Origin of the sequence: Faecalibacterium sp. OM04-11BH (genome assembly GCF_003482185.1) — a bacterium.
Taxonomy (GTDB): Bacteria; Bacillota; Clostridia; order Oscillospirales; family Ruminococcaceae; genus Faecalibacterium; species Faecalibacterium tardum.
Genome location: NZ_QULS01000001.1, coordinates 172,007 through 229,677 on the forward strand (window position 1 = coordinate 172,007; position 57,671 = coordinate 229,677).

A 57,671-nucleotide genomic window follows, 5' to 3' on the forward strand; every position below is an offset into this window, starting at 1 on the left:
TTATTGCCGCAGGCTTTACCGGCTGCGAAAACTACACAGCCGATGCCTTTGGGGTGGAGCTGACCGCCCGGGGCAATGTAGCCGACCACAGCTTTAAGACTAATGTGGACAAGGTATTTGTCTGCGGCGATATGCGCCGCGGCCAGAGCCTTGTGGTATGGGGTCTGCGCGAAGGCCGCGATTGCGCCGCCGAAGTAGACCGCTGCCTGATGGGCTACACCAATCTTTAATTTGCCATTCTCTTTCCTATCCTAAACAAGCAGAAGCGGGAGCCCGTTGCAAGGCTCCCGCTTCTGCTTTTATTGTTTAATCAGTATCGTATTCCGGCTCTGTGCCGCCCTCTGGGGGCGTTTCCGGGGTAGTGGGCTCGGTAGCGGCAGGCTCTTCCGGGGTGGCGGTGATCTGCACACTGGGGTCTGCGGCGATATATATGGTGATCACCGTACCCACCGTGACCATGGCGCCCTCTTCCTCACTGGCAGAGACCACGCAGCCCGTAGCGTAGGAGCCATCGTTCACCACCATGAAACAGCTGGCCACAAGCCCCCGGCTGCTCAATATCTCAATGGCCTTATCCTGCGATGCGCCGATGATCTTGGGCATCTCCACCTTCTCCGGGCCCTGACTGACCACGATCTGGATCACCTCGCCGTTTTCCATCACCTCGCCGGCCTCCGGCTCCTGCCGGATGACCTGCCCGGAGGGCACGGTATCGCTGTACTCCAGCACCGCCCGGAACAGGTACATACTGGTGTACTCGCGGTTATTCTTGATCTGCTCGTAATCAATGCCCACAAAGTTGGGCACAAGGTTCTGGGGCTTCATTTCCTCGCTGCTGGCAACTTCCGAGCTCGGCTCCGAAGAGGGCAGCTGCTCCTCCTTGCTGCTCACGATGCCCCACAAGGTGAGCAAGATCAGAACGGAAAGCAGGATCAGGATGCCCGCCAGCAGCCCCTTCAGGCTGAGCAGGTGTTCCCTGCCCTGCGGGCTCTGCTCTGCCCGCGCCGGATGCATCGGGGTCTCCGGCTTCATGGTGCGGGTCAGCTCAGCGGTATATTCTTTGGAAGAAAGTGCCTGATACAGCTGCGGCACAGTCTGGATGCGCTCCATGACCTTGAGCCGCAGCCCCAGCTGCAATACATCGGAGACGTAGGCCGGTACGGCAGGCTCTACGGTGCGTGCCCGGGGGTTGGAGTCCGACACCACGCGCTGAGCAGCGGGCATGGGTGCCTGCCCGCATACCATGCGGTAAAAGACGGCGGCAAGGCTGTACTCATCGGTGTAGCGCCCCTCAAACTCGGCGGTGGTGTACTGCTCCGGCGCGGAGTAGCCCTCGTACAGCTGCTCGTGCAGGCCGCTGCCTGCGGTGCGCAGACCCACGGTGGCATACCCGGCTAGACGGCACCGGCCATCTGCCATTACCCGGATATTCTCCGGGCAGATGCCGCGGTGCACCAGCCCTGCCTTGTGCATAGCCGCCACGCCCTCAAACACCGGGCGCAGCATGGCGCAGGCATCCTCTGCCCGCACTGGGGCGGAGCGGTTTTCCAGCCACTGTTCCAGCGGGGTGCCGCCTAAGTTTTCCAGCACCGCATACACGGTGTTGTTGGCCTCCACCACGTCCAGCACGGCCTCCAGACCGCTGGCGGGGGTAATGCGTTGGATGGCGCGGTACAGGTCTGCAAAGTCCATGCGGGTGGTCTTGAACAGTACCTCGCTCCCCTGCTTGGGGCGCAGGACGCAGTCCGCACCCCGCTCCGCAGAAAGGGTGACGGGCAGGTACTCCTTGATAGTCACCCGGAAACCGCCCAGATTCTCCACGCCGCTGTACAGCACACCCTCGCCGTCCAGACTGCGCATCTCGCCCACGGTATAGCGCCCAGCCAGCACCGTGCCCACCGGCAGACAGCCCGCCGGGTTGCATCCCTCTAAAATCTTCCCGCAATGGGGGCAGACGGTCGCCGCAGGCGGCAGTTCCCCAATGCAGAACGGACACAGGCGTTTTTGCTCCATAGTGTTCTCTCCCCTTCCCAGCTTCTATACTTTTTATTGTATCATAGTGTTCCCCGCCGTGCAAGCTGTCCGCATTTTGGTGCAAGCGCAAAAAAGACCGGGGCCCGCAGCCCAAGGGGCTGACAGGCTCCGGTCTTATAGATGCAAGGGGTTTCCCTTATGCTGCGCTTAGTGGATGAACACAGGACCCAGCGGGTTTGTGATGGGGCTGACGTAACCGCCCAGCAGCTTGGGGATAGCAAGGCTGATGTCGGGGATGTAGGTCAGCAGCAGCAGTGCAACGAACATGCACAGGTAGAACGGCAGGGTTGCCTTGACCACTTTCTCCATGGGGCGCTTTGCAACGGCAGAGCCGATGAACAGAACGGAGCCAACGGGAGGAGTGAGCAGACCGATGCCGCAGTTCAGAACCACGATGATACCGAACTGGATGGGATCGATGCCGATGGAGGTGGCGATGGGCAGCAGGATGGGGGTAGCAATCAGGATGATGGGAGCCATATCCATGATCATGCCCAGTACCAGCAGGATCAGGTCGATGAGCAGTGCAATGATGTAGGGGTTATCGGTGAGGTCGGTGATGGCGGTTGCTGCCAGATCAGGCACATGCAGCATGGTCAGGCAGTTGCCGAACACTGCAGAGGTAGCGATCAGGATCAGCACGATGGACAGAGTGTTGACGCACTCGTCCAGAGCGTGCCACACGCCCTTCCAGTCCAGACCCTTATAGACGAACACGGAAACGAGCAGAGAGTAGATAACGGCGATAGCAGCAGACTCGGTAGCGGTAAACACACCGCCGACAACGCCGAACACCACGATGATAACAGCGGCCAGTGCCCAGATAGAAGTGCCCAGCTGCTTGACAAAAGCCTTGATGCTGAACGGATCGCCCTTGGGGTAGTTGCGCTTGACCGAGATGATGTAGGAGCCGATCATCAGCACGATAGCCAGCAGAGCGCCGGGCAGGTAGCCGGCCAGGAACAGACTGCCCACGGAGATACCACCGGCGGTGGTAGCGTAGATGACCATGTTATGGCTGGGGGGAACCAGCAGACCCTCGCAGGAGGAGGTGATGGTAACAGCGGTGGAGAAGTCTGCGCCGTAGCCCTGATCCACCATCATGGGGATCATGATAGAGCCGATGGAAGCGGTATCGGCGGAAGCAGAACCGGAAATGCCGCCGAAGAAGTAGGAAGCCACGATGTTGACCATGGCCATACCGCCGCGCATCCAGCCCACGCAGGCGTCAGCCAGTGCAATCAGCTTTTCAGAGATGCCGCCGGAGCCCATGAGCACACCCATGGTGATGAAGAACGGCACAGCCATCAGGCTGAAGGAGGAGATGCCCTTGACCATCAGGCGGCAGACGTCGGTCAGTGCCTGACCCTGCACCAGCATGCACAGCACGCTGGACAGACCAACGGCGTATGCAATGGGGAAGCGCAGGAAGATCATAACGAAGAAGCTGACAAGAAGGACAATGATCGCCAGTGTCTGAACTGTCATATTACATTTCCTCCTTTACAAAAAAGCTCTTGATATGGTTATACAGAGACTCGATCTCAAAGATGACCATGGCAACACCGGCCAGCGGCACCGGGAAGTACATCCAGAAACGGCTCAGCCAAGGCATGGAAACATAGAAGCCACGGCCACCCAGCGTGGTGGCGTAGTTCCAGCCGACCGCCATCATCACCACGCCAAGGACCATCACGGCCACGTCGGACAAAATGTCCAGCGCCTTGACCACTTTCTTGGGCAGGTACATATCAAAGGCAGTCATGCGGATGTGTGCGCCGCGGCGGATGGCCAGCGCAGCGCTCAGCACAGCCATGTAACTCATGCAGGTCAGAACGACCTCCTCAGACCAAGAGGGGTCCGGGATAAAGGGGACGTAACGGCCAATGACCGACATCGTGGTAATGAGGATATCTGCGATCAGCAGGATCTTGCAGATGAACAGAACCACCTTGTAGGTAAAGTCGTACGCCGGTCTGATCTTATCCAGAGTGGTAAAGATTTTCGGCATAGAAATTCCTCCATATAAAAACCCGGCGAAGCCTGCGGGCGTATTCCCGTGGGCCCCCGCCGGGCAATGTACTACTTAGATTGGATGGAAAGCCAGCTTATGCCTTCATGTCCAGCAGCTTCTGGTACAGCTCAGCCTGATCAGAGGTGTTGTCCTTGATGACCTTAGCGCAAGCTTCCTGCCAGGGAGTCTTGTCGTCCACATCCACAACGTTGCAGCCGGAGGAGCGCAGCTCTTCCAGAACCTTGTTCTCAGCGGTCTCAGACAGATCAGCGTTGAACTTCTGGGTGTCGGCAGCAGCAGCCATAACAGCAGCCTGCTGGTTAGCGGTCAGCTTACCCCATGCGTTATCGGTGATAACAGCCTGCACAGCGCCCAGAGTGTGGCCGTCCAGAATCAGGTTGTTAGCAACCTCGGGGAAGGCGTTGGACTTGTAGTTTGCGATGGGCTGCTCAGCGCCATCCACAACGCCGGTCTGCAGTGCGCTGTACAGCTCGCCGAAGGCAACGACGGTGGGGTTAGCGCCCAGACCCTCGACCATGCCGTTCATAACAGGGTCGTTGGACACACGCAGCTTCATGCCCTTCAGATCATCGATGGTTGCAACGGGCTTGACGGTGAAGAAGTGACGGAAGCCCTCCTCGCCGTAGAACAGGCCGCGAACGGGCAGGCCCAGTTCCTGAGGCTCGTTCAGGAACTCAGGAGCCAGATCGCTGTTGGCGAAGTTCCAGAAGTGAGCACGGTTGTTGAAGGTGAAGGGGATGGACAGCAGCTTGGACTTGTTGCAGCCGTAGCTGGTCAGAGCGAAAGCAGAAATACGGCTGATATCAATGGAGGTAGAGCCGCCCAGAATAGCGTCCAGAACGTCGTTCTCCGAGCCCAGAACACCGGAAGCCTGCACATCGACGACCACAGAACCGCCGCTCAGCTCCTCGACCTTCTCCTTGAAGTGAGAACCGGTCTGGCCAACGATGGTATCCAGCGGGTTGACCTCGGCGTAGACCAGAGTCACCTTGGGATCGTTGGCAGCAGCAGCTGCATCACCGGCAGCAGCAGAAGCAGAAGCAGCGGTAGAGGTGGAAGCAGCGGTAGAGGTGGAGCCGCTCTTGGAACCACCGCAGGCGGTCAGAGCAACAGCAGCGGTAGCTGCACCGGCAACAGCCATAAAGCTACGACGAGAGATCATTTTCATAGGAATCGTCCTCCTTAAAATAATTGTGAAATTCTCCGGGCGCACAGGTGCCGGAGCTTTCGTTCATTGACTGTACACACTTTAGCAAATTTTCCGAAACGAAACAAGGGCTTTCAAAAAATGTCCTGTTTTTCGAAAGAATGTCAAGATAGTTTTTGCCATATTGCACAACCGCTTTCTGTCTTATTTGTGCAACACTGCCGACCAGTTGGATACATTCCTGTATTTATGAGCAAAATAACACCCCGAAAAATGTCCGTCCGGGGCACTTCTCGGGGTGTCTTTTTCAGCTTTTCTGTATCCGGTCGATCAGTTCCTGCTGGGCAGAGAATTCATCGTACATGGGCTGCACCGCTGCGCGGAAGCGGGCTTTTTCGGCCTCGTCCAGCTCGGTGACGCAGATGCCCCGCTTGCGCATATTCTGCTCTGCGTTCGCCTCCCGCCGCGCCCAGAGCTCCCGCTCTGTCTGTGCGCTCTCCCGGGCGCAGGCGCGGATCACCTCCGGGAAGCTTTCGTCCAGCGCGGCAAGTTTTTCCATCACCGCCGGGCTGGCCAGCTGCACCTCCGGCACACGGGTGTGCTCGTCCTTCAGGAAAAAGGGCGCTACCTCGTAGTGCCCCATCACCTCGTAGCTGGGCCAGTTGTTCTCTGCGCCATCGATCTCGGCGTTATGCAGGGCGGCATATACCTTGCTGTACACCACCTGCGCCGGCTTTGCGCCCAGTGCGGTGATCATGTCGCTCATCATGTCCGACTCCTGCACCCGGATGGTCAACCCCTGCAAGTCATCCAGCCCTGTCACCTTTTCTCGGGTGTAGAAGCTGCGCACGCCGGCGTCGAACCACGAAAGCCCTACTAAATCCATCCCGTCCAGCATGGCCAGAAACTCGTCCCCGATGCTGCCGTCCAGCACCCGCCACATCTGCTGGGCATCGCTGTACAAATAAGGCAGCTGCAATACACTGAGCTCCGGCTCGTACTCTGCCAGCTGGCTCAGAGACACGCGGGAAAAATCCACCCCGCCGAACTGCATCTGCTGGATGACGCTCTGCTCTGCGCCCAGTTCTGCCCCGCTGTAAACCAGCACCTTCACCCGGCCATCCGTGCGCTGTGCCACAAGCTCCGCAAAGGCCTTTGCTGCCTTGCTGGTAGGGTAGTCCTCCGGCTGGTTCTCGGCATAGCGCAGGATGAGCGGCTTCTCCTGCTGCGAAGAAGCAGACTGCGCCGTGCAGCCTGTAACTGCCAGTGCCGGGGCTGCCGCAAGCAGACGCAGCAGCTGACGGCGGGTCACAGCCGCGCCTCCCGGGCGGTCTTTGCCGCTTCCTTCCGGTACTGGGTGGGGGTCATACCGGTGCGCTTTTTAAAGGCGCGGGCAAAGTAGCTGGCATCCTCGTAGCCCACCATGGAGGCCACCTCCGCTGCGGAGCGGAAGGGGTCAGCCAGCAGTTCCTTGGCAGCATTGATGCGCAGCTCAGTCAAGCAGTCCAGAAAATTCATCTTCTGGTACTTTTTGAACTGTGCCGAAAGATACGCCGGGCTGATGTGCAAAATTTCGCTCACGCTGTCCAGCGAGAGGTCGGCCATATAGTTATCTTCCATATACTTGCGCACATGGTCCATCACCAGTGCGTTGCGGTCGCTCTCCCCTTCCCCGGCGGGGTCAGTTTCCTGCTCCGGGGCGGTTTCCGGCTCCGGCTCCACCGCAGCCAGCTCGGCCAAGCGGCGGCCGGCTTCGATCTGCCGGATGGCGCGGCGGATGGCCGCTTCGGTCTCGTCCGGGTCCACCGGCTTCAGCAGATAGTCGCAGGCACCCAGATGCACCGCCTCGTGGGCGTACTGGAACAGGCTGTACGCCGTGATGAAGATCACCTTGCACTCCGGGCGCTGCTCCAGCACCGCGCGGGCGGCATCCAGGCCGTTCATGCCCGGCATCTCGATGTCCATCAAAATCAGGTCTGCTTCCCAGAGTACAGCGGTATCGGCGGCTTTGCGGCCATTTTCTGCCATTTCCACCGTCACCTCATGCTCAAACCGGCGCATGACGATATCCGCCAGCGCCTCCCGCTCCATTCTCTCGTCATCCGCGATCAACAGACGAATCATTCCTCAAATTCCTCCTCATTCTCCACCAGCGGCAGATACAGGATCACCGCAGTTCCCCGCCCCGGCCGGGAGCGCACCACCACCCGGCAGCGGGCATCCAGCAGCCGCAGGCGGGCGGCCACGTTATAAATACCGATATGTTCCCAGCGGGGTGCGGACTGTTCCAATGCCGTGCGCAGCTGTTCCAGCTGCTCCGGCTCAATGCCCACGCCGTTGTCCAGCACCCGGATGCACAGCAGGCCTTTTTCCCGCAGGGGCACCATGCGGATGCGCACCACGCCGCCCTCTTCCTTGGGGCAGATGCCATGCTTGAAGGCGTTTTCCACGATGGGCTGCAAGATAAAGGATGGCACCATGGTTTCGGTCAGATCCAGCGAGTCCGAGAACGCCCACTCCATCTGCACCCGGTCGCCAAAGCGCACATGGTAGATGGAGTAGTACTCGTCTACAACGCGCACCTCCCGGGAGAGGGGCACCTGCTCATCATTGCTCATCAGGCTGTAACGCAGCAGATGGGAAAGTGCCATGATGAGCGCCTGCGTGCGGTAGGCAGACTCTGTGCCCGCCATCTGCTGGATGACGTTCAGGGTGTTGAACAGAAAATGCGGGTCGATCTGGCTGCGCAGCTGCTGCAACCGGCTGCGCTCCATGCGGTTCTGCAGTTCCAATGCCTCGGTCTTTTGACGATGCAATTCCCGCTCGATCTCGTTTTTCTCCTGTAAGGTATTCACCTGCTGCGCCATAGAGTGCTTCATGCGGTTGAAGGACTCCGCCAGCTGGCCGATCTCCGGCTGCTTGGGCAGCGGGATATCCGGGGTATCGAACTGGCTGCGGCTGATGGCGCGGGAAGCCACGATCATCTGGGAAACCGGGGTCAGCAGCCGCATGACCATCAGACCAGAGGCACAGCCCAGCGCCACGCACAGTGCCACCACCACGATCTGCATCAGGGCGATCCGCTCGCCCAGCTCCGAGATCTCGGTGTAAGTAGTCTGGGCGTCCAGAATCGAGGCTTTCAGCAGCTGCATGGTGTACTGGCTCAGATACCCGCCGCAGACCGAGACCTTGTTATAGTACAGCTGGGATGCCTTTGCATCCTGTCCGCTGGTAAGGTAACCTTCCAGCTCTTCCAGCAGGGTGTTGTAGCTGCCGTAGGTGGTCTCCACCGCACCGTACAGCACCCACTGCTCATCGCTGACGTTCTGCAAGCCGTCCATATTGGATCGGATGCGCCACAGCCATGCGTTACTGGTGGAGCAGGCTGCCTGAAGCTTTTCCAGCATTTCCTCGGTCTCGCCGTTTTCCCAGCGGTAAGCTTCCAGAATGCTGATGGAGCTTTCCACGCCGCCCTGAAAGCGGCTGATGGCATTAAAGTTGCTCATCTGGTCGTCCTGCACCTGCTGCACTGCCCGTGCCTGATAGCCGTTCAGGGCAAGCTGTAATGCAAAGGCCGCAAAAAAGGCTGCCAGACACAGCACCATGCGCTGCTTGAGCGTAACGCTGCGCTTCCAGTTGCGCTTTTCCATGCAAAGCTTCCCCCTTTTCGTTAAGGTGTATCTGAAAACAAAGAAAATGACGAATATTTCGCAAGCACAAGCGGGATTTAAGGCAAATAGCCGCAGGAATCCTTTGTGGATTTCAAGGCTGTTTCACGCAAAATCCAGCTGTGCTTGTAGAAATAGACTAAATTTTCGACTTTTCAGATACACCCAAGATAGTATCTTATTTTACCACGCCTTGCGGGCGATTTGCAAGCCGGATGCACCGCCGCCGGTGCATCTTTTGCTTGCTTCTTGCCGGTAAATGTGGTACTATGCCCAAAAAGGAGGGTAATTTTATGACCCAGAATGTTTGTGTTTCCGTTCAGATGGACGAAAAGGGCTTTCGCGATTTTGCATCTTTCGACCTGCTGCGCCACAACAAGGGCTGGCAGCGCCCGGCGGTGTTCACCGCCATTCTGCTGGTGTGCGCCGGCATCTGCCTGAGCCAGATCGGCAAGCGGGAGGGGGCCGGGCTGCTGACCGCCGTGCTGGCCATCGTAGCCATCGGTCTGCCCGCCGTATACTTCGGCACTTTCTTTTCGAACCTCTCCAAGCAGATCAAAAAGCTGGGTCTGCCCCGCCCCTTCTACCGGCTGGAACTGGACACTGCCGGGCTTTCGGTCTGGATGGCCGGTGAGCAAAACAAGGCCGAGCCCACCAACCGCTACACTTGGAACACCGTGTACTGCGCCTACCGCACCAAAGAAGCGGTGTACCTCTACGTCCAGAAGAATCAGGCCTATCTACTGAACGAGAGCATGGATGCCGCATGGAGCCTGCTGGGCAGCACCCTGCCCGCCGCCAGCCTGCACGACTGCCGGAAGTAAGGAAGATTTCTTATAATTTGCAGAACAGCCAAGCCTGTCGGCTTGGCTGTTCTGCTTTTTTATGAAAGGGCAAAACAAAAACCCACGCTACGGCAAAGCAAAAGCGCAGCGTGGGTACGGAAATAGCGTTATAAAGTTTTAGCGGGCGAGGGTGTACTTGTGCAGGGTCTTGCGCACTGCGCCGTTACCGGCGTACAGCTCCTTGACCATGCCCTCGATCTTCTCACCCAGACCGACGGCGTACAGATCCACGCCGAACACGTCGGCACGGCTGTACAGGGCCTTCAGGCAGCTGAAGTCCTGCTCGCCTTCCTTGACCTCCAAGGGGTTGACGATGGCCTGCAGCTCAGCCAGCAGCGGATCGGGAGAGATCTCGAAGGGCTGGCCGTTGTCGTCGATGCCCTTCAGGTAGCGGGCATAGCCTGCCAGCACCAGCGGGATCAGCACGAGGTTGGACTTGTCCAGACCGCGCTCCTCGTAAGCCTTGATGGTCTCGCCGAAGCGGATAGCCAGCTTCTGGGAGGTATCGGTAGCGATACGCTGGGGAGCATCGGGCATGAAGGGGTTGGGCAGACGGCGGTTGATGACAGCGCCGATGAACTCGTAGGGGTTCAGCACGCCGGGATCGACCACAACGGGCATAGCCTCGATATAGCCGATCTTCTGGATAAAGGAGCGCAGATCCTCGTCTGCCATCTCGGCAGAGATGAGGTTGTAACCCAGCATGCAGCCATAGATGGACATGGCAGTGTGCAGGGGGTTCAGGCAGGTGCAGACCTTCATCTTCTCGATCTTGTCCACGGTCTCGCGGTCGCAGTACAGCACACCGCCCAGCTCCAGCGGAGGACGACCATTGGTGTAGTGGTCCTCGATGCACAGGTACTGGGTCTCCTCGGCGTTGACGAAGGGAGCGGTGAAGGTGTGCTTCTCGGTAACGATAGTGTAGTTATCCTCAAAGCCGTCCTTTGCCAGCATCTCCTGCACCTTTGCGTCCGGGCGCGGGGTGATCTTATCGATCATGCTCCAGGGGAAGGTGATCTTGGTCTCGTCCTGCACATAGGCCAGGAACTCGGCGGGCACCAGACCCTGCTCCACCCACTTTGCAGCGTAGGCGTGGACAGCGGTCTTGACCTTATCGCCGTTGTGGGAGCAGTTATCCATGCTCTGCACGGTCAGGGGCAGCTTACCGGCCTTGAAGCGCTCGTACAACAGAGCGGTGACCTTGCCCATGGCCAGCACAGGGGTCAGGCCGCGCTCCAGATCAGCAGGAGCAACGCCGTAGCCCTTCTCGGTGATGGTGAAGGAGATCATCTGCAGGCTGGGGTTCTGGAAGATTTCCACCAGACGTGCCCAGTCAGCGCCGAAGGAGTAGTCAGCCTTCAGGCTCTCGGTGACAGAGGCGATGACCTTCTTCTCGATCTCGCCGGTGGACTTCAGGCAGACCAGCAGGCTCAGGTTATCATAGGGCTGGTAAGCCTTGTCGATGATCTCGTAGTCAAAGCTCTCGGCCACGATGACGCCGCGGTCGTACTTGCCGCTGTTCAGTGCGTCGTTCAGCACGGCAGCGGGGAAAGCGCGGAAGATGTTGCCGGCGCCGAAGTGCACCCAAGTGGGCTCGGCGTGGGTCTTGGCCTTGACGGCCTCAATGTCGAATTTGGGCAGCTCGTAGCCCTTTTCTGCCCACTCGGCGGACAGATTGCCGTTTTTGATATCAGACAGCTTCATAATAATCAGCCCTTCTTTTCTTCATCCAGACGGTCCAGCAGATCCCAGATACCCAGCATATACTGGATGCCCAGAGCACGGTCATACTTGCCATAGCCGGGGCGGCAGTTGCCGGGGCCTTCCTCCCACAGCTGACGGCCGTGGTCGGGGCGGATGTAGCCCTCAAAGCCGCAGTCATGGTAAGCGCGCATCACCTCAATGATGCCGGTCTCGCCGCAGCAGTCGCGGTGAGCAGCCTCAGAGAAGTCGCCGTTGGGGAAGTGGTGGATGTTGCGGACGTGACCGAAGGCAATGCGGTCGCAGTGCTTACGGATGATCTCGGCGCAGTTATTGTTGGGGTTTGCGTTCAGGCTGCCGGTGCACAGGGTCAGGCAGTTGTACGGATCGTCCACCATCTTCAGGAAGCGGTCAATGCTGGGCTCGTCCACCAGCAGGCGGGGCAGGCCAAAGATATCCCAAGGGGGATCGTCCATGTGGATGGCCATCTTGATGTCACACTCGTGGCAGGTGGGCATCAGAGCCTCGAGGAAGTACTTCAGGTTCTCCCACAGCTTCTCCTTGGTGACAGGGGCGTAGGCCTTGAACAGCTCGTCCAGCTTTGCCATGCGCTCCGGCTCCCAGCCGGGGAAGGTCATGTTGTACTTCTCGGTGAAGGACATGATGTACTCAGCCATAGCCTTGTAATCGCCCTTGATCTTGTCCTTCTCGTAGAACAGTGCGGTGGAGCCGTCGCCTACCGGGTGGAACAGGTCGGTGCGGGTCCAGTCGAAGATGGGCATAAAGTTGTAGCAGATGACCTTGACGCCGAACTTGGACAGGTTGCGGATGCACTGCTTGTAGTTCTCGATATACTGGTCGCGGGTGGGCAGACCGATCTTGATGTCATCGTGGACGTTGACGGACTCGACAACATCCATATCAAAGCCGTAAGCGTGGATCTGGTCTGCAACCTTCTGGATCTCGTCAATTTCCCAGATCTCGCCGGGCATCTTGTTGTGCAGTGCCCAGACGATGCTGGTCACGCCGGGGATCTGCTTGATGTCGCTCAGGGTGACGGGGTCGTTGCCCTCGCCATACCAGCGCCAACCCATTTTCATAGGCATAGAGAAGTTCCTCCTGTCGTTATTTATCATGTGGCACGCGCAGTACGCCTGCACGCTCTTCTTGCTTATATTCTAATATATCAGTTTTAAAATAGCAATACGCACAATGCCATTTTTTTGTGTTTATTCTTGTATACTTTACACAAAAACGGCAAAATGCCAGTTTTTTAACAAGGTTTTTGGGCAGTGTGCTGCTCTCTTTCCAAGCTTTTCCTGTTCTTGCGGTCAGCACATCGCAACGCTCTGACCCGCCCGGCACAAAAAGCAGCCGGTTGACAATTCCTGTAAAAACCTTTATATTCAAGACACGCAGCGCTCCGCGAAAACTGCCGGGCGCACCATCTGGTTCTATATATAAAGGAGGATCCGCTATGGTTTCACCTGCCAAGTGCATCGCCGGGCGTTCTGTTGCCGATTGGATCGCGGCATATCCCGTGGTCTCCGACCTCTGTGCCCTGAAGGAGACTGCATGGGTCAACCCGGACAAGCTGCCCTTTGCACAGGCTGCGGCTGCCTGCCCGCTGACCCTTGCCGATATTGAGGACGCCGCCGCACGGCTGGAACGGTTTGCGCCCTATCTTGCCGCCGTCTTTCCCGAGACTGCTGCGACCGGCGGCATCATTGAGTCCCCTGTTCAGCCCATTCCCCGGATGCAGAAGGTGCTGGAAGAGCGCAGCGGCACCCGCATTGCCGGGCAGGTATGGGTCAAGTTGGACAGTCATCTGCCCATTTCCGGCTCCATCAAGGCGCGGGGCGGCATTTACGAGGTGCTGAAAACCGCCGAGGACATTGCCCTGCACAGCGGAACGCTGCATCTGACCGACAACTACGCCGTGCTGGCAGAAGAGCGCTTCCGCAAGCTGTTCTCGCAGTATTCCATCGCGGTGGGCTCCACCGGCAATCTGGGGCTTTCCATTGGCATCATGAGCGCAAAGCTGGGCTTTCAGGTCACTGTACACATGTCTGCTGACGCGCGGCAGTGGAAAAAAGACCTGCTCCGCAGCCGGGGCGTCAAGGTGGTGGAGTACGCCTCTGATTACAGCATCGCCGTGACCGAGGGGCGCAAACTGGCGGCGGGCGACCCCTACTGCCATTTTGTGGATGACGAAAACTCCAAGACACTCTTTCTGGGCTATGCCGTGGCTGCGCTGCGGCTGAAAAAGCAGCTGGACGCGCAGGGCGTCACCGTGGACGTGGAGCATCCCCTCTTCGCCTATCTGCCCTGCGGCGTGGGCGGCGGCCCCGGCGGCGTGGCCTTTGGCCTGAAGATGCTGTTCGGCGATGCCGCACATTGCTTCTTTGCCGAGCCCACCCACTCCCCCTGCATGATGCTGGGCATGGCTACCGGCGAAAACAGCAGCGTCTGCGTGCAGGACTTTGGCATCGACAACCGCACCGCCGCCGATGGTCTTGCCGTGGGGCGCGCCTCCGGCTTTGTGGGCGGGCTGATGCGCCCCTTTATGAGCGGCTGCTACACCCTGCAGGACGAGCGGATGTACACCCTTCTGGCACAGCTGGCAGACGCCGAAGGTCTATACCTTGAACCCAGCGCTCTGGCGGGAATGTACGGCCCGGTGCTCACCCAGCCCGGACAGCTGCTTGGCGCTTACACCGAAACCGCCCTGCCCGCCGGTGCGCTGGCAAACGCCACCCATCTGGTCTGGGCTACCGGCGGGAACATGGTCCCCCGGGAAGAAATGCAGCGCTACTACGCAAAAGGTAAGGCGCTGGCACAGGGGTGACCGTGTGTCATGCTTCGATTGCTGGACGCATATTGACATTCTTGTAAGCGTACGCTATACTGTACACGAAAGGAGTGATTCTACGATGACCACTACAAATATCACGAATTTCCGTAAAAATGCCTTCGACTATGTAGAACAGACCATTAAATACAACCAGCCCGTCAATATCACCACCAAGGACGGCAATGCCGTGCTGCTGTCTGAAGAAGATTACAGCGGCATCATGGAAACGCTGTATCTGGTCTCTGCACCGGGTATGCGCAAAAAGATCATGGACGGAATTGCCACGCCGCTTGAGGACTGCGTGGACGAAACGGCGGTGGAGTGGTAAATGTACAAGGTCGTTTACACCAAAACCGCCGCAAAGGACGTGCCAAAATTGAAGTCTGCCCATCTGGACGAAAAGGCAAAGGCGCTCATTGAAATCATTCGTGTTGATCCTTTCCAAAACCCGCCCCCGTACGAAAAGCTGGTGGGTGATCTGAACGGTGCATACAGCCGCCGCATCAACATCCAGCACCGCCTTGTTTATCAGGTCTATGAAAAAGAGCAGACCGTTAAGATTCTCAGTCTGTGGACGCACTATGAACGATAAATCTAATGGCACTTCTTCGGAAAATCCATCCTACGATGAGGATATGCGTGCAGAGTACGATTTTTCTGATGCCAGAAGGAACCCTTATCCGCACGACATACAAAAATAACAAGCAAAAGCCGCCTTTCGTGCCAACCAGCACAAAAAGCGGCTTTTTATCGTTTTATTTCAGGAGCAAAGAGCCTTGCGGAAGCTTATTCCGGCAGGTCCTCTTCGTTCTCCAAGCTGTGCCAGACGTTCTGGACGTCATCGTTATCTTCCAGAGAATCCAGCAGCTTGCCCATCTGCTTCAGCTGATCGGGGTCGGTCAGGCGGGTGGTGGTCATGGGCACCATGGCCAGATCGTCAGACAGGATCTCGTAGCCCTTCTCCTCCAGAGCCTTGACCACAGCGGAGTAGTTCTCGGGGTCGGTGGTGACCTCGGCTGCGTCCTCGCTGGCATCAAAGTCCTCGGCACCGGCATCCAGAGCGTCCATCATGGCCTCGTCGGCGTCCTTATCCTCCAGAGAGATGTCGATGACACCCTTCTGGTTGAACAGGAAGGCCACGCAGCCCATAGCGCCCAGATTGCCGCCGTTCTTATCGAAGTAGTGGCGCAGGTCGGCAGCGGTACGGTTGCGGTTGTCGGTCAGGGTCTCCACCATGACTGCCACGCCGCCGGGGCCGTAGCCCTCGTAGGTGATGGCCTCGAACTCGGTCTTGTCGCCGCCCTCGGCCTTCTTGATGATACGCTGGATGTTATCGTTGGGCACGCTCATGCGCTTTGCCTTGGCGATCAGATCTGCCAGCTTGCTGTTGGAAGCCGGGTTGGGGCCGCCGTCACGGACGGCAACGCTGATCTCGCGGCCGATCTTGGTAAAGACCTTGGCGCGGGCGCCGTCAGTCTTTTCCTTCTTGCGCTTAATGTTGTTCCATTTGCTATGTCCAGACATGGGAAAGAGCCTCCTAAATTTATCGGTATCTCCGCCTGCGGGCAGACGGGCTGTGGTCGCCCGCTTGTGGCAGCACACAAAATCTAACTCTGTTATTCTATCACAATCCACCGGCGCGTTCAAGCCTGAAAAGCCTGATTTTCGCCCGGATGCGTGTAAATCTGCGGTTTACAGCAGCCGCAGCGCCTTGGGATAGTGGTTTTTCACCCGCCCGCCGGACACCTTGCCGCCGCCCAGCGGCCAGCCGTCCACGGTCACGCAGCACCAGCCGTCCGCTGCTGTGCGGGCTTCCACCTCGCGGCCGGAGAGGTACTCGGTGCAGCGACAGTCGGCAAGGGTCAGCTGCTCGCAGTTCGTGCACAGGTTGCCAAAGGCCGTAAACAGATGGTGCTCCGGCACAAAGCGGCCCTTCTGCACGCTGCCCACGAATACCCCCGCCCGCAGCACATGAAGTCCCGTCTGCGGAAAGGCAACCGGCAGCAGCACGCCGCCGCCGTGCACCACGGCCGGACGCTGCGCCAGCGCGGGGAAATACTGCCGGGCAAACTCCTGCCATGCGGCAAGGCTCTGCGCCGGGGTGGCCTCCCCTGCCCCGGTATCCCGGGTGCGGCGGCTCGTGCCCTGCACGGCGTCCCGGCAGGCGCGGCTGTCCGCGCGGCGTGCGCTGCGGGCATCTGCCGCCTTGGCAGGTTTTGCAGCCTTGCCCTTGCTCTTTTTGCTCGCTTCCGCAGCAGCGGCAAGCCAGAGCTGCTCTTCCGGGGTGTATTCTCCCTCCAGCGGCAGGGTGCGGGGCGTGCCCGCCTTGACCAGCCGTGCCATAAAGTGCCCCTCGCCACCCTGATAGGGCCAGATGCGGCGCACCTTGCTCACATCCAGCGGCAAACCGCCGGTGCGGTTCTCTTCGCCTGCGCTGCCAAAGGTGTAATCCACGTTGCCCAGCACATCGGCCAGCACAAACTCCGGGTGGCGCTGCAAAAAAGCCGCCACCTGCGCTTCGTCCTCCTCCGGCGCGAAGGTGCAGGTAGAGTACACCAGCTGCCCGCCGGGCGCCAGTGCCGCCGCCGCACAATCCAGTATCTGCGCGCCCAGCTCTGCGCACTGCTTTACCAGTGCTTCGCAGTGCTGCTGCAGCGCTACCGGCTCCTTGCGGAACATTCCCTCGCCGGAACAGGGCGCATCCACCAGCACCCGGTCGAAAAACTCCGGCAGTGCCTCGGCAATGCGGGCGGGGGTCTCGTTGAGCACCACGGCGTTAGAAACACCCATGCGCTCAAGGTTGCTTTTTAAAATTTCGGCACGCGCAGCCACATACTCGTTGCTTACCAGCACACCGCGTCCCTGCAATGCCGCCGCCAGCTGGCTGCTTTTGCCGCCGGGCGCGGCGCACAGATCCAGCACCCGCATCCCCGGCTGTACCCCCAGCAGCGGCGCTGCCGAGGAGGCCGAGGGCTCCTGCGAGTAGAACACTCCCGCATGGTGGTACGGATGCCGCCCGGGCTTAAAGTCCGGCTGATGCACCACAAAAGCCGCCTTGCAGAAGGGCGAGGGTTCCAGCGGGAAATCTGCCCTCTGCGCAAACTGCTCCGGTGTGGTGCGCAGCGCTGACACGGTGACCCCGCGCTCTGCCGTCTGCTGCGGGGCGGCATACAGCTGCTGGTACCGCGGGCCCAGCAGGGCACGCTCCCGCTGCTCAAAATATTCCGTAGGCATATTCTTTTCCTCCCATGGGATGTATAAAGCCGCCGGCTGCGGCCACACTATGGACTGTGAGGGCGGCCCCGCCCCCACAGCAACGACCGAAAGGAGCATTCACACCATGGAAAACCGTAGTGAGAACCGCAGTACCAATTGCAAGAACCAGACCTCCAACCGTACCAGCAACAAGACCACCAACAGCGCCACCAACGAGCACAAGCACCCCAACCAGTACACCAAGGGTGCCGATGACGAGAGCGCCAAGAACTCCACCAACAGCCGTTCCACCAACGCAAAAAACAGCCGCTGATGGCGTAAGCAGCATCTGACGGACCACAGATACCAACAAGCAAAGCCCGCTGCCCTCCACCACTGGTTTCCAGTGCGGAAAGCAGCGGGCTTTCGCATTCTTATTTCCGGTCAGGGTCAAACTGCTGCCACAGCACCTCGAACAGCTGGTGCACGCGTTCCAGCTGTCCGCTCAGGTACAGCCAGCCCAACAGGCACTCGAAGCCGGTGGAGGCACGGTATTCCTCCGGGGAGGCGTGCTTGGCGACACTGGCCTTGCTGGCATTGCGACCGCGCTTGAATACGGCCAACTCGTCCTCGGTAAACAGCGGCTCCAGCAGCTGCTGTTCCCGGAACTGCGCTCTGGCAGAGACATACTTGACCTTTTCGGCGTTCAGCTTTCCGGCAGAAAGGCGGTGGTGCTCCACCAGACGCTGACGCACCAGCAGCTCCAGCACGCTGTCCCCCACAAAGGCCAGCGCCAGCGGGCTGAGCTCCCGCGGGTCGATCTTTTCTGATTCGTTCATGATGCTTTATCCTTAGAAGATATAGTCGAACTGATACTCGCCGATAAGGATGGTATCATTCTCTTCCACGCCCTTCTGCACCAGCGCGTCCAGAATGCCGCTCTCGGCCAGCTGACGCTGGAAGAACTGCAGGCTCTCGTAGTCGTCCACGTTGCTGCCGGCCAGAATATACTCCAGCCACGGGGCATCCACACTCCACACATGGGCTTCCATGCGCTGGATGGTGAAGTCGCGGCCATTCTTCTTAGCCTCCGGCTTTTTGTACTCGGGAGTGAACACCGGCACCTGCGGGATATCCTTGAGGCGGTTGTACACGAGCCCCGGCAGCTGCTTTACGCCCTGCATGGTGGCGGCAGAGATGGGCACGAAGGTCAGACCCTTACCCTCCACATACTGGCGGAAGGTCTCGATCTGCTCCTCGGTGGCAAGGTCGCACTTGTTGCCCACCACGATCTGCGGGCGCTCGGCCAGCACGGGGCTGAACTTGGCCAGCTCCTCGTTGATCTTTTCAAAGTCCTCGATGGGATCACGGCACTCGCTGCCGGAAACGTCAACGACATGCAGCAGCAGACGGCAGCGCTCCACATGGCGCAGGAAGTCGTGTCCCAGACCGACGCCCTCGCTGGCACCCTCGATCAGGCCGGGGATGTCGGCGCAGACAAAGCTTGCGCCCTCGCCCACCGACACAACGCCCAGCGTGGGCACAAGGGTGGTAAAGTGGTAGTTGGCGATCTTGGGCTTGGCGGCGCTGATGGTGGAGATGAGGGTGGACTTGCCCACATTGGGGAAGCCGATCAGACCCACGTCTGCGATCAGCTTCAGTTCCAGCGTCACCTGCAGATCCTCGCCGGGCATACCGGGTTTTGCAAATTTGGGAATCTGGCGGGTGGGGGTGGCAAAATGTGCGTTGCCGTAGCCGCCGCGGCCGCCCTTGGCAATGGTGACCGGGGTGTGGTCGGACAGGTCTGCGATGACAAGGCCGCTCTCTGCGTCCTTGATCACAGTGCCCAGCGGCACCTTGATGACCAGATTTTCGGCATTTTTGCCGTGGCACAGGCTTGCGCCGCCCTTGCCGCCCTCCGGGGCCACATACTTGCGCTTATAGCGGAAGTCCATCAGGGTGGACAGATGGTCGTCCGCCACAAAGATGATGTCGCCGCCCCGGCCGCCGTCGCCGCCGTCCGGGCCGCCTGCGGCCACGAATTTTTCGCGGTGGAAGCTCACCGCACCATCGCCGCCCTTGCCCGCATGGAGCCATATCGTGGCGATGTCGATAAAGTTAGTCTGTGCTGCCATACAGCCCCTCCTTAGCTTTATAGGCCTTTGCGTTTCAGCGCCCTCATCCGGCACTTTGTGCCACCTTCCCCCGACCGGGGGAAGGCTTGCAAACAGCGCCACACGAACGCATAGCCTTATTTCATCAAAAAGAGCCGGGCCACGAGGGTCCGGCTCTACGATTGCAGTTATTCAGAAAGAAGTTACTGCTTAACGCTGCACTTCTTGCCGCTCTTGCCCACGCGCTCGAAACGGACGGTGCCGTCTACCAGAGCAAACAGGGTGTCATCGCTGCCCTTGCCAACGTTCTCACCCGGCATGATGTGGGTGCCACGCTGACGAACCAGGATGTTGCCGGCCAGAACGAACTGACCGTCTGCACGCTTGGTGCCCAGACGCTGTGCTGCGGAATCGCGGCCGTTCTTGGTGCTGCCTACGCCCTTTTTATGTGCCATTGTAATTTACCTCCTTAGCCGTTGATCGCAGTGATCTCAACCTTGGTGTAGGGCTGACGATGGCCCATACGGCGAGCACTGTGCTTCTTTGCGCGATAGGTGATGATGTTCAGCTTCTTGCCCTTGCCATTCTTGATGACCTTGGCAGAAACGGTAGCACCCTCAACAACAGGAGCGCCAACCTTCACAGAACCCTCCTCGCCGATAGCGAGAACCTGATCAAACTTCACTTCGGAGTCGGCCTCAACGTCCAGCTTTTCAATGTAGACGATGTCGCCCTGCTCCACGCGGTACTGCTTACCGCCGGTAACAATGATTGCGTACATTTTGTTCATTCCTTTTCGTTGTACTCGCTGGTCGTAAAGGCAGACCCTTACAGCGGGCCATTTCAGGCGCCCACACCATGCGGCTAGAATATTATAGCAAAAACCAAACCGGATTGCAAGAGGAAATTTCCCCTTTTGCGCAGATTTTTACGCTTTTTTCTGCCCGGTCTGTTCTATGGCGGCTTTCACCTGCGCATTATAGGCCTCGGTCTTTTCCAAAAACAGCTTGCGCGGGCTGGAGGCCAGCAGCTGGGTGTCCTTACCCGCAAAGGAGATGGGGCCGTCCAGCTTCTTTTGAGCCGCCTTGTTCTCGGCGTTCAGCGCCAGCGGCACAAACAGGGGCTTGTCCTTGAGCTTGCGGGTAAAGTACACCTCTGCCGCAATGCCCGCCACCACGGCGATGCCTGCCATCAGCTGGGATGCCCGCAGCCCGATGGAGGGCACCAGCATCAGGCTGTCAGTGCGCAGACCCTCGATCCAGAAACGGCCTGCGCCGTACCAGATCAGATACCGCAGGGTGATGTCGCCGTTGAACTTGCGCTTTTTGATGTAGCGGAATAGCAGAAAGAAGCCCACAAAGCACCAGATGCTCTCATACAAAAAAGTGGGGTGCACCGGAAGATTGGGGTCGATGACCACACCCTTGGGTACCGTGACCGTGCTGCTCATCAGGTAAGCACGGGTGGCCTCGCTGTACATTCCCCAAGGCAGGGTGGTGTTGCAGCCAAAGGCCTCCTGATTGAAGAAGTTGCCCCAGCGGCCGCAGCCCTGCCCGATGAGAAAGCCCATAGCAGTCAGGTCGAACATGGGCAGCACCGGCACGCCCCGCCACTTGCAGGCCAGACCACCGAACAAAAAGCCGCCAATAATGCCGCCGTAGATGGCAAGGCCGCCATCCCGGATGGCGATCATCTCCCAGATGCTCTCATATTTAAAAGGTGCCATAGCCACATAGTAGGCGCGGGCGCTGATGATGCCCAGCACCACGCCGATGAGGATGACATCCACCATGCTGTCCGGGTCTACGCCAAATTCCAGACTGTGCCGGAAGGCAAAGACCAGTGCCAGACACAGACCCACCGCGATGCACACGCCGTACCAGTAGATGCTGACCCCGCCGATGGTAAAAGCCACGCGGTTCAGATGAAAACTCAGTCCCAGACCCGGGAACTGTACCAGATTCGTCATTCTTCTTCCTCCTCGTCCTCTTCTGCCGCCTGCGCCGTGCCATCCGGCTGAATGTACATGGTAGCCATGCGGTCGGTGCACAGAATGTGCTGCAAGGCAGCGTCCGCATCCTCTGCGGTCAGCCCGGCCAGCATGGAGATCTGCTGCGCCACCGTCTGGCCGCTGAGGGCAAAGTCTGCCATCTGGCTGGCCGAGTCCTCCACGTTTTCCAGATTTTCGATCAGCTGACCATATTTTTCGTTCTTGCACAGGGTAAATACTTCCCTGTCCACACCGGCGGCGCGCACCCGGTCGATCTCGTCCAGCAGCAACTGCCGCACGGTGTCCGGCACATCGCTTTCGCCAGTGAACAGGATGCAGCAGCAGCCGTCCACCCGCAGCACCTCGCCGCCAAAGCCGGGGTTCACAAGGCCCTCGTCGTACAGGCGGCGGTACAAGGGCGACATCCCGCCCACGATGCAACTGAGTACAAGGTCGTACAGCGCCTCGGTGCGCAGATCGTCCGCAGGCAACGGCTCTTCCTTAAAGCCTACGCCGAAGCAGGGCTTGGAAACCGGCATGGTCAGCGTTTTTTCCGTGGCGGCAAGGGTCATGGGCTCCGGTGCCCACAGCCGCTGCACCTTCTGCACCGGGCGGGGCTCCATCAGACCGTGCCGCTCACAGGCGGCCAAAATCTGCTCCATGGTGGTGTTGCCGGCCGCAGCCAGCACCATATTGCCCGGGGCATAAAAGGCCTTGCAGCTGTCGTACAGCATGGCGGGTGTGATCTCGGCAATGCTCTCCACTGTGCCCGCGATATCGCTGCGGATGGGGTGGCTGTGGTACAGGCACTCGAACAGGCCGGTGATGAGCCGCCAATCCGGGCTGTCATCGTACATTTTGATCTCCTGCCCGATGATGCCCTGTTCTTTTGCAATGGTCCGCTCGGTAAAGTAGGGGTGGCCCACCATGCCCAGCAGCACGTCCAGACTTTCGTCCAGCTGCTGGGTGGCGGTGAACAGGTAGCAGGTGCGGTCAAAGCTGGTAAAGGCGTTGGCGTTGGCACCGGTCTTTGCGTACTTAGCAAAGGCGTCGCCGTCCTCGTCCTCGAACATTTTGTGCTCCAGAAAATGCGCTACACCCGCCGGCAGATGCACCGTTTGGCCATTCAGGCAGAAATCCCGGTCGATGGAGCCGAACTTGGTGGCATAGATCACATGGGTGCTGGAATACCCCGGCATGGAGCGCACCAGCACCGTCAGGCCGGAGGGCAGGGTCTGCCACTGGTCGGCCACGGTCTTTTCCAGCAGGGTCTGGTTATTCTGCGGCATGGGCAGTATCCTCCTTTGTAAGCAGATAGCTGACCGAGAGGGTCAGGCGGCGCAGGATATCCCGCACCTCGTCCTTGGTCACGGCGCGCAGAGCATTCCGCGCCTGCTCTGGGCTCTGGATGGGCGCAGCGCTGTTAGCACCGGCGCGCAGCACCTCGATGTAGTACCAGCTCTCAATGCCGCCAAGGCTGTCCTCTACCCCGTTCATACCGCTGAGCAGACCCCGGCGGCAGTCCTCAAATTCCTCATCGGTGATAGGGCCGGTGCACAGGTCGGCAAGCTCCTTCAGAATCGCCTGCTCTGCGCGGGCGGCATCGGCGTGCTCCACACCGCTGTTCACCGCCATGCTGCCGGTAAAGCTCTGGAAGGAGGAGGAGCAGTAGTAGCACAGATGGTCCCGCTCCCGCACATTGAGGAACAGGCGGCTGGTCACGCTGCCGCCGTACAGCGCCATGGCAAGTCGCACCGCTGCCAGCTGCTGCGGCTGCATAGGCTGCCCCAGCGTGAACAGCATACACAGCTTTGCCTGCACCATATCATAGTTTTCGGTCTTGTGCACCGGTGCAATGGTGGGCATGGCCATGTTTTCCACCAGTGGCAGCGGGGCGCGGTCGATGCAGGTAAGTTCCGCCAGCAAGGCGTCCCGGATGGCGGCGGTCTGGGCGGCGTCGCAGCCCAGCACCAGCAGCTCAATGTTGGCGGTGCGCAGCATCTGCCGGTAGGCATCGGTCAGCATAGCCGGGGTAAGGCCGTCCACCTCTTCCAGATAGCCCTCCTGCCGCACGCCTGCCGGGCTGTCACCAAAAAACTCCCGGTTGGCCTGATGCAGGCAGTAGATGCGTTTATCGTTGATCTCGTCCTCAAGCCCTTTTTTCAGCATCTGCTTTTCAATGCTGACGGCCTGCGGGTCAAAGCAGCCGTCCACAAAATACGGGTGGAAGGCCGCACCCAGCGCAATTTTGGTATACTCGGCGGTCAGCGTCTCGCCTTCCAGCGCAAAGGCATCCTTGATGCCGGTCACACTGACGCAGAGGTTATGGTTGCAGCCCATAGGGCGGGCGTCCACGGTCAGGTCTGCACCGTAGAGCTTTGCCAGCTTTTTGGTCAGCTGGGTCATATCCGGGCAGTCCGCATAGCCGCGCTCCATCACCAGCGGCAAAAGCGCATGGGCAGTGGCCGTTTTACGCTCTGCCGGGAAAGCAAAGTGGATGCTGATGCGGCAGCGGTTGAATTTAGAAGCCGGGTCGCAGGAAAGATGCACGCCCGGTGCAATGAGAGTACGTTCCAATGATAGTTCCCTTCTCTCTGTGCCGCAGCACAGAGCGTTTGATTCAGTCTGCCCGCTGCAGGGCGATGAACTCTTCCAGGCTCAGGCCGCTGGCGCGGATGGCAAGGGCGTTTTCCACCCCCACATAGCGCCAGTGCCACGGCTCGAACACGATGCCGGTGGCGGCCTGCCGGTCCTGCGGGTAGCGCAGGATAAAGCCGTATTCCGCCGCGTAGGCCGTAAGCCACTCGTAGGTGCGGGTCTCGGCAAAGCTGGTATCCTGCTGCGGGTCGTCCACACTGAGGATATCTGCCGCGTAGCCGGTGCCGTGCTCGTTGGCGTTGGCGGCGGGCTGGATGGAAGCCGCCAGACGGGCGGCTTCTTCTTCGCTCTTGCGCTTATCGCGGTAGGTCTGCACCCGGGCTTCATAGGCGGCCTGCCGGGTGTCGGCGTCCTGATAACCGGCCACAAGGGTCAGGCTGATGCCGTCCGCCTGCGCGGCGGCGGCCATACTGCGGTACTGCATGGCGGCTTCCGCTTCCAGCTGCTGGCCGGTGGCCTCGTCGGCGGTATCCAGCAGCGGGGCAGGCTCGGCGGCATAGGGCAGGTTGGCGTTCACCAGCGTAAGCCGCGCGTCTGCGGCGTTGAATACATAATCTGTGCCGTCGTACACGCTGGCTGCAAACACCTTTGGCCCGGCCAGCAGGCCGTGCACCTTGGGCAGCAGCCACAGGATGCCGCCGGTCAGCAGCGCCACCACTGCCGCACAGCCGGCCAGAAACAGCACCCAGTTGCGGGCCAGCCGCAGCATTTTGCGGCGTTTCCATTGTTGATAGGTCAGGCGCTTATCAGCAGGCGCTCTGGAGGTACGGGTGGGTTCACTCATGCGGCGGGGCTCCTTTTCGGCATAGTTGCAGCGCCGGTGCGCCGCACAGATTCAAACTATATTATACACCCCTTTGCAATTTGTGTAAACGCCGCCGTGTGTAAAAAAATTATGACCCGCCCGCCCCCGGCAGGGAGCAGACAGGCCATAACCAAAAATTTTACGCAGATCAGTCAAACAGCATATCGTGGATGGCGCTGACAGCCTTGTCGGCGTCTGCACGGTCGATGATGCAGGAGATCTTGATCTCGCTGGTGGAGATCATCTTGATGTTGATATTGTTGTTGGACAGTGCCTCGAACATCTTGGAGGCAACGCCGCTGTGGCTCTGCATACCGGCACCCACGATGGAGACCTTGGCGCAGGTGGTGTCCACACTGACATCGCTGAAGTGTGCGCTGTCCTTCAGCACACGCATGGCCACCTCGGCTTCGCCCTCGGCACAGGTAAAGCTGATGTCCTTCTTACCGTCGCGGCCGGTGGACTGCAGGATGATGTCCACGTTGATGTTCTTCTGTGCCAGCAGACCAAAGATCTTAAAGCTCATGCCCGGCTCATCGGGAACGTTGAGAATCGTGATAACAGCAACATCGGTGTCCTTGGCAACACCCTTGATCAGCATACCTTCCATGTCCTTTGTAACCTCCTTAACCACCGTACCCGGGATGGGGTTCAGGCTGGAGAGCACCTCCAGCTCCACATTGTACTTTTTGGCCAGCTCCACGCTGCGGTTGTTCAGCACCTGTGCGCCCAGAGATGCCAGCTCCAGCATCTCGTCAAAGGTGATCTCCTCCAGTTTGCGGGTGTTGCGCACCTTGCGCGGGTCGGCGGTGTAAACGCCCTCCACATCCGTGTAGATCTGGCAGCGGTCAGCGTGCAGAGCAGCAGCAATCGCCACAGCACTGGTATCGGAGCCGCCGCGTCCCAGGGTGGTGATATCGTCCAGCTTGTTCAGGCCCTGGAAGCCTGCCACCACCACCACACGGTTGCGCTCCAGCTCGGAGGAGATCCGCTCGGTCTCCAGCCGGGTGATGCGCGCTTTGGTGTAGGCACGGTCGGTGCGGAAGCCCGCCTGCCAGCCGGTCAGGCTGATGGCATGGCAGCCCAGCTCGTTCAGCGCCATGGCCAGCAGTGCGATGCTGATCTGCTCGCCGGAGGCCAGCAGCATATCCATCTCACGCGCCGAGGGGTTATGGGTGATCTCCCCTGCCTTGGCGATCAGGTCATCGGTGGTGTCGCCCTGTGCGGAGACCACCACCACTACGTCATTGCCCGCGTTGTGGGTGTTGGCCACGATCCGCGCAACGTTGAAGATACGGTCACGGTCCTTTACGGAAGAACCGCCGAATTTCTGTACGATCAACGCCATATCTTGTCACTCTCCTCTTTAACGCCCCGCGTTTGCGGGGGCTTGCCGGGCGGAAGCGTTCTTGCACTTCCCTTACCCGTTTATCATTCCACAGTCGCGCCGGTGTTATCGGCATCCAGCTGCAACAGTGTAAATGCTTCACATCCGTCCAGACCTTCCAGCAGCTCCAGACCTTTTTCCAGCTTGGAATAGAACTTTTCGGCCTCGGCCTTTTCTGCCACTGCCATGACGGTGCTGCCTGCGCCAGAGACATACACGGCCTTTGCGCCGCAAAGCCGCGCCATATCGAATACCTCGCGGGAGCCGGGCATCAGGGGCATCCGGTACTGCTGGTGCAGCTTATCCTCGGTGGCAATGGCCAGCAGGTCGTGCCGCCCCTCACAGAAAGCTGCGGGCACCAGCGCCGCACGGGACAGGTTATACACCGCGTCCTTGTGGGATACCTCCTTGGGCAGGGCAGCGCGGGCCGCCTCGGTCAGCAGCTTGTAGTCCGGCACGATGGCGGCAAAGCAGAGGCTTTCGTCTACATTCCGCTTGACCGAATACACCTTGCCGTCCTCAAACACGCTGCTGGTCAGGCCGCCCAGCAGGGCCGGAGCCACGTTATCGGGGTGTCCCTCAATGGCAGTTGCCAGCGTGAGCAGCTCCTGCGTGTTGAGCACATCGCCCAGCATCCGGTTGGCGCCCAGCAGACCCGCGATGATGCAGGCCGAAGAAGAGCCCAGACCCCGCGCCATGGGGATGGGGTTCGTCTGGGTGATCTTGAGGGGCGGGATCTGCTTGCCAACTTTTTCGAACAGACCCTTGGCGGAGCGGTACACGAGATTCGACTCGCCCCGGGGGATACGGGTGCCATCCGATGCCGAGATCTCCAGCACCTCGCTGTCCTCAAAGGTGACTGTGTTGTACAGGGTAACTGCCAGACCCAGCGCATCGAAGCCGGAGCCTACGTTGGCGCTGGTAGCAGGGACCGAAACCTTGATCTTCATTGCCGCAGTTCCTTTCCGTTACACTTCCTCGGGCAGACGCTTGAGCACCAGCTTCACGCTGCCGCCCACGGCCTCCACCTTGCGCGCGGCCTCTGCCAGCGCACGCTCGTCGGCGCGCTCCACAAAGTAGGCGCAGCCCTCGTACCGCTCATCCACCACCTTGCCGTAGCCGTAGATGGCTTCCACCACAGCGGGTGCAATGCCCGCCACACGCACATAATATGCAGCGGGAGCCGGGTCGGTGAGCATGCCGTCCACCGGGTCCGCAGGCTGCCAGAACAGGCTGTCGTGCACCTGTGCGCCGTTTTTCAGGGCATCCACAACGTCTGCCACCACAGCGCTGGCGGTGGGCAGCTTGCCTGCGCCCTTGCCGTAGAACACCACATCGCCCAGCATATCGCCCTTGACCAGCACCGCGTTGAAAACATCGTCCACGCTGGCCAGCTGGTTTGCCTTGGGCACCAGACACGGCTCTACACCAGCGGCCACGCTGCCGTCCTTGCCAAGCTTCATCCATGCAATCAGCTTGATGACGCAGCCCAGCTTTTCGGCGCTGGCAACATCGGCGGCGGTAATGGCCCGGATGCCCCGGGTGGGAATGTTCTGGGGGTAGATCTGGTGGCCGCACACCATGGAGGACAGAATGGCGATCTTGCGGCAGGCGTCGCGGCCGTCCACGTCATCGCTGGGATCCTTGGTCTCGGCGTAGCCCAGCTCCTGCGCAATGTGCAGCGCATCCTCAAAGTCAAGGCCCTCCCGCACCATCTTGGTGAGCATGAAGTTGGTGGTGCCGTTCACGATGCCCTCCACCTCGGTGATGACGTTAGCCGCCAGGCACTGGTGCATGGGGGTGATGATGGGCGTACCGCCGCCCACAGAGGCTTCGAACAGGAAGGCGCAGTCGTGCTCCTTGGCCAGTGCCAGCAGCTCTGCGCCGTAGGTTGCCACCATCTCCTTATTGGAGGTGCACACGCTGCGGCCGCTCTCCAGACACGCCTTGACGTAGGGGTAGGCAAAGCGGGTGCCGCCGATGGTCTCCACCACCACCCGGATTTCCGGGTCCTGCAGGATCACGTCAATGCTCTTCACCACCAAAGGCTCCACCGGGTTGCCAGTAAAGTCCTTCGGGTCCAGAATGTACTTTACCTCCACCGGTTCGCCAGCCCGGCGGGAGACACTTGCAGCATTGCGGCACAGCACCTCGTATACGCCGCTGCCCACCGTGCCAAAGCCCAGAATTGCAATTTTAGCCATACTCTCTTTCCCTCGTTTCCTGTTTTGTTACAGGTTATACCCACAGCGCACACCCACGACCATGCGCTGGCGCGAAAGCTTTTCGGTCAATTCCTCCGGGGACATCTGCATGGTATCGGTGCGGATGGTGACCGCCACCAGCGCAGCCCCGTTTTCCGGGGTGGACTGGTTGATGGTCACAATACTGGCACCTGCGGCGCTGATACCAGCCAGAAGGCTTTGCAGCGCGCCGGTCTCGTCCCGCAGGGTGGCCATGACCGTGATGACCTCACGACCATTCTCGGAATCAAAAATACAATCCTTATACTTATAAAATGCGCTGCGCGAAAGCTCTACCGCACGGGTCGCAGCCGAAATGCTGCGGGCTTCCCCGCTGGCCAGCAGCTCCTTGGCGCGTACCACCTTGAGAAAGACCTCCGGCAGCACCTGCGCATCCACCAGATAAAAACGGCGTTCCAACTTGTTCACCTCTCAAACACAAGTGTTCTTGTAGAAAATATAATAGCATCCGAACCCCTGCAATGCAAGAGCCCGGATGCTATTTTGTCACTTTGTCCAGTTTTGTCTTGTAAAGCGCGCCCTGTCCTTGCCGGATTTTTCAGCAAAGGGGCGAAAAAGTACGATTTTTGCCCTTATTCCGTATCCAACGCACTGGTATCGGTGGGGACGACCGGTTGGGTGGGCACTGCGTCGTCTGTGTTCTCGGTAGAGACAGCAGCCTGCGGGGCTGCGTGGGAATAGGTGCAGGTATCGGGCAGGTCATCGGCACGGTAGTAGCCCACGGCAGTGCTCGGGCAGCCCGCACCGGCCAGAAGGCCGCTCTGGGTGCAGTAGCGGCGCTCCACCACGCCTGCGGAGGTGGGGAATGCCTTATAGGGCAGGTCTGCCTGTGCCTGCTCCATCAGTGCCTTCCACGCGGTCACACAGGTGCGGGTCTTGGCCTGCTGCTTGGACAGGGTCTTGGTCATATCATAAGGTGCATCGTAACCCCACCACACAGCGGTGACATAATAGGGCGTGCCGCCCACAAACCACAGATCCTTTTCGTCGCTGGCAGTACCAGTCTTACCAAAGGCTTCCATGCCGTTGGAGTTGGGGTAGCGGCCGCTGGCAGTACCCACACTGGAGAACAGAACGTTCTTCAGCAGACGGTTCATGACGTAAGCGGTATCGGGGGTCAGCGCCTGATAGCTGGTGGCGTTGTTTTCCAGATAGATGTTGCCGTCCCGGTCCAGCACACGGGTGTACAGGTGCGGGGTGGTGTACTCGCCATCATAGAAGATCTGGAAGGCTGCGGCCAGTGCCATGGGGGTAACACCCTTGGTCTGGCTGCCCATGACCATCTGCGCCAGACCCACGTCGTTGGTGGGGTCCAGCGTATTCAGCTGCAAGGTGTTGTAGACGAAGTTGAAGATATTGCTTGCGCCCACAAGGTCGCCTACACGCACCGCAATGGTGTTCAGCGAGCGGGCGAGGCCGTTCCACAGCGGGAGATCACTGCCATCGCCATAGTTGCCGCCGTAGTTGCGCGGCCAGCTGCGCCATGCGTTGGGGTAAGCGCGGAGCTGCTTGTCGGAGAGACCCATCAGGCCGTTCTTGCGACAATAATCTTCGTCCCGGATGATCATATCCTGCTTCTGGTACAGGGGGGAGTTGTTGAGCATGGTGGACCAGTTGACCAGACCGTACTCAATGCCCAGCGCATAAGCGCCGATGGGCTTGATGGTAGAACCGGTCTGCCGCTCCACGTTGTAGGCACGGTTCAGGGAAAGGCTCTTGGTCTTTTCGCCCAAGCCGCCCGCAATAGCCAGCACATTGCCGTCATAGTCCAGCGTGACCATGGCAGCCTGCGTGCGCACGTTGCGGTAATAGTAGACGGTGCCGTCCTCGCCGGTACGGGTCTTGGGGGTGCCATCCTCGTTGAACACCTGCACATCATCGTCCGAAATGGAGGTGACCTCTTCCTCATGCCAGCCCGCCGGGAAGTAGGCATCATCGGTGTTCAGCATCAGGTTCTCCATCTGGGACTGCAGCTTGGTGTTGACTGTTGCTTCAATAGTAAAGCCGCCGGTATAGAGCAGCTTCTGTGCCTCGGACTCCGTGATGCCCTCTTTGGCCATGATGTCCTGCACGACCTCATTGAACAGTGCATCGGTGAAGTAGGAGGTGACGGTGCTGGGCTTTTTGCCGCTGTCTTCTTCGGCCAGCACAAGGGGCTGTGCAGCGCCGTTGCGGTAGTCCTCCTCGCTGATCACGCCCTGCTGCCACATATTGTACATAATGAAGTTACGGCGGTTGATCAGGTTTTCGGGGTTCGTGTAGGGGTTATAGTTGGTGGGGTTTTTGGTAATAGAGGCAATGGTGGCGCACTCCCACAGGCTCAGCTGGCTGACGTCCTTGTTGAAGTACTCGTTGGCCGCCGTCTGCACACCCTGAATGGTGCCGGTAAAGCTGATGGTGTTCAGGTAAGCCTCCAAAATGGTCTCCTTGGAGTAGCTGCGGCTCAGGCAGAGGGCGCGGTAGATCTCGCGTACCTTGCGCAGTGCACCATTGATGCCGCTGGCACTGTTGTCATCGGTCAGGTTCTTGATGAGCTGCTGCTCCAGCGTGGATGCGCCCTGCTTGGAGCTGTAGATGGGCAGCAGATACTCGTTGATCATTGCGCCGATGGTACGCTTGAAGTTAACACCGGGCTCTGAGTAAAAGTCCTTATCCTCGGTGCAGATGAACGCATACTGCAAGTTGGAAGGGATCTGCTCCAGGTCTGCCCATACGCGGTGGCTGTTGGAGGAGCGCAGGGTGGCATACTCCACCTGTGCGCCGGTATCCGGGTCGGTAGCCACCACCATACTGGACTGGCTCAACTGGATGTTGTCCAAGTCCAGCAGGTCACCGTCGTTGGCAGTAGCCTGCACCACATAGAACACCATGCCCACGGCCACCACGCTGCCCAGCATGATGCCAAGGCAGAGCACCGTAGCAAGGGTGCGGCCAATGAACCGCAGAAGGGGGTGTTTGCTCTTTTCCTTCGGCGGCTTGGGGCTTTTGGGTGCCTTGGGTGCGCGGGTACGGTTTTCCGCTGCGGGGCGTGCCTCGCGGCGGCTCTGGGAAACATTGACCTTACGTCCCATCGGGCGGGCAGGCTGCTCCTCGCCGCTCCGATGGATCTTTCTCATCTCATTGTTGGAGATAGGGATCGCCTCCTGACATTTCAAAACTGTTGCCGGGCATTGCTGCGCCGGGTTTTATCCACATCGTTTGTGACACGAAACTTCAAACTGCAATACCATATTATAGCACGCACGCCCCAGCCGGGCAAGAACCAATCTTTGTGCGCTAAGCAGATATAAATAGTATAACACACTCTCTTGTGGAAAGTACAGTATCTGCGTGTGAAAATTGTCTGTCTCCCGCCCAAACGGGGCATACTTGCAGAGAAAGGGAGTGTTTTTTATGCGCAAGCTGTCTGTCTGCCTGTTCTACGGGCTTTGCGTATTCACCATTGTATTCAGTCTGTTCTGGATGGCGCTGCCAAAGCTGCCACTATCCCAAACCCCTGCCGAGTCCGAGACCGACCCCGCCTCTCCCCTGAGCCTTGCCGCACAGGCAGTGCCCCAGACGGACGCCGCCCGCTACTGCCTGCGGGACAGCGGCGGACGGGTGGCGGTGTACACCTGCCGCGCCGACGGCACCCCGGGCACTTTGATCCGCGTGACCGGTATCTACACCAATCTTCTGCCGGAAAATGATGCCCTGCGCATCAAGCGCGGGCTTGTGGTCAACAGCCCCCGGGAGCTGGACTTGCTGCTGGAGGATCTAGGGGAATAAATGCAATGAGCCGCTGCACGATGTGCAGCGGCTCATTGCATTTATATGATTCAGGCTTCCATTTCTTCCAGCGGCACAAGGTACTCCTTGCGGCACTGCTCGTACTCCAACATATAGTCCTTGCTGGGGTTGTGGTGCATAATGCTTTTCAGGGTGTGGGAGTCGTAGTCATCGCCGGCCTCCATGCCCACCATGCGCACTGCGATATTGGAGCAGTGGTCGGAGATACGCTCGGCATTGTTCAGCACATCGAGGAACACCACGCCGGTGTCGATGGAGCAGATCCCGTCCTTCAGACGGCGGATGTGCTGGTCGCGCAGGCGCTCCACCATCACGTCAATGATCTCCTCCAGCGGCTCCACCTGTGCAGCCTTCTGGGTATCATCGTTCTCAAAGGCCTCGTCCGTCAGCGCCAGAATGCGCTCCAATGCGGCATCCAGCAGGTGCAGTTCCTTTTGGGCGCTCTCGCTGAAGCTGGCTTCCTTATCGTACAGTTCCTCGGCCTTTTCCATGATGTTCACGGCATAGTCGCCAATGCGCTCGAACTCGGTGACAAAATTCAGCAGCTCGGTCACCGCGTGGCTCTCGTCGTCGCCCAGCTCCTGGTCGGTCAGCTTGATCAGGTAGTTGGTGATCTCCACCTCCATGCGGTCGATCAGGTTCTCACGTACCTTGATGGCACTCACGGTCTCCTCGTCCATCTTCAAAAGCAGCGGCGCAGCCAGACCCACGTTGCGGGCAGCACGGCGGGACATTTTGATCACCGCGTTCTTCGCCTGCTGCAAAGCCACAGCCGGACTCTTGTACAAACGCTCGTCCAGCACCGGCATGCTCAGCTCCTGTGCTTCCTCCACGCTGCTGGGCACCGTGAGCATCGCCAAGCGGCTCAGCACCCCGCTGCAAGGCAGGAACAGCAGCATGGCGCACACGCTGGACAAAGTATGGATGTTTGCAATGGAGCTCTTGTTCATTACATCGCCCCACATGGGGATGCCGATGGTAAACTGCACCGCATAGATCAGCGCCAGCAGGATCACGCTGCCGATGACGTTGAAGTACAGGTGAATGAGCGCGGCCCGCTTACCATCCTTGGAAGAGCCGCCGATGGTGAGCAGCGGGGTGAACGCCGTACCGATATGCGCACCCAGAATGATGGGGATGGCAGAACTGAAGGTGACAAGCCCTGTGCTGGACAGTGCCTGCAAAATACCCACGGAGGCAGAAGAGGACTGGATGATCACGGTGACCACCACGCCCACCAGAACACCCAGAATGGGGTTTGTCATAGTGACGAACAGATTCTGAAAGACAGCGCTCTCCCGCAGGGGTGCCACACCGGTATCCATCAGGCTCATGCCGGTAAACAGGATACCGAAGCCCAGCATGATCTGACCGATATTCTTCTTTTTGGCATTGCGCAGGAACACATAAAAAATGCAGCCAATAAACGCCACCACAGGGGCAAAAGTCTTGGGCTGGATCAAGGTCAGCCACAGGCTGTCGCCTGAGATATCCGCCATGCGGATCAACTGACCTGTTACCGTAGTACCAATATTTGCACCCATGATCACGCCTACCGACTGCGTCAGTGTCATGATACCAGAGTTGACCAGACCGACACAAATAACCACCGTACCAGCCGACGACTGAATGACGCCGGTGATCAGTGTGCCGAAGATCACGCCTTTGATGGTAGAGGAGGTAAGCTTTTGCAATACGCCCTGCATCTTGCCGCCTGCCAGCTTTTCCAGTCCGGCGCCCATGATGGACATACCATACAAGAACAGCGCAATGCCGCCCAGCAGAGAGGTAATGTGTGTGATATCCATAACGATACTCCTAATATGAAACTTCCCTTTTTATCCTTTACAGCACACAGCCGCCGGAACCTTACGCACGCACAGCGCTGCACTGTTCCGGAAGCCGCTTATTTTTATTATACCATCAAAGGGGGCGTCTCAACAAGGTTTATTTTACAGGAAAGTTACTTTTTCCACACATTTCGCAACATGTTTCCGGGTGTAAAACCAAAAGCTTTCTTTTATTTTACATACATTTTACATTGTGCCTTCTCGGGGTGCAGGATATCCCCGCTTACCCGGCCAGCTCCTCCATGGCCTCCCGCACCGTATCGGCTGAAAACAGGAACACACCACTGCCGGTGTATACCTCCACATGACTGCCCACATAACGCAACTCAAAATCCTTCATGGTGTTTCCCTCCTGTGTGTCTGTTTTGTACCCGGGACTTCCCCGGTAAACACAGTATCGCACAATCAGGATACCATAAAAAGGACTTTCAACCGTTTTCGCAGACTTTTTGCGCAAAAAGCAGCGTATGCCACCCTAGTCTGCTCACACCGTTCGCAGCCACTTTCCTTGGAAATCGGGTCTTTGGCAGTCCCCCGCAGCGCCGCATTTCCGCAGGAAACAGGCGTTATAGCTGCCGTTTTCATCACGACCCCTTCTCGTGAAAATGGGATAGCGGAGCGTCCGCAGACGCTCCGCTATCCCGAAATTAAAAACAAATTTTCCGCTGATAATGGCTAGAGCAAAGCGGAAGCCATTCCAAATCGTCACGCTGTGCCGGCATTACTCTGCCGCGTCCGTCACCCGGACAGGATAACCAGTCCGCACACAGCGCACTGCATACCGGGCGTTGCCGCCGGAGGTGCAGGTGAACAGGGTCAGATCCCAGCTGTCCGTCTCGGCGGCGGTGGTCATCTCCTCGATCTGGGTGGGCTGCAAAGTCTCCACACTCTCCACCTCGTAGCTCCAGCGCAGACCGTCCGCATCCGTAAAGTACACCGGGCTGCCGATCGCCAGCCACTTGATGGGGCTGAAATGCTTTGCGTAGTTGTGGCCACAGAGTACCAGATCATCGGCATAGGTGGTGCCGCTGTAGCGCCCGGGGGAGACCTTCAGCCCCGCATAGCTCCACTGCGCCATGACCGGCAGTTCCAGCCCCGCCGCCGGGATGGAAAGCACCCCGATGTAGTCACGCCCTTCCACCTCCACGGTGGTCATTTCCTGCGCCGGGTCCAGCATCGGCTGCGGGGCTGCAGTCTCGTTTTCCTGCTGGTGCTCCGTGATGGTCTTTTGCATGGTCTGCTCCAGTTCGCCCAATACTTCCTGCGAAGCCTTTTCTGCCCGGGCGGCATCCCACCGGTTGTAGCCCAGCAGCCCGGCGGCGCATAAGATCAGCACCGCACCCAGCACCATGCACAGCCTACCGATTTTTCGTTTCATTGCATTCCATCCTTTATATATAATAGTATCATCTGCTTCAGTATACCATTCCCCGCTCCGGTTTACAACCGTTCTTCCGGGCGATTTTTATCGGGCAGCAGCGCGCAGACCAGCCGCACCATCTGCCCGGTCAGGGGCAGCCATACCAGCGCACACAGTACGTTGAACAGAGTATGCGCGTTGGCGATTTGCCGGGCGATTACCGCGCACTCTGCCCCTGTGGGCGAGCACAGCCGCACCAGCGCCGCAAAGGGCTGCAAGAGTGCACAGCACACCGCCGCGCCGCTCAGGTTAAAAATGGCGTGGGCTGCCGCCACCCGCTTGGCATCTCTTCCCTGCCCAATGGCGGCAAGCATCGCTGTGATGGTGGTGCCGATGTTATCCCCCAGCAGAATGGGGATAGCCGCCGTCAGCCCCAGCAGGCTGTGCACGCCGTCTGCCCCGGGCTGCGCCGCCATGCTTTGCAGCAGCGCCACCGTGGCAGAGCTGCTTTGCACCGTTAAAGTCATGCAGACACCCGCCAGCAGCCCGTGCAAAGGGCTTTGCTGCACCCGGTCAAGCTCCAGCCGGAGCAGCGGGCTTTGCAGCAGCGGTTCCATGGCGCTGCGCATCACCGTGACGCCCTCGAACAGCAGTCCAAAGCCGAACACTGCCTCGCCCACGCAGCGTCCCCGCCAGTCTTTACAGGCCAGGCAGAGCAGCACCCCGCCAAACAGCAGCAGATACCGCCAGCTTTCCACCCGGAACGCCAGCAGCTGTGCCGTGACCGTTGTACCGATATTTGCCCCGAACACCACCGGCACCGCCTGCCGCAGCTGCAACAGCCCCGCCGCCAGAAAGGCAATGACCATGACCGTGACCGCCGAGCTGCTTTGCAGCACCGCTGTGACCGCCGCCCCGGTCAGCAGTCCCGTCACCGGGTTTGCGGTGCACCGCGCCAGCAAGCTGCGCAGCCGCCTGCCCGCCCCCTGCTGTACTGCCCTGCACAGGCTGTCCGTCCCATATAAAAACAGCGCCAATCCGCCGAATACCTGTAACAACACTTGGAATCCCTGCTCCATCCGCACCCTCCGTTTCTGCCTGTCCTTTATTTCTATGCAGCGAGAGCTGATTTGCGCATTGACAAAGCCTACAAGTTTTTTGTGAATTTTTGTTTAATATTTCCCTATTCTCTTGCAATCCCGCTGCAAAAGGAATATGCTTATCAGGCGTTAATACTTAATAGCTGTTAAGTATTTGAAAATGCAAACGAGGAGGGACTGTTGTGTCCGAGCCAAGTACCCCCAACTTTCAGGGGATGTGCCACTTTATCGGGCAGCTGAGCAAGGCATCCAAGGCCGGGATGCGGGCGGCGCTGGCCGATTGCCCCAAATGCCACTTTAATATGCTGGAAGGCCTGCTGCATTCCATCAACTGCCACGGCAGGGACGGTGCCATTTATGTCTCTGACCTTGCCCGGGAGATTCGACAGCCGCTGCCGGCGGTCTCGCGCGGGCTGCGGTTGATGGAGCAGGACGGCACCGTGGTGCGGGAGCCGGACCCCGCCGACCGCCGCAAAACGCTGGTGCGCATCACCCCCAAAGGGTATGAGCTGTGCCACCAGTGTGAGCAGGCTCTGCGCGACTACTTTGCCAGCGTGCTGGCACGGTTAGAGCCGGAGCAGGCAGCCCAGATGGACGCGCTGCGCGGCGCGCTGATGGATGCCATTCTTGCGGAAAATGCCGCGCGCAACATTGACCCGAAGGGAGAAACGAACCATGACAAAGATCTTTAAGCAGCTGGCCCGGCACTGGGCGGTCTGCCTTGTGGTGTTCGCACTGCTGTTCGTGCAGGCGTACTGCGACCTTGCCCTGCCGGACTACACCAGCAAGATCGTGGACACCGGCATCCAGCAGGGCGGCATTGAAAGCCCCCTGCCCCAGACGGTGCGCCAGAGTACGCTGGACGCGCTGAACCTGCTGATGAACGAGGAGGATGCGCAGAAGCTGCAAAGCGCCTACCAGTACTATCTGCAGGACGATGGCGTGTTGCAGCTGCGCTCCGACCTGACCGAGGACGAGCGCACCGCACTGGAAGATGCCGTGACCACCCCGGACATCGTGCTGTATATGGCTGCCGCACAGGCCGCCAACACCCCCGCCGGGCAGAACAGCATGGGCATGACCGGCCTTGCCGAGATGCCCTCTGCCGCTGCGGACACCGACACCGAGACCGTCACCCCCACGGCAGCAGATCTGGACACCGTTTGCAGCCAGTTTGCCGCCATGAGCCAGATGCCCGGTTTTGACCGCAGTATGCTGCAAAAGCAGCTGGACAGTGCCATGAGCCAGCTGGACAGCACCCTGCTGGAAAACCTGAAAAGCCAGTCTTTGCTGCTGGTGCAGTTGGAATACGAGGCACAGGGCGTTGCGCGGGATGTGCAGATGCAGTACCTCTTCCGGGTGGGCGGCCAGATGCTGGCGCTCACCCTGCTGATGGTGGCCGTGGCTGTGGCCGTGGGCTTCCTTGCCTCCCGGGTATCCGCCGCCATCGGTCGTGACCTGCGCCGGGAAACCTTCTCCAGTGTCATCGGCTTCTCCAATGCAGAGATCGAGAACTTCTCCACCGCCTCCCTCATCACTCGCACCACCAACGATATCCAGCAGGTGCAGTTCGTCTGCGTCATCCTGCTGCGCATGGTGGCCTACGCACCCATTCTGGGCATTGGCGGTGTGCTGCACGTTGTAGGCAACAGCTCCGGCCTTTCGTGGATCGTGGTGCTGGATGTGGCTCTGCTTTTGTTGCTGCTGATCTTCCTGATGAGCGTTGCCATGCCCAAATTCAAGGTGATGCAGCAGCTGGTGGACCGGCTGAATCTGGTCAGCCGCGAGATCTTGACCGGCATCATGCCGGTGCGCGCCTTCAGCCGCGAAAAGTTTGAGGAGCAGCGTTTTGATAAGGCCAACCGGGAACTGATGGGCACCCAGCTGTTTACCAACCGCGCCATGGTGGCCATGATGCCCTTTATGACCCTGATCATGAACGGCACCAGTCTGCTCATCGTCTGGTTCGGCGGCAAGGCCATGGACGCCGGCACCATGCAGGTGGGCGAAATGATCGCCTTTATCACCTACACCATGCAGATCGTCATGTCCTTCCTGATGCTGGCGATGGTGGCCGTCATGCTGCCCCGCGCCGGTGTGGCTGCGGATCGTATCGACGAGGTCATCCGCACCAAAGCCACCATCCACGACCCGGACAAAGCCACTGCAAAAGCTGTACAGGCGCACACCGACTGGCAGGGCGTTGTGCAGTTCGAGGACGTGAGCTTCCGTTACCCCGGTGCAGACAGCGATGCACTGGAGCACATCAGCTTTACCGCAAAGCCCGGCGAGACTACCGCCATCATCGGCTCCACCGGCTGCGGCAAATCCACCCTGCTCAACCTCATCCCCCGTTTTTATGATGTGACCGGCGGCAAGGTGACCGTGGACGGCATTGACGTGCGCGAGATGCCGCAGGCACAGCTGCACGACCTGCTGGGCTATGTGCCCCAGAAGGGTGTGCTGTTCAGCGGCACCATTGACAGCAACCTGAAATTCGGCGGTAAGGATATCACCGACGCACAGGTGCAAAAGGCTGCTGCCATTGCGCAGGCCACTGATTTTATCGAGGCAAAGCCCGAAAGCTACCAAAGCCCCATTGCACAGGGCGGCTCCAACGTATCCGGCGGCCAGAAGCAGCGGCTTTCCATTGCCCGGGCAATTGCCAAAAATCCCAAGGTCTATCTGTTTGACGACAGCTTCTCGGCACTGGACTACAAGACCGATGTAACGCTGCGCCGCGCTTTGAAGGCACAGACCGACAACGCCACTGTGATCATTGTGGCACAGCGCATCTCCACCGTGCTGCACGCAAACCAGATCCTTGTGCTGGACGAGGGCAAGCTGGTGGGCAAGGGTACCCATGCCCAGCTGATGGTCAGCTGCCCGGAATATCAGGAGATCGCCCGCAGCCAGCTGAGCCAGAAAGAGCTGGCGCTGGATACCCTGAATACAGAAAAGGAGGGTGAGTGATATGCCCAGACCCGGACGTCCCACCACCGAGCGTGCCAAGGACTTTAAAGGCACGCTGCGGCAGCTCATCCGCACCATGAGCCACTACAAGCTGCCCCTTGCGGCAGCCATGCTGTTTGCAATTCTTTCTACCATCTTCAACATTGCAGGCCCCAAGGTGCTGGCAAAAGCCACCACTGCCCTTGCCACCGGCTGGATCGCCCGGCTGCGCGGCACCGGCAGCATTGATTTTGTGTATATCGCCCGCATTCTGCTGTTTTTGCTGGGGATGTACCTGCTGAGCAGCGCTTTCAGCTTTATTCAGGGCTGGCTGATGACCGACCTTTCCCAGAAGGTCTGCTACGACTTCCGCCGTCAGATCAGTGAAAAGATCAACCGCCTGCCGCTGGCGTACTTTGAAAAGCGCACCGTGGGCGAGGTGCTCTCCCGCATCACCAACGATGTGGACACGCTGGGGCAGAGCCTGAACCAAAGCATCACCCAGCTGATCACCAGCGTGACCACCATGATCGGTGTGCTGGTGATGATGCTTTCCATCAGCCCCCGCATGACTCTGATCGCTCTGCTGATTTTACCGGTATCGCTGGCACTGGTGCTGGTGGTGGTCAAGTTCAGCCAGAAGTATTTCAAGGCACAGCAGGCCACGCTGGGCGTGGTCAACGGTCAAGTCGAGGAAGTCTACGCCGGTCACAACGTGGTCAAGGCCTTCAACCGGGAGGCCGTGGTGCTGGCAGACTTCAACGCCGCCAACGATAAGCTGTACGAATCCGCATGGAAGAGCCAGTTCCTCTCCGGCCTGATGATGCCCATCATGAACTTTGTGGGCAACCTGGGCTATGTGGCGGTGGCCATCGTGGGCAGCATTTTTGCCGCAAACGGGGTCATCACCATTGGTGATATTCAGGCCTTTATCCAGTACGTCAAAAACTTTACCCAGCCCATCCAGCAACTCTCGCAGGTGTCCAATATGCTGCAAAGCATGTCCGCTGCCGCCGAGCGGGTATTCGAGTTTTTGAACGAGCCGGAGGAAGAGCAACTGGCAGACCCTGCCCGCCGCGCCGACCCCGCCGACATTGACGGACAGGTCACCTTTGACCATGTGCGCTTCGGCTACACCCCGGACAAGACTGTTATCCACGACTTCAGCTGCACGGTGCAGCCCGGCCAGAAGGTAGCCATCGTAGGCCCCACCGGCGCGGGCAAGACCACTATGGTCAAGCTGCTGATGCGCTTTTACGATGTGGACGCCGGTTCCATCACCCTGAACGGCCACGATGTGCGGGACTTTGACCGCAGCGCTCTGCGCGAAGGCTTTGGCATGGTGCTGCAGGACACATGGCTGTTCAAGGGCACCATCATGGAGAACATCCGTTACGGTCGGCTGGATGCCACCGATGAAGAGGTGATCGCCGCCGCAAAGGCTGCCAACGCCGACCACTTTATCCGCACCCTGCCCGGCGGCTACCAGATGGAGCTGAACGAGGACGCCTCCAACGTCAGTCAGGGACAGAAGCAGCTGCTTACCATCGCCCGCACCATTCTGGCAGATAACCGCATCCTGATTTTGGACGAGGCTACCAGCAGCGTGGATACCCGCACCGAACAGCGCATCCAGACCGCCATGGACCGCCTGATGGAGGGCCGTACCAGCTTTGTCATCGCCCACCGCCTTTCCACCATCCGCGATGCCGACCTCATCCTTGTGATGCGGGACGGCGACATTGTGGAGCAGGGCACCCACGACCAGCTGATCGAGGCCGGCGGCTTCTACGCTGACCTGTACAACAGCCAGTTCGAGGACGTGGTGGATTAAAGCACCTGTTATCGCACTATAACTGCAAAAGAGCACCTGTTGCCTTCCTTTTTTGAGGACAGCAGGTGCTCTTGCTTTTTTATTCCGCCACCGGTTCCAGCTTCAGGCCAAACAGCTTTTCCGCAAGGGACGGCAGCTGCCGCTGCAACGCGCGGACATAAGCCATTACCACCGGGTCCTCGCGCTTTTGCCCCAGCACGATGCCAAACCGGTGTCCACTGCCCCAGTCCAGTACCCGCACAAAGCTGAGGTCGGGTCTGCGGTAGTAGACCGCCGGAACCATCTTGAGCGCCGGGTCTCCGTAGGGCGCACTGCGAATACCGCCCACCGGCGTAAACTCCACCCCGCGGTCCATTCCCTCCTGCACAAGACTTGTCTCGTAGACAGTCTGGTACATCTCCTTGATGAGCAGCCAGCGGTATTGCAGCGCCTGCTCCAAGGTCAGCCTGCCCGTCGGCATATCAGCGGGCGGGTGGATGGGGATGCAAAGTTCCGGCATATAGAACAGCGGCACAAAGGTAAGCCCCTGCGCGTAGAACTCTGCACTTTCCAGCTGGAAGGAAAGATCCATCTCCCCTTTTTTCAGGCTGCGCCAGACCTCGCTGCGGTTGGCGCACTGTCCCAGAATAGGCGTGTATTGCAGACACAGCTCGCTTGTCAGTGAAAACAGGTCGTATACGAACATCCGCATTGCCTCATGACACCCTGCGATGATCAGATGTCTTTCCGGCGGTTTTTCCTGCTGCTGCACCGCTCGGGCATGGCACACTGCCTGCTGATACAGGGCTACCAGCTGCTTTGCCTTGGGGTAAAAATCCTGTCCTGCCGGGGTCAGCGCCACCCGGCGCGGTACATGTTGGAACAGCTCGAACCTCAATTGCCCTTCCAGCGTGCGGATCTGCTGCGAAAGTGCCGACTGGGAAAGATACAGCGCCTCTGCCGCCGCAGAAAAGCTGTTCAGTTCCACGATCTTTACAAAGCCTTCCAGTGCGCTCTCGTTCATGCTTTCCTTCCTCCTGCAATACATTAGGTTTTCCTTAATTATAATATTCCAAACTTGAATTGTAAATAGTACCCTTCTACGCTACAATTGTTAAGGATTCAGCAAAGTGTCTTTTACTTTGCCGCACGATAAGAAGGAACACAAAGAAGAGCAAAAAGAAAGAGAGCGTACCTATGAACAAGATCTCCCGTAAGGGCTTTATCAAGATTGCCGCTGCCGCCGCCATGAGCGGTGTGACCGCCGGTGCTCTGGCTGCCTGCAATGCCGCCTCCGGTTCTGCTTCCGCTTCCACTTCCGGTGCTGCCGGCCAGTACATCCCCGGCACCTACGAGGGCACTGCCGAGGGCATTTCCTCTACCGTCAAGGTCACTATGACCTTCTCCGACAGCGCTGTCACCGACGTGGTGGTGGATACCTCCGGCGAGACCGCTTCCTTCGGCGCTGCCGCTGCCGACGAGCTACGCGAGCAGCTGCTGGCTGCCGGTTCTGCCGAGATCGACGGTGTTTCCGGTTCTACCATCACCTCCGACGCCGTGATGAAGGCTGCCAAGAGCTGCTACGCACAGGCAAAGGGCGAGGCCGTGGTCTCCAGCGTGCAGCTGCCCACCGGCGATGAGAACGACTGGCTGGGCAAAGAGCCTGACATCGACGAGGCTGCCATCACCGAGACCGTGGACACCGATATCCTGATCGTGGGCGCTGGCAACGGCGGTATGTTTGCCGCCGCCTATGCTGCTGCCAACGGTCTGAACTTCCGTGTTATCGAGCAGAACGCCAACGTGCAGGACACCCGTCACTGGTACGGAGCTGTTGATTCTGCTGCCGCTAAGGAGGCTGGCGAACCCGCCACCGATAAGGCAAAGCTGCTGAGCGAGATCTCCCGCTACGCCTCCGGCAAGTGCGACCAGCGCGTGGTCAAAACCTGGATCAACGAGTCTGCCGCTATGCACGACTTCATGCGCAGCATTCTGGAGGATAAGTACGGCTGGGTGTGCGATTTCACCTCCGGCAGCGAGGCTGCATGGCCCGCAGAGAATGCCGAGCACAACACCGACTACCTCTACCCTGTGCAGGAGCACAACTACATGGCCAGCGAGAGTGCTTCCGGCACACCCCGCAATGAGCTGCTGCTGCAGTACATTCAGGAGCTGGGCTACGATGTGGACTTCAAGACCAGTCTGGCAAAGCTGGAAAAGAACAGCGATGGCCGCATTACCGGCATCATCGCCCAGAGCACCGAGGATGACCACTTCATCCGTTACAACGCCAATCAGGGCGTGCTTCTGGCCTGCGGCGGCTTCCCCGGCAACCCCTATATGATGGAGCAGCTGGATCCGCTGGGCACCAGCGTGACCACCGCCTGCTCCTACTCCCCTGCCGACAAGGGCTACGGTATCCGCGCTGCCGTGTGGGCAGGTGCTAATCTGGATAAGGAAGCCGCTCCCATGCTGTTTGACCGCGGCATCGTTGCCCCCGGTGTGGACGGCGGTTATGTGGACAGCGACTCCGCCTTTGGCGGCAAGGCCTTCCCGGGCAAGATCCGCCAGTTCAACCCCGGCACCCAGCCTTTCCTGAAGGTGAACCGCAACGGCGAGCGCTTTGCCAACGAGAGCAGTCCCTACAACGATATCGTCTACGCCGCTGCCCACCAGCCGGGCCGCGTTTACGCCCAGATCAGCGATGCAAACTTCATCGAGGATGCAAAGCGTTTTCACACCATCGGCTGCTCTGCCCAGACCCGCAACCTCGGCGAGGACTACTTTGCTCAGCAGGTCGAGAACGGCGAGAAGGAGGGCTGCTTTTTCAAGGCCGATACCCTCGAGGAGCTGGCCGACAAGATGGGCTTTACCGGCGCTGCCAAGGATACCTTCCTTGCTACCGTGGAGCGCTACAATGAGCTGTACGATAAGCAGAACGACGAGGACTTCGGCAAGCCCGCTTACCGCCTGAGCGCCATCCGCACCGCGCCCTTCTACGGCTGCTGGCTGGGTGCTTCCCTGCTGACCACTGAGCAGGGCATCGCCATCAACGAAAAGGGTCAGGCTCTGGACACCAACAATCAGCCCATGGAGGGTCTGTACATCACCGGCGATATGTCCGGCAGCTTCTTTGCCAACAACTACCCCTGCCTGATGGCCGGTGTGGCTATGGGCCGTACCCTGACCTACGCCATGAAGGCTGTCAAGCAGATGGCAGGTCTGGAGAACGCCTGATAAAGCGCAGTTCCCCGGCATACTCTAAGCGTTTCTTCTTTTCTTCTTTTTCATGTGAAGAGGGGCAGCCCCATTCGGGGTTGCCCCTCTTTGCTTTTTTACCCCGCACGCCCCCTACACAAATGCCCGCGATTGTGCTATGATAAACGTGAAACCGGGTAGTTCATTCCCGCCCGGTCACAAGATCGAGGTGTTTGTACAAATGTCGGATATTCTGGATACCTTACGGCAGGAAGGGGTGGACCCTGCCCTGCTTGCGGCGGTGCAGGAATACCGCGCCGCCCATACGCTCAGCGAGGCGCTGCGCCCGCGCATTCCCGCCCCTGCCTTTACCTACTACGGCAAAGAGGTGTGGGAGCAGGCGCTGGCGGCCATCCTCTGCGGCGAAAACCTGCTGCTGGCCGGCGGCAAGGCCACCGGCAAAAACGTGCTGGCCGAAAACCTTGCCGCCGCCTTTGGCCGCCCCGCGTGGGACATCTCCTTTCATGTAAACATGGACGCCGCCTCCCTCATCGGCATGGATACCTTTGCGGGCGGGCAGGTGGTGTTCCGTCCCGGGCCGGTGTACCGCTGCGCACAGTGCGGCGGCTTTGGCGTGCTGGACGAGATCAACATGGCCAAAAACGAGGCGCTGGCGGTGCTGCACGCAGTACTGGACTTCCGCCGCGCCATCGACGTACCCGGTTACGACCGCATCCCGCTGGCCGAGGAGACCCGCTTTATTGCCACCATGAACTACGGCTACGCGGGCACCCGGGAGCTGAACGAGGCGCTGACCTCTCGCTTTGCGGTGGTGCAGATGCCCACCATCACCCAAGATAATCTGGAAAAGCTGCTGCGGGCGCAGTTCCCGGATCTTACCGCAAAATATGTGCATCAGTTTGCACTGCTGTTTCTGGACCTGCAGAAAAAATGCGACAGTGCAGAAATTTCTACCAAAGCGCTGGATCTGCGCGGTATGCTGGACGCGCTGCGGCTGATTCGGCGGGGCATCCCGGCCGGGGCGGCGCTGGATATGGGCATCACCAACAAGGCCTTTGACTCCTACGAGCAGGGGCTGATCCGGGACGTGATCGCCGCACGCATCCCGGCCAAGCTGGATGCCGGAAAGCTGTTTGCCTGATGGACGCCCAAAGCTACACCGCGCAGGAGCGGCGTGCGGCCAATCAGGTCTGGGCCGCTGCCGGAGCCTACGGCTTTGAGCCGCTGTTTCTGGCCCGCAACACGGACGGCACCATTGATTTTTACATGAACTGCATCGTGGGGCTGGTGCACAAATACTACGGTGACGCGCTGATCCGGGACATTTTTTCCGCTTGGGAGGGCGATATGCGCCAGCCCATGCTGGACGACATGGCGTGGCTGTACTTAGAAAACGCCGCCTATCGGCTGGAGCTGCCCCGCCGCCCGGTGCTGGAGGCGCTGCGGTTTGCCCACGCGGACTACTTTTTTGCCATCCAGTACAAGCTTTCGCGGCAGGAGTGGATGGCGAAAAACCAGCTGGTGTACACCATGCAGGCTGCCCGCTGGCGCAGGGTGCTTGGACGCACCACCCCGGTCATGACCCCTTACGAGAGCAGCCTTGCTGCCGCGCTGGAACCGGAGACCGTACCGGAACCAGCACAGCTCAAAAACGACCTGCTGGCGCTGTTTGCAAAATTTGCCCTGTTTGACGGCGAGGTACGCCAGAAGCCCGCGCTGCATCTGCGGTTGCAAGGCTTTTGGGCAAAGCTTGCCACCAAAACCATGCCCACCCAGATGATCAAGACCGACCGGGTGACGGTGGAGCATTCCGGTGCGGTGGATGCCACCGGCAGCGGGCTGGCGGTGGACAAGCGCCGGGCAAACATTACCCTGAAGCAGCGCGCCGCGCAGGACCGCGCCTACATTGAAAGCTGCTTCGGGCGCTGCTTCTACCCGCCGGAACAGCTGCACAAGGCCGAGCAGGAGCTGTGCACCGGAGTGCATCTGGGCTGTCATTTGTGGTTCAGCGCCGGTGTGCCCAGCCCGGCGCAGGCGCCCACCCCGGAAGCGCGGCAGCTGGCGCAGCAGGCCGAATTGCAGGCCGAACGCAACCGCGCCTACTATGCAAAAAATCAGGAGCTGCATCGAAGTGTTGTACTGCGCCTTACCGAGCAGATCCGCAACTGCATTTTGGTGCATCAGCAGCCCGACCAGCGGGTGGCACGCAGCGGTGATCTGTGCGCCGGGCGGGTGTGGCGCGCCCCTTACCTGAACGACGACCGGGTGTTTTTGTGCCCGGAGGAGGAAAACTGCCCCGCCTTTACGGTAGATCTGCTGCTGGACGCCTCTGCCTCCCGCCTGCACTGTCAGGAGGTGATCGCGGCGCAGGGTGTCATTCTGGCCGAAAGCTTGGCCAACTGCGGCATTCCGGTGCGGGTAAGCGCCTTCAGCAGCCTGCGGGGCTACACGGTGCTGCGGGTGCTGAAAGGCTTTGCGGACAAGAACCGGCAGAACATTTTCCGCTATTTTGCCTCGGGCTGGAACCGGGACGGTCTGGCGCTGCGGGCAGCAGGTGATTTGATCCGGTATGCCCCCGGCCCCGCCCCGCGCCACCTGATGATCCTGCTGACCGATGCCAGCCCCAACGACAGCCGCCGCATCCCACCCACAGCGGAGAACCCGCTTGGCTGCGCCTACGAGGACGCCGCCGGTGTGGCCGATACCGCCGCGCAGGTGCGCACCTTGCAGCGGCAGGGCGTGCGGGTGTCTGCTGTTTTTATGGGCGAGGACAGCAGCGCCGGTGCCGCCGCGCAGATCTACGGCAAAAATATGGCGCGTATCCGCGGCATGGATCAGCTTGCCCGGGCTGCCGGACGGCTGATCCAGAACGAGATCCGGGAACTTGGCGATTGAAGTAAAATAAAACGACCCCTGTGGGAGCAGTACCGGCCTTAGTCGGCATTTCCCGCAGGGGTCGTTTTTACAACTGTTTATTGCAAAGCACAACCATACTTTGAACCTTTGTTCGCTCTGCGCTACAAGTTTTTGCAAAAATTTGTCGTTTTGAAAAACTTACAGTTGTTTTTTATTCAAAAGTATGCTATACTACGTTCAGAGAAGTTTTATACAGCCTGTCGGCCCGATCACCCGGCTGGCGCTTTTACAACGTTTCGCTGTTTGCTTTTATCGCAAGGCAAGAAATTAGTGCAACATTCAAACAGCATATTTGCGATATGCAATTCAACGTTGTTGCTGCTGCATTAAAAAGTTGAATTGCTATAGGAAGGAGATCAATCATGGACGCTTCCCGCTATTTTGACGCAATGCACAACGCCATGTCCACCCAGCACGCCGGTGCACAGTTGCTGCTTACCGTCCGTTTGCAGGACATCTGCGGCAACGATGCCTATCTTGAAGTAAAACAGCTGCCCGGGGAGCAAAGCGCCCTTGTGTGCTACTCCACCATGGGGCGGCGCTGCCTGAATTTCCAGCTGTTCCGCAAGGGCTGGCAGCTGTGCCACAATGCGGATGGGCAGTTGACCGGGCGTTTTCCGTCCAGTGCCGACAGCCTGCTGAGCCAGACCGACTTCCGCGCCTACTGCCGGGAGGATCGGCTGGATGCTGACCGCACCCAGCGCCTTATTGAGGAGCTTGGGCAGCGCGCCGGGACCAACTATGTTGGCTCCATCCCGCAGAATACCCGCACCGGTGCACAGATCACGGTGGAAAGTCACCTTGGCTGCGGCGCACGCTGGAGTTACTGGAATCAGGACGCTTCGCCCTGCCTGCCGCTGGCCGCAATTTTGTACTGGCTGGCTGATTTTCTGGCCGGGAACGAGCGCCGCGCCCTCCAATCTGACCCGCAGGCCGCTGCACTGGCTGCGCAGTGGCTGGCAAAGGACACCGCTGTGTTCTTCTGCCCCTCCCCTGCCTCGACCGTATCCCCCGCAGCCGGTCATAGTGCCCCTGCTGCACGGCGCACCCGCCCCGCCCCGGTGCCTGCCGCACGCAGCAAGAGCTGGCAGAGCGTTCTGGCCGCCATGGCTGCGGTGTAAGCTGGTACCTTTTCAATCTGGTTTACATATAAAAGACGAGTGCTCGGCAAAACCGAGCACTCGTCTTTTTTACAAAATAACGGCAAAAAAGCACCCCGCCAGCCGTTTCCGATCAGCGGGGTGCTTAGTGCTTATAGTTTACGGTTCAGCTTACGCTGCACAGCACAGGGAGGAGATCACTCCTCGATGTAGCCGTACTGCAGGTACCAGTAGCCGTAGGGGCTGTGCCAGGTGCCCTTCAGAGAAGCGGTCTGCAGCCAGAACTCGTTGTAGTAAGCAACGGGGATGCAGCCCATATCCTCCATCAGGATGTCCTCAGCCTTATGCAGCTGTGCAAAGTGCTCGGTGACATCAGCAACCTTGGAAGCCTCCATAGCAGCATCGAAGTCAGCGTTGGAGTACTTACCATCGTTGTTGCCGTTGCCGGTGCAGAACAGATCCAGCATGTTGGAGGGATCGTTGTAGTCCATGACCCAGCCGTTACGGGCAACATCGTACTCACCTGCACGACGAGCGGGGGTGAAGGAGGACCACTCCATCTTGTTGATGGTCAGGGTAATGCCCAGATCGCCCCAAGTCTGCTGCAGGTACTCTGCCAGAGGCACATGGTAGCCGGAATCGTTGGTGCTGTACTCGATGGTGGGGTAGCCCTCGCCATTGGGGTAGCCAGCCTCTTCCAGCAGCTTCTTAGCCTCGGCCATATTTGCCTCGTAGTCATCAGCAATGTAGGGAGAACCGCCGTTTGCGTTGTCGTAGAAGTAGCCCTGCGCGTCCACGATGGCAGGGCCGACAATGTTGGAAGCAGCAGAGTAGGTGCCCTGCATGATGGTGTTGGCAACGTAGTCGCGGTCGATAGCCAGAGCCAGAGCCTTGCGGACCTTGACATCCTGGAAAGCATCACGCTGCAGATTCATGCTGACGTAGTAGGTGCCCAGAATGGTGTCAACATAGAAGTCGCCGCCGTCCTCTGCCTTGGTCAGGCTGGGGATCTCGTCGGTGGGCACGTCCTTGATCAGGACAGCCTCGCCGCTGTTGTAAGCAGCGAAGGCAGCGGAAGAGTCCTCCAGCAGCAGCAGGGTGATGCTGTCGGAAACGATCTTGGAGCTATCCCAGCCGCCAACGTAGTTGGGGTTCTTAGTCAGAACGATACGCTCGGAGGGAGTCCACTCGGTGATCATGTAGGGGCCGTTGGAGACGAAGGTCTCAGCGGAGGTGCACCATGCATCGCCGTTGGCCTCAACGGTAGCCTGCTGCACAGGGCTCATGGATGCGAAAGCAGCCATCTTGTCGAAGTAGGAGCAGGGGTAGGACAGCACGATGGTCAGGGTCTTGCCGTCGTCGCTTGCCTTGACGTTCAGAGCATCGGTATCACCGGCCTGTGCTGCGTCAAAACCATCGATCATGCCCAGGCAGGTCGCTGCATAGGGAGCAGCGGTAGCAGGATCAGCCATACGCTTAAAGCTGTACTCGAAGTCCTTAGCGGTCAGGTCGGTGCCATCGCTCCACTTCAGACCGTCACGCATGGTGAAGGTCCAGGTCAGGCCGTCCTCGCTTTCTTCCCAGCTCTCAGCCTGGCCGCCAATAACTTCGTTGTTCTCGTTGATGATCAGCAGGGGCTCGAAGATGGTGATGATGGTGTTGGCGCCATCAACAGCGCTGTTCAAAGAGGGATCCAGAGTCTCGGGGTTGGGGCCGTACTGGACGGTAAAACCAGCGGTGTTGACACTGCCGGTAGAAGAGCCAGCAGCGGAAGAAGCAGTGCCGGAGGTTGCGGTAGAACCGGACTTGCTGCCGCCACAGGCTGCCAGACCCAGAGCAGCGGCACCCACGCCTGCAACCTTGAGGAAATTACGACGAGAAATGCGTTTCATAATAATATCCTTCCCTTATATCAAATTTGAGTGTGCCAGGTTCCCCCAGCCGCCTCTATATTCGATCCGGTGCAAATGTACACCGGAGGAACACGAATGATTATAATGCGTTCTCATGCCGGTTACAAGCCCAAAACCTGGACTGTAACCATTTTGTGACAACATTTCAGCACTAAGTTGAATTGTTTTCACCTTTCACTGGTATGAAGTGTTCTCACTTCACGCGGTCAAGGTGATGGCAGGCTGCCCAGTGACCGGTGGAGACCTCCTTGAACTCGGGCACCTCGTTGGCGCACTGCTCGTCTGCATAGGGGCAGCGGGTGCGGAAACGGCAGCCGGACGGCGGATTCAGGGGGCTGGGCACATCGCCCTGCAGCACGATGCGCTTGGACTGGCGGGCCGTAATGGGGTCTGCCACCGGAATTGCGGAGATCAGGCTGCGGGTGTAGGGGTGGATGCTGTGGGCGATCAGCTCGTAGCTGTCGGCCAGCTCCACCATCTTGCCCAGATACATCACGCCGATGCGGTTGGAGATGTGCTTGACAACGCTCAGGTCATGGGCGATGAACAGGTAGGTCAGACCCATCTCCTGCTGCAGATCCTCGAACATATTGACGACCTGTGCCTGAATGGAAACGTCCAGTGCGGAAACAGGCTCGTCACAAACGATGAACTCGGGGTTCACAGCCAGTGCACGGGCAATGCCCACGCGCTGACGCTGACCGCCGGAGAACTCGTGGCAGTAGCGGTTTGCGTGCTCGCTGTTCAGACCAACGCGCTCCAGCAGAGCGATGATCTTATCGTGGCGATCCTTTTCGTTCTCGGCCAGATGATGGATATCAATGCCCTCACCCACGATGTCGCCAATGGTCATGCGGGGATCCAGACTTGCGTAGGGATCCTGAAAAACGATCTGCATCCGGCGGCGGTAGGGCAGCATATCCACTGCGATCTTGTTGTCCTTATCGAACAGCAGGTTGCCGTCATAGTAGATCTTACCGCCGGTGGGTTCGTACAGGCGCAGCAGGGTGCGGCCGGTGGTGGTCTTGCCACAGCCGGACTCGCCTACCAGACCAAGGGTCTCGCCCTTGCGGATGGCAAAGCTTACGTCATCCACAGCCTGAACGTACTTGCGGTTCTTGCCCACACCGCCGGCGGGGAAATACTGCTGCAGGTGCTGGACTTCGACCAGCGTCTTGTGTTCACTCATTCTGCCTTTTCCCCTTTCTCAAATGCAGCCTTCTGCTGCAGCCAGCAGTAGGTATAATGGGTATCGCTAAGCTCGGTGCGCGGGGGCATCTTGCTCAGACAAATCTTCATGCAGTTCTTGCAGCGGGGCGCAAAGGGGCAGCCGGCCGGCGGATTCAGCAGGTCCACAGGGGTACCCTCGATGGGCACAAGGCGCTCGTGCTCTGCGGTGTTCAGCTTGGGGATGGAGTTGATCAGACCCTTGGTGTACTCATGACCCGGCTGGTAGAAGATCTCGTCGGTAGTGCCGTACTCCACAATGTGGCCGGCGTACATGACGGCGATCTTCTCGCACATGGAAGCCACAACACCCAGATCGTGGGTGATCATGATGATGCTCATGCCCAGCTTCTTGCGCAGATCCTGCATCAGCTCAAGGATCTGTGCCTGAATGGTCACGTCCAGTGCAGTGGTAGGCTCGTCAGCGATCAGCAGCTTAGGCTCACAGGCCAGTGCAATCGCGATCATCACGCGCTGGCGCATACCGCCGGAAAGCTCGTGGGGGTACTGCTTCAGACGCTTCTCAGGCTCATTGATGCCAACCAGCTCCAGCAGCTCCTTGGCGCGTGCCCATGCCTCGGCCTTGTTCTTATCGGTGTGCAGGCGGATGACCTCCACGATCTGGTTGCCGATGGTGTACACCGGGTTCAGGCTGGTCATGGGGTCTTGGAAGATGATGGAGACCTCGTTGCCGCGGATCTTGCGGAAGTCCTTCTCCTTCATGTTCTCGATCTCGTGGCCGTTGAACCAAACCTTGCCGCCCACCAGCTTGCCGGGGTAAGCGGTCAGGCCCATAATGGAGTAGGCGGTGACCGACTTACCGGAGCCGGACTCGCCCACAACGCCCAGAACATCGCCCTGATTCATGGTAAAGGAAACGCCGTTCAGTGCCTTTACTTCGCCCGCAGGGGTGAAGAAAGAAAGGCGTTCATCTTTGATATCAAGAATTTTCTCGCTCATTTCTGTTCACCTCATCAATTCTTCAGCTTCGGGTCAAAGGCATCGCGCAGGCCATCGCCGAACAGGTTGAACACAAGGATCATCACGCTGATCATCAGTGCGGGGGCGATCAGCAGATGGGGGTAGGTGTTCATGCCCTTGACGGCATCGGTAGCCAGAGAACCCAGAGAGGGCAGCGGAGCTGCAACGCCCAGACCGATGAAGCTCAGGTAGCTCTCGGTAAAGATGGAAGCCGGGATCTGCAGGGTGGTGGTAACGATCAGAGTACCGATGCAGTTGGTGAGCAGATGCTTTTTGATGATACGGCCGCTAGAAGCGCCCAGTGCGCGGGCAGCGGTAACGTACTCGCTCTCCTTCAGGATCAGGATCTGGCTGCGGACGATACGCGCCATGCCTACCCAGTACAACAGAGCAAAGATGATGAAGATGGAGATCATGTTGGGGCCAAGGGTCTGCATCCACTTGAAGCCGGGCTTGGTAGCCAGTGCATCCAGCGGATCTTTCAGAGCCATGCCCAGCAGGATGATCAGCAGAATATCGGGGATGGTGTACAGAATATCTGTAATACGCATCATGATATTGTCTACCCAGCCGCCGGCAAAGGCCGCAACCGCACCGTAGGTGGCACCGATGATCAGCACCAGCACAGAAGCGATCAGACCGACGGACAGGCTGACGCGGGTGCCCATCATGATACGCACAGCGAAGTCACGACCCATACGGTCGGTGCCCAGAATGTGCGGGAACACCTTTTCGCCTGCGTCGATACGCGCCTGCTCGGAAGCAGAGTACTCAAAGGGCTTCAGGTTGTTGCTGCCCTTCATCTGCTCGGAGTAGCTGTAAGGCCAGACGGCGGGCAGCAGGTAGGCAAAGATGGCAATGGCAATGATGAACACAAAGCTGACCATGGCAATCTTGTTCTTCTTCAGGCGGCGGATACCGTCCTTCCAGAAGTTGACGCTTTCGCGCATGACCACCAGACTCTGCTTTTCCTCATTGCTGGCGGGCAGAAAATCCTCCGCGTTGAGCTGCAGGCTGAGCGGATTCTTTTTAATGTTTTCCATGAAAATCGCTCCTTTCTCTTACTGCAGCTTGATGCGCGGGTCGATGATCTTATAAAGGATATCCACGATCACGTTTGCAATGATGACCATGCTGGACAGCAGGATGGTGGTGCCCATGATCATGGTGTAGTCACGGTTGGTGATGGCAGACACGAAGTCGCGGCCCAGACCGGGCACGGAGAAGATTTTTTCCACCACGAAAGAACCGGTCATCAGGCTGGCCAGCATGGGGCCGACGTAGGTGATGACAGGCAGGATGGCGTTGCGCAGTGCGTGCTTGAACAGGATCATGAACTGGGACACGCCCTTCGCGCGGGCAGTGCGCATATAGTCCTGACCCATAACGTCCAGCAGGCTGGAGCGCATCAGACGGGTGATATAAGCCGAGGGATAGATGGCCAGTGCAGTGACCGGCATGATATAGGCGGCTGCGCTGTTCAGACCAACGGTGGGCAGCACCTTCATTTTCATACCAAACTGGTACAATAGCAGCACGCTGGAAATAAAGCTGGGGATCGCGATGCCACAGGTAGCAAACACGATAATAACGTTATCCAGCCACTTGCCGCGGTTGTAAGCGGAAATGCAGCCCAGCGGGATGCCCACGCACAGAGCCACAACCACTGCAATGCCTGCCAGACGGCAGGACACCGGCAGCTTGCTGGCGATAATCTGGTTCACGGTACGGCCGCGCTGACGCAGGCTCAGACCCAGATCGCCGTGCAGAAGGCTCTCCATGTAGTTGACGTACTGCACACCCAGCGGCTTATCCAGGCCATACTTTTCGGCCAGAGCCTGCTGAGCAGCGGCACTGATGGACTTTTCTGCCACGAACGGGCCACCGGGGACCAGGTTCATGACAAAAAAGGTAACCGTGGCCACAATGAAGATACTGAAGATACCCATTGCGACACGCTTGATGATGTACTTTGCCATCGTTTGATGCCACTCCAATCCTATCAATGAATTACTATTTTTGCTCTCAGGCCGAGCCATACTTTCCCGCAGTCTGCCAGCCTCACACATAGCGGACGTCTGTCCTTGGCACACGGACAGAAAAAGCGAATAATAAAACGATGGCATCTTGCGGTCGCATAAACACCATCGTCCATACCCGAGAAACACTCTATATATTATAAGGGTAACCACGGATTTTGTCAATTTACATGAAAAAAATTCACTTCATTTCAGCAAAGCATGAGCGAAATATTATACTTTATACAAATTTTCTGTATATTTGTAGGTAAAAGTGCTACTTCTTCGGCTTTTGGGTTGATTGTTCCGTTGGTGCGTACAATCTGCCCTCCCCTGTCGGTGCAAAAAGCAGTGTCTCTCTCCCAGAATCATCCATCCATGTCACAGGCATTTTTCTCCATGTTACAGGAAAACCGGCAAAAAAAGATCACCCGCAGCCCCTTCTCCGGCACAGTCGGTGCCCGGGAGATGTGCTGCGGGTGGTCATGGGTCGTTTTGCGGGTCAGGAGTACAGTTTTGCGGTCAGCTGGGAGTACATGGCGCTCTTCTGTGCTTTATAGGAGGCCATCGCCTGATCTGCCAATGCGGTGCTCTGGCCGTTGGCGGTCAGAATGGCGCGCATCTGGCTGACGATGCTTGCCACTTCCTTATCGTAGGACGCCTGCATCGCATACAGTCTGCCGCTTCTTGCCAGTACGATGGAGATCTTGCGTGCCTGTGTCTGCTGAGACTCCGGCAGCGACTTGAACTCTGCTTTTGCTCCGGCAATGCAGCTGTTCAGCTCTGCCTCGGCACGCGCCTTAACGCTGTACAGCTGCTGCAGCAACGCCTTGACCTCTTTTTCATAAGCGGCTTCCTGTTTACTGGAAGAGGACGCCGGTTTTTCTGTGGCAGCTGCCGTGCCGGAGCTGGACGCAACGGTGGTGTTCTCCTGCTTGCCGGAGGAAGCGGTACTGCCGCTCTCCGTCCGGGAGTCAGCGCTCCCCGAAGAAGCAGAAGAACCCGCCGGGGCGGACGCCGAATCTGCTCCCTCCTGCGGAGCACTGGCTGATGCTTTCTGTTCCCCACTGTTGGACGCAGCGGCTTCGTCGGTCAGTTCTTCCAGCGTGATCTCGCCGCTGAGCAGCTTATCCAGATCCTCATCCGTCAGGGTGAGCTGTGTACTGTCTGCCGAGGCGTCCGGCAGGGTTTCCGGCAGACCGGCTGCCATACTGTGGAGATAGAACAGCACCCCAAGGACTGCTGCTGCCAGCAGAACCACCAGCGCACCCAGCACGATCAATACGATTTTCAGGACCTTATTTTTCTTCATACCAAAATCCGCTGCCCGGGCAGAGTGCACCTCCGCCCGGGCAGTTTTCTCCTTGTAATAGGATCAGACCCATCTGCCCAAAAACTTTTTGGGCTGATGCAGGGTCACAGCGTCCAGCTCCTGATCGTGGAACAGCTCATCGCCGTTGTGCACGATGCGGGCGGCAGTTCCCTTACCCAGCAGCTTTTCCAGCTGCTGCACGCCCTGTGCCATGTGTGGCGGGCGCTTGTCCGGGGAATGGGTGTCGGTGGAGATGACATGAACTAATCCCCACTGGATGAACTTACACAACTTTTTGCAGAGCTTAGGCTCCAGCAGTGCTCCTGCGTTGATCTGTGCATAGGCACCGGCGGCTACCCAGTCGTACAATAGAGTGGGATCCTCCAGCACATAGGGGTAGCGCTCGATATGCGCGATCAACGGCACGATGCCCTGCTGCTGCAAATTATACAGGGTCTGCCGAATAAAATGCGGCTTGTGGGTGGTGGGAAACTCCAGCAGCAGATAGGCGGTGTCCCCCATGCACAGCGCTCGGGTGTCCAGCTCGCACAGACCGGGAGAGAAGAACACCTCTGCACCCAGCTTGAAGTCGAACTGCATGGGCTGCCCTTCCAGTGCGGCGGTCAGCTGTTCAAAGGCAGTCTGCCGCTTTTCCGTAAAGGCTTCTACCGTGGTGCGTTCGCTGTTGAAGTGGCTGGTGAACGCGATATTGCGCACACCATCCTCATATTCCCTGCGCAGCAGCTCCAGCGAGACTGCCGTATCCTTTGCGCCGTCATCCATGCCGGGCAGAATGTGACAATGCAGATCGGTCATAACAATGCTTCCTTATTATTTACCGGCAGTGGCATCCTGCTTGCCGTAGGCATAGTTGTAGTTGTAAGCATAGCTGTATGCGTAGCTGGAGCCCTTGAGTGCCTTCTTCATGTCGTATCGGGTCAGCACGCTGCCCAGCACCCGGACACCGGCATCCTGTAGCTTTTTCACTGCGCCGCGCACTGCATCGGCGGGGGCGTAGTCGGAGCGCACTACAAAGATGGCGCCATCCACATAGCGGCCGATGACGGCTGCATCGGTGACCACCGACACCGGGGGTGCATCAAAGATGACAAAATCGAACTTCTGGCGCAGAGTATCCACCATAGCCTGCATCTGCGGCTGGCTCAGCATCTCGGAGGGGTTCGGCGGCGGGGTGCCTGCGGGCAGGAAGGTCATGTTCATTTCCTTCAGCTCCTGCAAAGCCTCGTCCAGCGTGCACTGGTTGGACAGCACGTTGGAAACGCCCTTTACATTGTGACCGGCCTTCAGATAGCGGTGCAGCACCGGCTTGCGCAGGTCGCAATCCACCAGCGCCACCTTTTTGCCGCTTTCGGCCAGCGTCAGCGCCAGATTGATCGCCACATTGCTCTTGGATTCCTCCGGCA

The 57,671-nt window shown here is 58.9% G+C and carries 51 protein-coding genes (2 of these 51 running past the window's edge); 14 read left to right on the forward strand and 37 right to left on the reverse strand.

Annotated elements, in window-relative coordinates; translation table 11 throughout:
• On the forward strand, window positions 1–230 hold the 3' end of the coding sequence (locus DXB44_RS00725; protein ID WP_118657385.1) for a glutamate synthase subunit beta. The gene continues 1,249 nt to the left of window position 1, outside the view; the window shows 230 of its 1,479 coding nt (coding positions 1,250–1,479); its start codon lies beyond the left edge, outside the window; its stop codon occupies window positions 228–230.
• A 76-nt stretch (window positions 231–306) separates the two neighbouring features.
• On the opposite strand, the gene DXB44_RS00730 is transcribed toward DXB44_RS00725, so the two are convergent.
• The 7 genes from DXB44_RS00730 to DXB44_RS00760 form a co-directional block, all read right to left on the reverse strand.
• Window positions 307–2,013, reverse strand: coding sequence for a PASTA domain-containing protein (locus DXB44_RS00730; protein ID WP_118657386.1), 1,707 nt, complete (start codon window positions 2,011–2,013; stop codon window positions 307–309).
• Between the two features lie 168 nt (window positions 2,014–2,181).
• Window positions 2,182–3,522, reverse strand: coding sequence for a TRAP transporter large permease (locus tag DXB44_RS00735; RefSeq protein WP_118657387.1), 1,341 nt, complete (start codon window positions 3,520–3,522; stop codon window positions 2,182–2,184).
• Window position 3,523: 1 nt separating this feature from the next.
• Window positions 3,524–4,045 carry a TRAP transporter small permease gene (locus tag DXB44_RS00740; protein WP_117553410.1) on the reverse strand — a complete coding sequence of 174 codons (522 nt, stop codon included), beginning with the start codon at window positions 4,043–4,045 and terminating at the stop codon, window positions 3,524–3,526.
• 97 nt (window positions 4,046–4,142) lie between these two features.
• Window positions 4,143–5,237: a TRAP transporter substrate-binding protein gene (locus DXB44_RS00745; protein ID WP_005923418.1), complete on the reverse strand. Its 1,095-nt coding sequence runs from the start codon at window positions 5,235–5,237 to the stop codon at window positions 4,143–4,145.
• Between the two features lie 286 nt (window positions 5,238–5,523).
• Entirely contained in the window at window positions 5,524–6,528 is a 1,005-nt protein-coding gene (locus DXB44_RS00750; RefSeq protein ID WP_118657388.1) for a TRAP transporter substrate-binding protein, read from the reverse strand.
• Entirely contained in the window at window positions 6,525–7,340 is an 816-nt protein-coding gene (locus tag DXB44_RS00755) for a helix-turn-helix domain-containing protein (protein WP_118657389.1), read from the reverse strand. Before DXB44_RS00755 ends, DXB44_RS00750 begins: the two co-directional genes overlap by 4 nt.
• On the reverse strand, window positions 7,337–8,866 hold the full coding sequence (locus DXB44_RS00760) for a sensor histidine kinase (RefSeq protein ID WP_118657390.1): 1,530 nt from the start codon (window positions 8,864–8,866) through the stop codon (window positions 7,337–7,339). The genes DXB44_RS00755 and DXB44_RS00760 overlap by 4 nt, the downstream gene beginning before the upstream one ends.
• Before the next feature lie 311 nt (window positions 8,867–9,177).
• Between DXB44_RS00760 and DXB44_RS00765 the strand changes: the two genes are divergently transcribed.
• Entirely contained in the window at window positions 9,178–9,708 is a 531-nt protein-coding gene (locus DXB44_RS00765) for a YcxB family protein (RefSeq protein WP_118657391.1), read from the forward strand.
• A gap of 138 nt (window positions 9,709–9,846) precedes the next feature.
• On the opposite strand, the gene DXB44_RS00770 is transcribed toward DXB44_RS00765, so the two are convergent.
• From DXB44_RS00770 to DXB44_RS14360, 3 genes are read right to left on the reverse strand one after another with little or no spacing between them, the layout of a single operon-like run.
• The gene (locus DXB44_RS00770) at window positions 9,847–11,433 is read right to left on the reverse strand and encodes a mannitol dehydrogenase family protein (protein ID WP_044960312.1); all 1,587 of its coding nucleotides are present in this window, start codon (window positions 11,431–11,433) and stop codon (window positions 9,847–9,849) included.
• A gap of 5 nt (window positions 11,434–11,438) precedes the next feature.
• Window positions 11,439–12,536 carry a mannonate dehydratase gene (uxuA, locus tag DXB44_RS00775; protein WP_055184985.1) on the reverse strand — a complete coding sequence of 366 codons (1,098 nt, stop codon included), beginning with the start codon at window positions 12,534–12,536 and terminating at the stop codon, window positions 11,439–11,441.
• A gap of 19 nt (window positions 12,537–12,555) precedes the next feature.
• On the reverse strand, window positions 12,556–12,924 hold the full coding sequence (locus tag DXB44_RS14360) for a hypothetical protein (protein ID WP_147366353.1): 369 nt from the start codon (window positions 12,922–12,924) through the stop codon (window positions 12,556–12,558).
• Between DXB44_RS14360 and DXB44_RS00780 the strand changes: the two genes are divergently transcribed.
• The 3 genes from DXB44_RS00780 (at window position 12,908) to DXB44_RS00790 (ending at window position 14,876) form a co-directional block, all read left to right on the forward strand.
• On the forward strand, window positions 12,908–14,278 hold the full coding sequence (locus DXB44_RS00780; RefSeq protein ID WP_118657392.1) for a D-serine ammonia-lyase: 1,371 nt from the start codon (window positions 12,908–12,910) through the stop codon (window positions 14,276–14,278). The genes DXB44_RS14360 and DXB44_RS00780 overlap by 17 nt on opposite strands.
• Window positions 14,279–14,363: 85 nt before the next feature.
• Window positions 14,364–14,612 (forward strand): type II toxin-antitoxin system Phd/YefM family antitoxin, encoded by a 249-nt coding sequence (locus tag DXB44_RS00785; RefSeq protein ID WP_118657393.1) that lies wholly within the window; start codon window positions 14,364–14,366, stop codon window positions 14,610–14,612.
• Complete coding sequence (locus DXB44_RS00790) at window positions 14,613–14,876, forward strand: Txe/YoeB family addiction module toxin (protein WP_005923383.1); 264 nt, start codon at window positions 14,613–14,615, stop codon at window positions 14,874–14,876.
• A 194-nt stretch (window positions 14,877–15,070) separates the two neighbouring features.
• On the opposite strand, the gene DXB44_RS00795 is transcribed toward DXB44_RS00790, so the two are convergent.
• Entirely contained in the window at window positions 15,071–15,808 is a 738-nt protein-coding gene (locus DXB44_RS00795; RefSeq protein WP_005923378.1) for a YebC/PmpR family DNA-binding transcriptional regulator, read from the reverse strand.
• Window positions 15,809–15,976: 168 nt separating this feature from the next.
• On the reverse strand, window positions 15,977–17,518 hold the full coding sequence (locus DXB44_RS00800) for an RsmB/NOP family class I SAM-dependent RNA methyltransferase (RefSeq protein ID WP_118657394.1): 1,542 nt from the start codon (window positions 17,516–17,518) through the stop codon (window positions 15,977–15,979).
• Window positions 17,519–17,624: 106 nt separating this feature from the next.
• On the opposite strand from DXB44_RS00800, the gene DXB44_RS00805 reads away from it, so the two are divergent.
• Window positions 17,625–17,813: a hypothetical protein gene (locus tag DXB44_RS00805; RefSeq protein WP_117929793.1), complete on the forward strand. Its 189-nt coding sequence runs from the start codon at window positions 17,625–17,627 to the stop codon at window positions 17,811–17,813.
• 100 nt (window positions 17,814–17,913) lie between these two features.
• Here DXB44_RS00805 and DXB44_RS00810 read toward each other — a convergent pair whose 3' ends face one another.
• From DXB44_RS00810 to DXB44_RS00870, 13 genes are all read right to left on the reverse strand, one after another.
• Window positions 17,914–18,318: a ribonuclease III domain-containing protein gene (locus DXB44_RS00810; RefSeq protein WP_097779634.1), complete on the reverse strand. Its 405-nt coding sequence runs from the start codon at window positions 18,316–18,318 to the stop codon at window positions 17,914–17,916.
• 12 nt (window positions 18,319–18,330) lie between these two features.
• Window positions 18,331–19,614 (reverse strand): GTPase ObgE, encoded by a 1,284-nt coding sequence (obgE, locus tag DXB44_RS00815; RefSeq protein ID WP_118657395.1) that lies wholly within the window; start codon window positions 19,612–19,614, stop codon window positions 18,331–18,333.
• A 182-nt stretch (window positions 19,615–19,796) separates the two neighbouring features.
• Window positions 19,797–20,048 carry a 50S ribosomal protein L27 gene (gene rpmA / locus DXB44_RS00820; protein WP_005923362.1) on the reverse strand — a complete coding sequence of 84 codons (252 nt, stop codon included), beginning with the start codon at window positions 20,046–20,048 and terminating at the stop codon, window positions 19,797–19,799.
• A 14-nt stretch (window positions 20,049–20,062) separates the two neighbouring features.
• Window positions 20,063–20,374, reverse strand: a complete 312-nt coding sequence (gene rplU / locus DXB44_RS00825; RefSeq protein ID WP_015537858.1) for a 50S ribosomal protein L21 — start codon at window positions 20,372–20,374, stop codon at window positions 20,063–20,065.
• 147 nt (window positions 20,375–20,521) lie between these two features.
• On the reverse strand, window positions 20,522–21,562 hold the full coding sequence (gene lgt, locus DXB44_RS00830) for a prolipoprotein diacylglyceryl transferase (protein WP_118657396.1): 1,041 nt from the start codon (window positions 21,560–21,562) through the stop codon (window positions 20,522–20,524).
• Window positions 21,559–22,872 (reverse strand): pitrilysin family protein, encoded by a 1,314-nt coding sequence (locus DXB44_RS00835; RefSeq protein ID WP_118657397.1) that lies wholly within the window; start codon window positions 22,870–22,872, stop codon window positions 21,559–21,561. Before DXB44_RS00835 ends, lgt begins: the two co-directional genes overlap by 4 nt.
• On the reverse strand, window positions 22,859–24,160 hold the full coding sequence (locus DXB44_RS00840; protein ID WP_199680538.1) for an insulinase family protein: 1,302 nt from the start codon (window positions 24,158–24,160) through the stop codon (window positions 22,859–22,861). Before DXB44_RS00840 ends, DXB44_RS00835 begins: the two co-directional genes overlap by 14 nt.
• Window positions 24,161–24,203: 43 nt before the next feature.
• Window positions 24,204–25,025 (reverse strand): M15 family metallopeptidase, encoded by an 822-nt coding sequence (locus tag DXB44_RS00845; RefSeq protein WP_118657398.1) that lies wholly within the window; start codon window positions 25,023–25,025, stop codon window positions 24,204–24,206.
• 169 nt (window positions 25,026–25,194) lie between these two features.
• Window positions 25,195–26,394, reverse strand: a complete 1,200-nt coding sequence (locus DXB44_RS00850; RefSeq protein ID WP_118657399.1) for an aspartate kinase — start codon at window positions 26,392–26,394, stop codon at window positions 25,195–25,197.
• Between the two features lie 83 nt (window positions 26,395–26,477).
• A complete protein-coding gene (thrB, locus tag DXB44_RS00855; RefSeq protein WP_005923334.1) occupies window positions 26,478–27,383 on the reverse strand; it encodes a homoserine kinase in 906 nt (301 codons plus the stop codon).
• Between the two features lie 18 nt (window positions 27,384–27,401).
• Window positions 27,402–28,637, reverse strand: coding sequence for a homoserine dehydrogenase (locus DXB44_RS00860; protein ID WP_055184962.1), 1,236 nt, complete (start codon window positions 28,635–28,637; stop codon window positions 27,402–27,404).
• A 27-nt stretch (window positions 28,638–28,664) separates the two neighbouring features.
• Window positions 28,665–29,105 carry an ACT domain-containing protein gene (locus DXB44_RS00865; RefSeq protein ID WP_005923329.1) on the reverse strand — a complete coding sequence of 147 codons (441 nt, stop codon included), beginning with the start codon at window positions 29,103–29,105 and terminating at the stop codon, window positions 28,665–28,667.
• A gap of 164 nt (window positions 29,106–29,269) precedes the next feature.
• Window positions 29,270–31,813 carry a transglycosylase domain-containing protein gene (locus DXB44_RS00870; RefSeq protein ID WP_118657400.1) on the reverse strand — a complete coding sequence of 848 codons (2,544 nt, stop codon included), beginning with the start codon at window positions 31,811–31,813 and terminating at the stop codon, window positions 29,270–29,272.
• Between the two features lie 277 nt (window positions 31,814–32,090).
• On the opposite strand from DXB44_RS00870, the gene DXB44_RS00875 reads away from it, so the two are divergent.
• Window positions 32,091–32,465, forward strand: a complete 375-nt coding sequence (locus DXB44_RS00875) for a hypothetical protein (protein WP_118657401.1) — start codon at window positions 32,091–32,093, stop codon at window positions 32,463–32,465.
• Between the two features lie 50 nt (window positions 32,466–32,515).
• On the opposite strand, the gene DXB44_RS00880 is transcribed toward DXB44_RS00875, so the two are convergent.
• The 3 genes from DXB44_RS00880 to DXB44_RS00895 all read right to left on the reverse strand — a co-directional run bounded on the left by DXB44_RS00880 (window position 32,516) and on the right by DXB44_RS00895 (window position 36,775).
• Window positions 32,516–34,294: a Na/Pi cotransporter family protein gene (locus DXB44_RS00880; RefSeq protein ID WP_118657402.1), complete on the reverse strand. Its 1,779-nt coding sequence runs from the start codon at window positions 34,292–34,294 to the stop codon at window positions 32,516–32,518.
• Between the two features lie 763 nt (window positions 34,295–35,057).
• Window positions 35,058–35,714: a sortase gene (locus DXB44_RS00890; RefSeq protein WP_118657404.1), complete on the reverse strand. Its 657-nt coding sequence runs from the start codon at window positions 35,712–35,714 to the stop codon at window positions 35,058–35,060.
• 62 nt (window positions 35,715–35,776) lie between these two features.
• Window positions 35,777–36,775, reverse strand: a complete 999-nt coding sequence (locus tag DXB44_RS00895) for a Na/Pi cotransporter family protein (protein ID WP_118657405.1) — start codon at window positions 36,773–36,775, stop codon at window positions 35,777–35,779.
• Window positions 36,776–36,978: 203 nt separating this feature from the next.
• Between DXB44_RS00895 and DXB44_RS00900 the strand changes: the two genes are divergently transcribed.
• Genes DXB44_RS00900 through DXB44_RS00910 form a run of 3 tightly spaced genes read left to right on the forward strand, consistent with a single transcriptional unit; the run spans window position 36,979 to window position 41,582 of the window.
• Window positions 36,979–37,488 (forward strand): MarR family transcriptional regulator, encoded by a 510-nt coding sequence (locus DXB44_RS00900; protein ID WP_243110993.1) that lies wholly within the window; start codon window positions 36,979–36,981, stop codon window positions 37,486–37,488.
• Entirely contained in the window at window positions 37,472–39,769 is a 2,298-nt protein-coding gene (locus DXB44_RS00905; protein WP_118657406.1) for an ABC transporter ATP-binding protein, read from the forward strand. The genes DXB44_RS00900 and DXB44_RS00905 overlap by 17 nt, the downstream gene beginning before the upstream one ends.
• Window position 39,770: 1 nt before the next feature.
• The gene (locus DXB44_RS00910) at window positions 39,771–41,582 is read left to right on the forward strand and encodes an ABC transporter ATP-binding protein (protein ID WP_118657407.1); all 1,812 of its coding nucleotides are present in this window, start codon (window positions 39,771–39,773) and stop codon (window positions 41,580–41,582) included.
• 79 nt (window positions 41,583–41,661) lie between these two features.
• Here the strand turns inward: DXB44_RS00910 and DXB44_RS00915 are convergent, their stop codons facing one another.
• Window positions 41,662–42,585: a LysR family transcriptional regulator gene (locus DXB44_RS00915; protein ID WP_118657408.1), complete on the reverse strand. Its 924-nt coding sequence runs from the start codon at window positions 42,583–42,585 to the stop codon at window positions 41,662–41,664.
• Window positions 42,586–42,758: 173 nt separating this feature from the next.
• On the opposite strand from DXB44_RS00915, the gene DXB44_RS00920 reads away from it, so the two are divergent.
• From DXB44_RS00920 to DXB44_RS00935, 4 genes are all read left to right on the forward strand, one after another.
• Window positions 42,759–44,798, forward strand: coding sequence for an FAD-binding protein (locus DXB44_RS00920; protein ID WP_118657409.1), 2,040 nt, complete (start codon window positions 42,759–42,761; stop codon window positions 44,796–44,798).
• A 202-nt stretch (window positions 44,799–45,000) separates the two neighbouring features.
• On the forward strand, window positions 45,001–45,921 hold the full coding sequence (locus DXB44_RS00925) for a MoxR family ATPase (protein ID WP_118657410.1): 921 nt from the start codon (window positions 45,001–45,003) through the stop codon (window positions 45,919–45,921).
• Complete coding sequence (locus tag DXB44_RS00930; protein ID WP_118657411.1) at window positions 45,921–47,675, forward strand: hypothetical protein; 1,755 nt, start codon at window positions 45,921–45,923, stop codon at window positions 47,673–47,675. Before DXB44_RS00925 ends, DXB44_RS00930 begins: the two co-directional genes overlap by 1 nt.
• Window positions 47,676–48,058: 383 nt before the next feature.
• Window positions 48,059–48,817, forward strand: coding sequence for a hypothetical protein (locus DXB44_RS00935; protein WP_118657412.1), 759 nt, complete (start codon window positions 48,059–48,061; stop codon window positions 48,815–48,817).
• Between the two features lie 176 nt (window positions 48,818–48,993).
• On the opposite strand, the gene DXB44_RS00940 is transcribed toward DXB44_RS00935, so the two are convergent.
• The 8 genes from DXB44_RS00940 to DXB44_RS00975 all read right to left on the reverse strand — a co-directional run.
• Window positions 48,994–50,688, reverse strand: a complete 1,695-nt coding sequence (locus tag DXB44_RS00940) for a peptide ABC transporter substrate-binding protein (RefSeq protein ID WP_118657413.1) — start codon at window positions 50,686–50,688, stop codon at window positions 48,994–48,996.
• Between the two features lie 214 nt (window positions 50,689–50,902).
• The gene (locus DXB44_RS00945; RefSeq protein WP_055184940.1) at window positions 50,903–51,898 is read right to left on the reverse strand and encodes an ABC transporter ATP-binding protein; all 996 of its coding nucleotides are present in this window, start codon (window positions 51,896–51,898) and stop codon (window positions 50,903–50,905) included.
• The gene (locus DXB44_RS00950) at window positions 51,895–52,896 is read right to left on the reverse strand and encodes an ABC transporter ATP-binding protein (RefSeq protein ID WP_118657414.1); all 1,002 of its coding nucleotides are present in this window, start codon (window positions 52,894–52,896) and stop codon (window positions 51,895–51,897) included. Before DXB44_RS00950 ends, DXB44_RS00945 begins: the two co-directional genes overlap by 4 nt.
• A 14-nt stretch (window positions 52,897–52,910) precedes the next feature.
• Window positions 52,911–53,960, reverse strand: coding sequence for an ABC transporter permease (locus DXB44_RS00955; protein ID WP_113621166.1), 1,050 nt, complete (start codon window positions 53,958–53,960; stop codon window positions 52,911–52,913).
• 18 nt (window positions 53,961–53,978) lie between these two features.
• Window positions 53,979–54,896, reverse strand: a complete 918-nt coding sequence (locus DXB44_RS00960) for an ABC transporter permease (protein WP_055184934.1) — start codon at window positions 54,894–54,896, stop codon at window positions 53,979–53,981.
• A 541-nt stretch (window positions 54,897–55,437) separates the two neighbouring features.
• A complete protein-coding gene (locus DXB44_RS00965; RefSeq protein WP_118657528.1) occupies window positions 55,438–56,247 on the reverse strand; it encodes a hypothetical protein in 810 nt (269 codons plus the stop codon).
• A gap of 63 nt (window positions 56,248–56,310) precedes the next feature.
• Entirely contained in the window at window positions 56,311–57,063 is a 753-nt protein-coding gene (locus DXB44_RS00970; RefSeq protein WP_118657415.1) for a CpsB/CapC family capsule biosynthesis tyrosine phosphatase, read from the reverse strand.
• A gap of 15 nt (window positions 57,064–57,078) precedes the next feature.
• Window positions 57,079–57,671 carry the 3' portion of a CpsD/CapB family tyrosine-protein kinase gene (locus DXB44_RS00975; protein ID WP_118657416.1) on the reverse strand. The gene runs 172 nt beyond the window's last position, so only the last 593 of its 765 coding nucleotides appear in the window; its start codon lies beyond the right edge, outside the window; the stop codon is at window positions 57,079–57,081.

Excerpts from the sequence above, each read along its gene's own strand:
- DXB44_RS00730 (WP_118657386.1), bottom strand. The coding sequence starts at position 2,013 with ATGGAGCAAAAACGCCTGTGTCCGTTCTGCATTGGGGAACTGCCGCCT.
- DXB44_RS00735 (WP_118657387.1), bottom strand. The coding sequence starts at position 3,522 with ATGACAGTTCAGACACTGGCGATCATTGTCCTTCTTGTCAGCTTCTTC.
- DXB44_RS00740 (WP_117553410.1), bottom strand. The coding sequence starts at position 4,045 with ATGCCGAAAATCTTTACCACTCTGGATAAGATCAGACCGGCGTACGAC.
- DXB44_RS00745 (WP_005923418.1), bottom strand. The coding sequence starts at position 5,237 with ATGAAAATGATCTCTCGTCGTAGCTTTATGGCTGTTGCCGGTGCAGCT.
- DXB44_RS00755 (WP_118657389.1), bottom strand. The coding sequence starts at position 7,340 with ATGATTCGTCTGTTGATCGCGGATGACGAGAGAATGGAGCGGGAGGCG.
- DXB44_RS00760 (WP_118657390.1), bottom strand. The coding sequence starts at position 8,866 with ATGGAAAAGCGCAACTGGAAGCGCAGCGTTACGCTCAAGCAGCGCATG.
- DXB44_RS00765 (WP_118657391.1), top strand. The coding sequence starts at position 9,178 with ATGACCCAGAATGTTTGTGTTTCCGTTCAGATGGACGAAAAGGGCTTT.
- DXB44_RS00770 (WP_044960312.1), bottom strand. The coding sequence starts at position 11,433 with ATGAAGCTGTCTGATATCAAAAACGGCAATCTGTCCGCCGAGTGGGCA.
- uxuA (WP_055184985.1), bottom strand. The coding sequence starts at position 12,536 with ATGCCTATGAAAATGGGTTGGCGCTGGTATGGCGAGGGCAACGACCCC.
- DXB44_RS00780 (WP_118657392.1), top strand. The coding sequence starts at position 12,908 with ATGGTTTCACCTGCCAAGTGCATCGCCGGGCGTTCTGTTGCCGATTGG.
- DXB44_RS00785 (WP_118657393.1), top strand. The coding sequence starts at position 14,364 with ATGACCACTACAAATATCACGAATTTCCGTAAAAATGCCTTCGACTAT.
- DXB44_RS00790 (WP_005923383.1), top strand. The coding sequence starts at position 14,613 with ATGTACAAGGTCGTTTACACCAAAACCGCCGCAAAGGACGTGCCAAAA.
- DXB44_RS00795 (WP_005923378.1), bottom strand. The coding sequence starts at position 15,808 with ATGTCTGGACATAGCAAATGGAACAACATTAAGCGCAAGAAGGAAAAG.
- DXB44_RS00800 (WP_118657394.1), bottom strand. The coding sequence starts at position 17,518 with ATGCCTACGGAATATTTTGAGCAGCGGGAGCGTGCCCTGCTGGGCCCG.
- DXB44_RS00805 (WP_117929793.1), top strand. The coding sequence starts at position 17,625 with ATGGAAAACCGTAGTGAGAACCGCAGTACCAATTGCAAGAACCAGACC.
- DXB44_RS00810 (WP_097779634.1), bottom strand. The coding sequence starts at position 18,318 with ATGAACGAATCAGAAAAGATCGACCCGCGGGAGCTCAGCCCGCTGGCG.
- obgE (WP_118657395.1), bottom strand. The coding sequence starts at position 19,614 with ATGGCAGCACAGACTAACTTTATCGACATCGCCACGATATGGCTCCAT.
- rpmA (WP_005923362.1), bottom strand. The coding sequence starts at position 20,048 with ATGGCACATAAAAAGGGCGTAGGCAGCACCAAGAACGGCCGCGATTCC.
- rplU (WP_015537858.1), bottom strand. The coding sequence starts at position 20,374 with ATGTACGCAATCATTGTTACCGGCGGTAAGCAGTACCGCGTGGAGCAG.
- lgt (WP_118657396.1), bottom strand. The coding sequence starts at position 21,562 with ATGACGAATCTGGTACAGTTCCCGGGTCTGGGACTGAGTTTTCATCTG.
- DXB44_RS00835 (WP_118657397.1), bottom strand. The coding sequence starts at position 22,872 with ATGCCGCAGAATAACCAGACCCTGCTGGAAAAGACCGTGGCCGACCAG.
- DXB44_RS00845 (WP_118657398.1), bottom strand. The coding sequence starts at position 25,025 with ATGAGTGAACCCACCCGTACCTCCAGAGCGCCTGCTGATAAGCGCCTG.
- DXB44_RS00850 (WP_118657399.1), bottom strand. The coding sequence starts at position 26,394 with ATGGCGTTGATCGTACAGAAATTCGGCGGTTCTTCCGTAAAGGACCGT.
- thrB (WP_005923334.1), bottom strand. The coding sequence starts at position 27,383 with ATGAAGATCAAGGTTTCGGTCCCTGCTACCAGCGCCAACGTAGGCTCC.
- DXB44_RS00860 (WP_055184962.1), bottom strand. The coding sequence starts at position 28,637 with ATGGCTAAAATTGCAATTCTGGGCTTTGGCACGGTGGGCAGCGGCGTA.
- DXB44_RS00870 (WP_118657400.1), bottom strand. The coding sequence starts at position 31,813 with ATGAGAAAGATCCATCGGAGCGGCGAGGAGCAGCCTGCCCGCCCGATG.
- DXB44_RS00875 (WP_118657401.1), top strand. The coding sequence starts at position 32,091 with ATGCGCAAGCTGTCTGTCTGCCTGTTCTACGGGCTTTGCGTATTCACC.
- DXB44_RS00880 (WP_118657402.1), bottom strand. The coding sequence starts at position 34,294 with ATGGATATCACACACATTACCTCTCTGCTGGGCGGCATTGCGCTGTTC.
- DXB44_RS00890 (WP_118657404.1), bottom strand. The coding sequence starts at position 35,714 with ATGAAACGAAAAATCGGTAGGCTGTGCATGGTGCTGGGTGCGGTGCTG.
- DXB44_RS00895 (WP_118657405.1), bottom strand. The coding sequence starts at position 36,775 with ATGGAGCAGGGATTCCAAGTGTTGTTACAGGTATTCGGCGGATTGGCG.
- DXB44_RS00905 (WP_118657406.1), top strand. The coding sequence starts at position 37,472 with ATGACAAAGATCTTTAAGCAGCTGGCCCGGCACTGGGCGGTCTGCCTT.
- DXB44_RS00910 (WP_118657407.1), top strand. The coding sequence starts at position 39,771 with ATGCCCAGACCCGGACGTCCCACCACCGAGCGTGCCAAGGACTTTAAA.
- DXB44_RS00915 (WP_118657408.1), bottom strand. The coding sequence starts at position 42,585 with ATGAACGAGAGCGCACTGGAAGGCTTTGTAAAGATCGTGGAACTGAAC.
- DXB44_RS00920 (WP_118657409.1), top strand. The coding sequence starts at position 42,759 with ATGAACAAGATCTCCCGTAAGGGCTTTATCAAGATTGCCGCTGCCGCC.
- DXB44_RS00925 (WP_118657410.1), top strand. The coding sequence starts at position 45,001 with ATGTCGGATATTCTGGATACCTTACGGCAGGAAGGGGTGGACCCTGCC.
- DXB44_RS00930 (WP_118657411.1), top strand. The coding sequence starts at position 45,921 with ATGGACGCCCAAAGCTACACCGCGCAGGAGCGGCGTGCGGCCAATCAG.
- DXB44_RS00935 (WP_118657412.1), top strand. The coding sequence starts at position 48,059 with ATGGACGCTTCCCGCTATTTTGACGCAATGCACAACGCCATGTCCACC.
- DXB44_RS00940 (WP_118657413.1), bottom strand. The coding sequence starts at position 50,688 with ATGAAACGCATTTCTCGTCGTAATTTCCTCAAGGTTGCAGGCGTGGGT.
- DXB44_RS00945 (WP_055184940.1), bottom strand. The coding sequence starts at position 51,898 with ATGAGTGAACACAAGACGCTGGTCGAAGTCCAGCACCTGCAGCAGTAT.
- DXB44_RS00950 (WP_118657414.1), bottom strand. The coding sequence starts at position 52,896 with ATGAGCGAGAAAATTCTTGATATCAAAGATGAACGCCTTTCTTTCTTC.
- DXB44_RS00955 (WP_113621166.1), bottom strand. The coding sequence starts at position 53,960 with ATGGAAAACATTAAAAAGAATCCGCTCAGCCTGCAGCTCAACGCGGAG.
- DXB44_RS00960 (WP_055184934.1), bottom strand. The coding sequence starts at position 54,896 with ATGGCAAAGTACATCATCAAGCGTGTCGCAATGGGTATCTTCAGTATC.
- DXB44_RS00965 (WP_118657528.1), bottom strand. The coding sequence starts at position 56,247 with ATGAAGAAAAATAAGGTCCTGAAAATCGTATTGATCGTGCTGGGTGCG.
- DXB44_RS00970 (WP_118657415.1), bottom strand. The coding sequence starts at position 57,063 with ATGACCGATCTGCATTGTCACATTCTGCCCGGCATGGATGACGGCGCA.